At 72.4% G+C, this 55,353-nt stretch carries 52 protein-coding genes (1 of these 52 running past the window's edge); 23 read left to right on the forward strand and 29 right to left on the reverse strand.

Features of this window, described 5'->3' with window-relative positions:
- The first annotated feature begins 242 nt into the window (after positions 1 to 242).
- Complete coding sequence (locus tag ACFYNU_RS07780; protein ID WP_356585089.1) at positions 243 to 2,135, forward strand: RICIN domain-containing protein; 1,893 nt, start codon at positions 243 to 245, stop codon at positions 2,133 to 2,135.
- Positions 2,136 to 2,164: 29 nt separating this feature from the next.
- Here ACFYNU_RS07780 and ACFYNU_RS07785 read toward each other — a convergent pair whose 3' ends face one another.
- Positions 2,165 to 3,067: a UbiA family prenyltransferase gene (locus ACFYNU_RS07785; RefSeq protein ID WP_388765473.1), complete on the reverse strand. Its 903-nt coding sequence runs from the start codon at positions 3,065 to 3,067 to the stop codon at positions 2,165 to 2,167.
- Positions 3,068 to 3,182: 115 nt separating this feature from the next.
- On the opposite strand from ACFYNU_RS07785, the gene ACFYNU_RS07790 reads away from it, so the two are divergent.
- The 3 genes from ACFYNU_RS07790 to ACFYNU_RS07800 are packed head-to-tail and all read left to right on the forward strand — an operon-like array spanning position 3,183 to position 5,798.
- Entirely contained in the window at positions 3,183 to 4,250 is a 1,068-nt protein-coding gene (locus tag ACFYNU_RS07790) for a 3-oxoacyl-[acyl-carrier-protein] synthase III C-terminal domain-containing protein (RefSeq protein ID WP_356585090.1), read from the forward strand.
- A 13-nt stretch (positions 4,251 to 4,263) separates the two neighbouring features.
- Positions 4,264 to 4,788: an isoprenylcysteine carboxyl methyltransferase family protein gene (locus ACFYNU_RS07795; protein ID WP_356585091.1), complete on the forward strand. Its 525-nt coding sequence runs from the start codon at positions 4,264 to 4,266 to the stop codon at positions 4,786 to 4,788.
- Complete coding sequence (locus ACFYNU_RS07800; RefSeq protein WP_356585092.1) at positions 4,785 to 5,798, forward strand: NAD(P)/FAD-dependent oxidoreductase; 1,014 nt, start codon at positions 4,785 to 4,787, stop codon at positions 5,796 to 5,798. The genes ACFYNU_RS07795 and ACFYNU_RS07800 overlap by 4 nt, the downstream gene beginning before the upstream one ends.
- A 52-nt stretch (positions 5,799 to 5,850) precedes the next feature.
- Here the strand turns inward: ACFYNU_RS07800 and ACFYNU_RS07805 are convergent, their stop codons facing one another.
- On the reverse strand, positions 5,851 to 6,333 hold the full coding sequence (locus ACFYNU_RS07805) for an NUDIX domain-containing protein (RefSeq protein WP_356585093.1): 483 nt from the start codon (positions 6,331 to 6,333) through the stop codon (positions 5,851 to 5,853).
- 42 nt (positions 6,334 to 6,375) lie between these two features.
- Entirely contained in the window at positions 6,376 to 7,995 is a 1,620-nt protein-coding gene (gene lnt / locus ACFYNU_RS07810; RefSeq protein ID WP_356585094.1) for an apolipoprotein N-acyltransferase, read from the reverse strand.
- Between the two features lie 257 nt (positions 7,996 to 8,252).
- Between lnt and ACFYNU_RS07815 the strand changes: the two genes are divergently transcribed.
- The gene (locus ACFYNU_RS07815) at positions 8,253 to 9,296 is read left to right on the forward strand and encodes an O-antigen ligase family protein (RefSeq protein ID WP_356585095.1); all 1,044 of its coding nucleotides are present in this window, start codon (positions 8,253 to 8,255) and stop codon (positions 9,294 to 9,296) included.
- Between the two features lie 48 nt (positions 9,297 to 9,344).
- Here the strand turns inward: ACFYNU_RS07815 and ACFYNU_RS07820 are convergent, their stop codons facing one another.
- Both ACFYNU_RS07820 and ACFYNU_RS07825 read right to left on the reverse strand, forming a co-directional pair.
- Positions 9,345 to 9,986 (reverse strand): hypothetical protein, encoded by a 642-nt coding sequence (locus tag ACFYNU_RS07820; RefSeq protein ID WP_356585096.1) that lies wholly within the window; start codon positions 9,984 to 9,986, stop codon positions 9,345 to 9,347.
- Positions 9,987 to 10,109: 123 nt separating this feature from the next.
- Positions 10,110 to 10,898 carry an aspartate/glutamate racemase family protein gene (locus ACFYNU_RS07825; RefSeq protein ID WP_356585097.1) on the reverse strand — a complete coding sequence of 263 codons (789 nt, stop codon included), beginning with the start codon at positions 10,896 to 10,898 and terminating at the stop codon, positions 10,110 to 10,112.
- Positions 10,899 to 10,956: 58 nt separating this feature from the next.
- Here ACFYNU_RS07825 and ACFYNU_RS07830 point away from each other — a divergent pair, with 58 nt between their 5' ends.
- The gene (locus tag ACFYNU_RS07830) at positions 10,957 to 12,129 is read left to right on the forward strand and encodes a glycosyltransferase (RefSeq protein WP_356585098.1); all 1,173 of its coding nucleotides are present in this window, start codon (positions 10,957 to 10,959) and stop codon (positions 12,127 to 12,129) included.
- A gap of 38 nt (positions 12,130 to 12,167) precedes the next feature.
- Here ACFYNU_RS07830 and ACFYNU_RS07835 read toward each other — a convergent pair whose 3' ends face one another.
- Positions 12,168 to 13,493, reverse strand: coding sequence for a TerD family protein (locus tag ACFYNU_RS07835; protein WP_356585099.1), 1,326 nt, complete (start codon positions 13,491 to 13,493; stop codon positions 12,168 to 12,170).
- Positions 13,494 to 13,734: 241 nt separating this feature from the next.
- Here ACFYNU_RS07835 and ACFYNU_RS07840 point away from each other — a divergent pair, with 241 nt between their 5' ends.
- The 4 genes from ACFYNU_RS07840 (at position 13,735) to ACFYNU_RS07855 (ending at position 18,563) form a co-directional block, all read left to right on the forward strand.
- On the forward strand, positions 13,735 to 14,274 hold the full coding sequence (locus tag ACFYNU_RS07840; protein WP_356585100.1) for a DUF6643 family protein: 540 nt from the start codon (positions 13,735 to 13,737) through the stop codon (positions 14,272 to 14,274).
- 62 nt (positions 14,275 to 14,336) lie between these two features.
- Positions 14,337 to 15,236 carry an MOSC domain-containing protein gene (locus ACFYNU_RS07845; protein WP_356585101.1) on the forward strand — a complete coding sequence of 300 codons (900 nt, stop codon included), beginning with the start codon at positions 14,337 to 14,339 and terminating at the stop codon, positions 15,234 to 15,236.
- Positions 15,237 to 15,368: 132 nt separating this feature from the next.
- The gene (locus tag ACFYNU_RS07850) at positions 15,369 to 15,977 is read left to right on the forward strand and encodes a hypothetical protein (RefSeq protein WP_356585102.1); all 609 of its coding nucleotides are present in this window, start codon (positions 15,369 to 15,371) and stop codon (positions 15,975 to 15,977) included.
- A gap of 156 nt (positions 15,978 to 16,133) precedes the next feature.
- Entirely contained in the window at positions 16,134 to 18,563 is a 2,430-nt protein-coding gene (locus ACFYNU_RS07855) for a right-handed parallel beta-helix repeat-containing protein (RefSeq protein ID WP_356585103.1), read from the forward strand.
- Here the strand turns inward: ACFYNU_RS07855 and ACFYNU_RS07860 are convergent.
- Positions 18,533 to 20,959, reverse strand: a complete 2,427-nt coding sequence (locus ACFYNU_RS07860; RefSeq protein WP_356585104.1) for a hypothetical protein — start codon at positions 20,957 to 20,959, stop codon at positions 18,533 to 18,535. The two genes, ACFYNU_RS07855 and ACFYNU_RS07860, sit on opposite strands and share 31 nt — an antisense overlap.
- Positions 20,960 to 21,144: 185 nt before the next feature.
- Here ACFYNU_RS07860 and ACFYNU_RS07865 point away from each other — a divergent pair, with 185 nt between their 5' ends.
- From ACFYNU_RS07865 to ACFYNU_RS07875, 3 genes are all read left to right on the forward strand, one after another.
- A complete protein-coding gene (locus ACFYNU_RS07865) occupies positions 21,145 to 21,975 on the forward strand; it encodes a DeoR/GlpR family DNA-binding transcription regulator (RefSeq protein ID WP_356585164.1) in 831 nt (276 codons plus the stop codon).
- Positions 21,972 to 22,415: an SRPBCC family protein gene (locus tag ACFYNU_RS07870; protein WP_356585105.1), complete on the forward strand. Its 444-nt coding sequence runs from the start codon at positions 21,972 to 21,974 to the stop codon at positions 22,413 to 22,415. The genes ACFYNU_RS07865 and ACFYNU_RS07870 overlap by 4 nt, the downstream gene beginning before the upstream one ends.
- 184 nt (positions 22,416 to 22,599) lie before the next feature.
- The gene (locus ACFYNU_RS07875; protein WP_356585106.1) at positions 22,600 to 22,866 is read left to right on the forward strand and encodes a hypothetical protein; all 267 of its coding nucleotides are present in this window, start codon (positions 22,600 to 22,602) and stop codon (positions 22,864 to 22,866) included.
- A 181-nt stretch (positions 22,867 to 23,047) separates the two neighbouring features.
- Here the strand turns inward: ACFYNU_RS07875 and ACFYNU_RS07880 are convergent, their stop codons facing one another.
- Entirely contained in the window at positions 23,048 to 24,157 is a 1,110-nt protein-coding gene (locus tag ACFYNU_RS07880) for a PLP-dependent cysteine synthase family protein (protein WP_356585107.1), read from the reverse strand.
- 244 nt (positions 24,158 to 24,401) lie between these two features.
- On the opposite strand from ACFYNU_RS07880, the gene ACFYNU_RS07885 reads away from it, so the two are divergent.
- Together ACFYNU_RS07885 and ACFYNU_RS07890 are read left to right on the forward strand one after the other, a co-directional pair.
- Positions 24,402 to 24,719: a hypothetical protein gene (locus ACFYNU_RS07885; RefSeq protein WP_356585108.1), complete on the forward strand. Its 318-nt coding sequence runs from the start codon at positions 24,402 to 24,404 to the stop codon at positions 24,717 to 24,719.
- Between the two features lie 267 nt (positions 24,720 to 24,986).
- Complete coding sequence (locus ACFYNU_RS07890; protein ID WP_356585109.1) at positions 24,987 to 25,532, forward strand: ATP-binding protein; 546 nt, start codon at positions 24,987 to 24,989, stop codon at positions 25,530 to 25,532.
- A gap of 72 nt (positions 25,533 to 25,604) precedes the next feature.
- Here ACFYNU_RS07890 and ACFYNU_RS07895 read toward each other — a convergent pair whose 3' ends face one another.
- The 5 genes from ACFYNU_RS07895 to ACFYNU_RS07915 all read right to left on the reverse strand — a co-directional run bounded on the left by ACFYNU_RS07895 (position 25,605) and on the right by ACFYNU_RS07915 (position 31,840).
- Entirely contained in the window at positions 25,605 to 28,175 is a 2,571-nt protein-coding gene (locus tag ACFYNU_RS07895) for an FtsX-like permease family protein (protein ID WP_356585110.1), read from the reverse strand.
- A complete protein-coding gene (locus tag ACFYNU_RS07900) occupies positions 28,172 to 28,972 on the reverse strand; it encodes an ABC transporter ATP-binding protein (protein WP_356585111.1) in 801 nt (266 codons plus the stop codon). The genes ACFYNU_RS07895 and ACFYNU_RS07900 overlap by 4 nt, the downstream gene beginning before the upstream one ends.
- A complete protein-coding gene (locus tag ACFYNU_RS07905; RefSeq protein WP_356585112.1) occupies positions 28,969 to 29,277 on the reverse strand; it encodes an SHOCT domain-containing protein in 309 nt (102 codons plus the stop codon). The genes ACFYNU_RS07900 and ACFYNU_RS07905 overlap by 4 nt, the downstream gene beginning before the upstream one ends.
- Positions 29,278 to 29,490: 213 nt before the next feature.
- Complete coding sequence (locus ACFYNU_RS07910) at positions 29,491 to 30,351, reverse strand: YhjD/YihY/BrkB family envelope integrity protein (protein WP_388765540.1); 861 nt, start codon at positions 30,349 to 30,351, stop codon at positions 29,491 to 29,493.
- Positions 30,352 to 30,625: 274 nt separating this feature from the next.
- Complete coding sequence (locus tag ACFYNU_RS07915) at positions 30,626 to 31,840, reverse strand: ROK family protein (RefSeq protein WP_356585113.1); 1,215 nt, start codon at positions 31,838 to 31,840, stop codon at positions 30,626 to 30,628.
- 76 nt (positions 31,841 to 31,916) lie between these two features.
- Between ACFYNU_RS07915 and ACFYNU_RS07920 the strand changes: the two genes are divergently transcribed.
- Together ACFYNU_RS07920 and ACFYNU_RS07925 are read left to right on the forward strand one after the other, a co-directional pair.
- Positions 31,917 to 33,263, forward strand: a complete 1,347-nt coding sequence (locus ACFYNU_RS07920; protein WP_356585114.1) for an MFS transporter — start codon at positions 31,917 to 31,919, stop codon at positions 33,261 to 33,263.
- Positions 33,264 to 33,337: 74 nt separating this feature from the next.
- Positions 33,338 to 33,715, forward strand: coding sequence for an SCO4225 family membrane protein (locus ACFYNU_RS07925; RefSeq protein WP_356585115.1), 378 nt, complete (start codon positions 33,338 to 33,340; stop codon positions 33,713 to 33,715).
- Between the two features lie 19 nt (positions 33,716 to 33,734).
- On the opposite strand, the gene ACFYNU_RS07930 is transcribed toward ACFYNU_RS07925, so the two are convergent.
- The 3 genes from ACFYNU_RS07930 to ACFYNU_RS07940 all read right to left on the reverse strand — a co-directional run bounded on the left by ACFYNU_RS07930 (position 33,735) and on the right by ACFYNU_RS07940 (position 37,666).
- Complete coding sequence (locus ACFYNU_RS07930; protein ID WP_356585116.1) at positions 33,735 to 34,400, reverse strand: response regulator transcription factor; 666 nt, start codon at positions 34,398 to 34,400, stop codon at positions 33,735 to 33,737.
- Positions 34,397 to 35,638, reverse strand: coding sequence for a sensor histidine kinase (locus ACFYNU_RS07935; RefSeq protein ID WP_388765490.1), 1,242 nt, complete (start codon positions 35,636 to 35,638; stop codon positions 34,397 to 34,399). The genes ACFYNU_RS07930 and ACFYNU_RS07935 overlap by 4 nt, the downstream gene beginning before the upstream one ends.
- Before the next feature lie 633 nt (positions 35,639 to 36,271).
- Complete coding sequence (locus ACFYNU_RS07940) at positions 36,272 to 37,666, reverse strand: geranylgeranyl reductase family protein (RefSeq protein WP_388765492.1); 1,395 nt, start codon at positions 37,664 to 37,666, stop codon at positions 36,272 to 36,274.
- A gap of 148 nt (positions 37,667 to 37,814) precedes the next feature.
- Between ACFYNU_RS07940 and ACFYNU_RS07945 the strand changes: the two genes are divergently transcribed.
- On the forward strand, positions 37,815 to 39,179 hold the full coding sequence (locus ACFYNU_RS07945) for a dipeptidase (RefSeq protein WP_356585118.1): 1,365 nt from the start codon (positions 37,815 to 37,817) through the stop codon (positions 39,177 to 39,179).
- Between the two features lie 148 nt (positions 39,180 to 39,327).
- On the forward strand, positions 39,328 to 40,071 hold the full coding sequence (locus tag ACFYNU_RS07950) for an MBL fold metallo-hydrolase (protein WP_356585119.1): 744 nt from the start codon (positions 39,328 to 39,330) through the stop codon (positions 40,069 to 40,071).
- Here the strand turns inward: ACFYNU_RS07950 and ACFYNU_RS07955 are convergent.
- Complete coding sequence (locus tag ACFYNU_RS07955; protein ID WP_356585120.1) at positions 40,012 to 41,058, reverse strand: NUDIX domain-containing protein; 1,047 nt, start codon at positions 41,056 to 41,058, stop codon at positions 40,012 to 40,014. The genes ACFYNU_RS07950 and ACFYNU_RS07955 overlap by 60 nt on opposite strands.
- 243 nt (positions 41,059 to 41,301) lie before the next feature.
- Here ACFYNU_RS07955 and ACFYNU_RS07960 point away from each other — a divergent pair, with 243 nt between their 5' ends.
- Entirely contained in the window at positions 41,302 to 41,478 is a 177-nt protein-coding gene (locus tag ACFYNU_RS07960) for a hypothetical protein (RefSeq protein WP_356585121.1), read from the forward strand.
- Between the two features lie 13 nt (positions 41,479 to 41,491).
- Here the strand turns inward: ACFYNU_RS07960 and ACFYNU_RS07965 are convergent, their stop codons facing one another.
- The 4 genes from ACFYNU_RS07965 to ACFYNU_RS07980 all read right to left on the reverse strand — a co-directional run bounded on the left by ACFYNU_RS07965 (position 41,492) and on the right by ACFYNU_RS07980 (position 45,958).
- Entirely contained in the window at positions 41,492 to 42,391 is a 900-nt protein-coding gene (locus ACFYNU_RS07965) for a carbohydrate ABC transporter permease (protein WP_356585122.1), read from the reverse strand.
- Entirely contained in the window at positions 42,388 to 43,362 is a 975-nt protein-coding gene (locus tag ACFYNU_RS07970; RefSeq protein WP_356585123.1) for a sugar ABC transporter permease, read from the reverse strand. The genes ACFYNU_RS07965 and ACFYNU_RS07970 overlap by 4 nt, the downstream gene beginning before the upstream one ends.
- A gap of 3 nt (positions 43,363 to 43,365) precedes the next feature.
- Positions 43,366 to 44,724: an ABC transporter substrate-binding protein gene (locus ACFYNU_RS07975; protein WP_356585124.1), complete on the reverse strand. Its 1,359-nt coding sequence runs from the start codon at positions 44,722 to 44,724 to the stop codon at positions 43,366 to 43,368.
- Between the two features lie 250 nt (positions 44,725 to 44,974).
- The gene (locus tag ACFYNU_RS07980; RefSeq protein WP_356585125.1) at positions 44,975 to 45,958 is read right to left on the reverse strand and encodes an ROK family protein; all 984 of its coding nucleotides are present in this window, start codon (positions 45,956 to 45,958) and stop codon (positions 44,975 to 44,977) included.
- A gap of 182 nt (positions 45,959 to 46,140) precedes the next feature.
- On the opposite strand from ACFYNU_RS07980, the gene ACFYNU_RS07985 reads away from it, so the two are divergent.
- Positions 46,141 to 47,184 carry a LacI family DNA-binding transcriptional regulator gene (locus tag ACFYNU_RS07985; protein ID WP_356585126.1) on the forward strand — a complete coding sequence of 348 codons (1,044 nt, stop codon included), beginning with the start codon at positions 46,141 to 46,143 and terminating at the stop codon, positions 47,182 to 47,184.
- Here the strand turns inward: ACFYNU_RS07985 and ACFYNU_RS07990 are convergent.
- The 5 genes from ACFYNU_RS07990 to ACFYNU_RS08010 form a co-directional block, all read right to left on the reverse strand.
- Positions 47,170 to 47,361 (reverse strand): hypothetical protein, encoded by a 192-nt coding sequence (locus ACFYNU_RS07990; protein ID WP_388765501.1) that lies wholly within the window; start codon positions 47,359 to 47,361, stop codon positions 47,170 to 47,172. The genes ACFYNU_RS07985 and ACFYNU_RS07990 overlap by 15 nt on opposite strands.
- Positions 47,362 to 47,561: 200 nt before the next feature.
- Positions 47,562 to 48,866 (reverse strand): DUF6986 family protein, encoded by a 1,305-nt coding sequence (locus ACFYNU_RS07995; RefSeq protein WP_356585127.1) that lies wholly within the window; start codon positions 48,864 to 48,866, stop codon positions 47,562 to 47,564.
- A 410-nt stretch (positions 48,867 to 49,276) separates the two neighbouring features.
- Positions 49,277 to 50,239: an electron transfer flavoprotein subunit alpha/FixB family protein gene (locus ACFYNU_RS08000; protein ID WP_356585128.1), complete on the reverse strand. Its 963-nt coding sequence runs from the start codon at positions 50,237 to 50,239 to the stop codon at positions 49,277 to 49,279.
- A gap of 72 nt (positions 50,240 to 50,311) precedes the next feature.
- Positions 50,312 to 51,106 (reverse strand): electron transfer flavoprotein subunit beta/FixA family protein, encoded by a 795-nt coding sequence (locus ACFYNU_RS08005; protein WP_356585129.1) that lies wholly within the window; start codon positions 51,104 to 51,106, stop codon positions 50,312 to 50,314.
- A gap of 213 nt (positions 51,107 to 51,319) precedes the next feature.
- Positions 51,320 to 51,760, reverse strand: a complete 441-nt coding sequence (locus ACFYNU_RS08010; RefSeq protein ID WP_356585167.1) for a thioredoxin family protein — start codon at positions 51,758 to 51,760, stop codon at positions 51,320 to 51,322.
- 74 nt (positions 51,761 to 51,834) lie between these two features.
- Here ACFYNU_RS08010 and ACFYNU_RS08015 point away from each other — a divergent pair, with 74 nt between their 5' ends.
- Positions 51,835 to 52,251 (forward strand): DUF4395 domain-containing protein, encoded by a 417-nt coding sequence (locus ACFYNU_RS08015; RefSeq protein ID WP_356585130.1) that lies wholly within the window; start codon positions 51,835 to 51,837, stop codon positions 52,249 to 52,251.
- A gap of 176 nt (positions 52,252 to 52,427) precedes the next feature.
- Complete coding sequence (locus ACFYNU_RS08020) at positions 52,428 to 53,150, forward strand: lysophospholipid acyltransferase family protein (protein ID WP_356585131.1); 723 nt, start codon at positions 52,428 to 52,430, stop codon at positions 53,148 to 53,150.
- 54 nt (positions 53,151 to 53,204) lie between these two features.
- Here ACFYNU_RS08020 and ACFYNU_RS08025 read toward each other — a convergent pair whose 3' ends face one another.
- From ACFYNU_RS08025 to ACFYNU_RS08035, 3 genes are all read right to left on the reverse strand, one after another.
- Entirely contained in the window at positions 53,205 to 53,897 is a 693-nt protein-coding gene (locus ACFYNU_RS08025) for a phenylalanine--tRNA ligase beta subunit-related protein (protein WP_356585132.1), read from the reverse strand.
- Positions 53,898 to 53,982: 85 nt separating this feature from the next.
- Positions 53,983 to 55,053 carry a low specificity L-threonine aldolase gene (locus ACFYNU_RS08030; RefSeq protein ID WP_356585168.1) on the reverse strand — a complete coding sequence of 357 codons (1,071 nt, stop codon included), beginning with the start codon at positions 55,051 to 55,053 and terminating at the stop codon, positions 53,983 to 53,985.
- Positions 55,050 to 55,353: the 3' end of an SDR family NAD(P)-dependent oxidoreductase gene (locus ACFYNU_RS08035; RefSeq protein WP_356585133.1), read on the reverse strand. Its footprint extends 458 nt past the window's final position; 304 of the gene's 762 nt are visible here — the last part of the coding sequence; its start codon lies beyond the right edge, outside the window — the gene reads right to left on this strand; the stop codon is at positions 55,050 to 55,052. The genes ACFYNU_RS08030 and ACFYNU_RS08035 overlap by 4 nt, the downstream gene beginning before the upstream one ends.

Genomic DNA, 55,353 nt, shown 5'->3' on the forward strand with positions numbered 1-55,353 from the left:
GCAATGCCCTGAGCGCTCAGCCGTTCGATTCCGCGACGGTACGACCGCCCGGACAGGTTCTCCGGCCGTTGTTATCCCGCCGCTCTCCGCCCACGGGTCGCATTTCCTGGAGGCCGCACACCGTTCAAAGGTACGCACCAATCGGACCACCCCCCTTTCAGCCGGCCGAAATCACTGCCGCCACCCTCGCGTCAAGGGACTGGACACCCCCCACTCAGTGCCCTGGAAGGCAGGACCCCTCCATGCAGGATCCTCGTACGTCCAGAACCACCCCGCCCCCTCCGGCCGGTCCGCCCGGTCCCCGCTCCGAAGGCACGGACGCGGATCTCGTCGCCGCGCTGAGGACCCGCGACAGCGACGAGGAGGACCACGCCACCGCGCTGTTGCTCACCCGGCACTGGCAGTCCCTGCTCGACTACGCCGAGATCCGCTCCCCCTCGGCCAACGCCGCCTCGATGCTGGCCACGGCGGCCTTCGGCAAGGTGCTCGACAGCCTGCGCCGCCCCGGTCCCGTCCCGGCCCTGCGGCCCGAATTCCTGCTGACCGCGCGGCATTTGGCCGGCGTCTGGGCGACCGAGGGGCAGAAGGCGGCCGAAGGACAAATGACCGGCACGGCCTGGGAGCACCCGACGCGGCCGGCCGGCACCGACCCGGCGAGCCCCGACACGCCACGGCCCCCCGAGAATCGGCGGCTGGCCTTCCACGCCTTCCAGGCAATGCCCGCCGCCGCGCGGTGCCTGCTGTGGCATACGGACGTCGAGGCGGAACCCATATCCGTACCGGCCGGTCTGCTCGGCATTGATCCGGAAAGCGCGCGCACCGAACGGGAACACGCGGGTGAACTCTTCCGGTCCGGCTGTGTACGCGCGCATATCGCACTCGCCTCGGACCCGGAATGCCGCCACTACAACCGTCTGCTGGATGTGTCGCTGCGGCGCGGCGGTGCTTTGCTCCCGGACATCCGGGAGCATCTGGCGCTCTGCGCCCACTGCGCGTACGCCACCGAGCAGTTCGTCCATCCCGAGGGCAGGCCGGCGGTCCTCCTCGCCGAGGCCGTCCTCGGCCCGCACGCCCGGCGCTATCTCGATACGCGGCCCGGCAGACGCGGCGGGGCACGGGGTACGGGCGCACGCCGCGGCGGACGGCACTCGGTGGGCGGACGCCCGCGCGTACTGCCCCGGGTGACCGTGACGGCCAGACGAGTGATGACCACCCCGGGCATGCCGAGGACCGTCCTGCTCGGCGGGCTCGGCCTGGTGGCCGTCGGTCTGCTCGCAGTGACCGTCGCCGGTCTCACCCCCGGTGACGGCGAGGACGAGGCGATGGGACCGGCCGCCCCGATCGGCACGGGCACCTCCACGGCCTCCCCCGACCCCGGCTCGCAGGGCGTCTCCGGTCCCGGGCAGCGACCGCCGACGGGCGCGACAGGTGCCCCGCCCGGCACGCTGCGCACGGCGCTGCGCAGCGCCGACGCCGATCTCTGTCTGGACCTGCGCGACACCCGGCCGAGCGCCGGCTCCGAGGCGACACTGGCGATCTGCTCGTCGTCGGCGGAGACCCAGCAGTGGCTGTACGAGGAGGACGGACTGCTGCGCAACGGCGCCGACCAGGACTTGTGCCTCAACTCCCGTACGGTCGACGGCTCGGCGGTCCTGGCGCCGTGCGGCGAGCCGACCGCCGAGGGCGCCGCCGACGTGCGCTACGAGGTCACGGTCCAGGGGCATGTGATCCCCCGGTGGGACGACTCGCTGGCCGTCGTCCCGACAACTCCCGTGGCGGGTACGTCGGTCGTGGCGAAGCTCCGCGACGAGTCCACGCTCCAGAACTGGTTGACGGACGCCGCACCGGACAGTCCCAGGTCCCTGCCGATCGTGGGCGGCGGCCGGGCGACGGCGCCACCGGCCGGCCCTATGTCGGCACGCCGGGACACGGTCGGGTCGGCGGAGCGCGAGGCGGGACGCGAGGCGGGGCGTCGCTCCGGGAACCGCGAGTGCGACGAACAGGGCCGCGCCCAGGGCGGCGACGAGGGGCAGGGTCGCGGCCGGGACCGGGGCCACAACGGCAAGGGCCATGGCGAGGGTCAGGGGCAGAGGCAGGGTCAGGGGCGCTGCGACGACGTCCGGTTCAGCGGCTGAGACGCCCGGCCGCCCCGGTCCGTCGGCGCTCAGGTCACGCCGGTGCCGTGAGCCATCAACAGCCCCACGTCCAGGGCCGCCACGGCGACCGCCGCGACGAAGGGTGCCTTCTCGCGGCGGCGGCCGAGCAGCAGGCCCGCGACCGCCACCGCACCGGCGACCGGCGGCAGGAGCAAGGCGCCCGCGTCGGGGCGGCCCTGGGGTCCCAGCGTCAGCACCACCGACGCCGCGACCAGTGGGACGGGCAGCAGCAAGCGGCTCCCGGTGGCGCCGAGCCGGTGCGGCAGCCCCCGTACGCCGGTGGCCAGGTCGGCGCGGATGTCCGGCAGGACGTCCGCCAGATGCGCCCCGACACCGAGCAGCGCGCCCGCGGTGACGACCCACCAGGCCGGCCACGGGCCACCCGGCAGACTGAGTGAGACAAGGGCGGGCAGGCTCGCGAATCCGATCGCGTACGGCAGCCAGGACAGCACGGTGGCCTTGAGCCGCAGGTTGTACGCCCAGGCGGCGCCCACCGCGATCAGATGCGCGGTACCGGCGAGCGCGCCGCAGGCCAGGGAGAGCGGCACGCAGAGCGCGAGGGCGCCGAACGCCGCGCCCCAGACGGTCCGTTGACCGACCGCCCCCGCGGCCACGGGTTTGTCGCGGCGCCCGTTGACGGCGTCGCGCCGCGCGTCGTACGCGTCGTTGCACCACCCCACGGAGAACTGACCGGTCAGCACGGCGGCGGTGAGCAGCAGACAACGGCCCACGCCGTGGCCCGCGGTGACGGCGAGCGCGAGGGTGAGCGCGGTGACCGCGACCACCGGTCCCGGATGGCAGGACAGCGCGAGGGCGCGTACGACGCTCAGCGGCCCCGCGCGGCGCGGGGTTTCGGCGTTGCCGGTGCCGGCCTCGCGTGTGCTCGTTCCCGGATCCACATCGGCGTCCACGCGCCGATCGTAGGCGCGCGGGCCCCGTCCACGTGGCAGCCGGACGGGCGACTTACGGTGTCTCATCCCAGCCCACGGCTGTTGGGATGGTTATGACACCCTCAGGCTGGAATCGATGACCCGAATCGCCGCCGTGCACGGCGTCCTTGCTCCCTATCGCCACACCCAGTCCGAGATCACCGACATGGTGGCGCGCACCTGTCTGCCGGCCGGGGCGGACCGGCGGGTGCTCGACCGGTTGCACGAGAGCGTGCGGGTCCGCACGCGCCATATGGCCCTGCCGCTGGACGACTACGTCAAGATCGACGGGTTCGGTGCCGCCAACGACGTCTTCATCGAGGTCGCGGGCGACCTGGGCGCCGAGGCGGTGCGCGGGGCGCTCCGTACGGCGGGACTCGGACCGTCGGACGTGGATCTGCTGATGTTCACCTCCGTCACCGGCGTGGCGGCCCCGTCCGTGGACGCGCGCCTGGTCGGGCGGCTGGGGCTGCGTCCCGACGTGAAACGGCTGCCCGTCTTCGGGCTTGGCTGTGTCGCGGGCGCGGCGGGCCTCGCGCGGCTGCACGACTATCTGCGGGGCTGGCCCGATCAGGTGGCCGTGCTGCTCTCGGTCGAGCTGTGCTCGCTGACCTTTCAGCGGGGCGACACGTCGATGGCGAATCTGGTGGCGAGCGGGCTGTTCGGCGACGGGGCTGCGGCGGTCGTGGCGGTGGGCGAACGCCACGCCGGGACTCCGGCCGCTCCGCCCGGTCCCACGGTCGTCGCCACGCGCAGCCGGATGTACCCGGACACGGGCCATGTCATGGGCTGGTCCGTCACCGGCTCCGGCTTCCAGGTGGTCCTCGACCCGTCGGTGCCCGAGATCGTCCGGCGCTTCCTCGCCGACGACGTACGCGGCTTCCTCGCCGAGCACGGTCTGACGCCGGCCGACATCACCGGGTGGGTCTGCCACCCCGGCGGTCCCAAGGTGCTCCAGGCCGTGGGCGAGTCGCTGGGTCTGCCCGACGGCGCCCTCGACGTCACCTGGCGCTCCCTGTCCGAGGTGGGGAACCTGTCGTCGTCGTCGGTCCTGCACGTCCTTCGCGACACCCTCGCCCGGCACGCCCCGGAGCCGGGCAGCCCCGGCCTGATGATCGCGATGGGCCCCGGGTTCTGCTGCGAACTCGTCCTGCTTCGCTGGTGAGTTGGAGAAACACATGTGGTGGTACACGGCACTGGTACTGGCGGTCGGCGGCGAACGCGTCGCAGAACTCGTCGTCGCCCGTCGCAACGCCCGCTGGAGTCTGGCGCGCGGCGGTACGGAGACCGGGCGCGGGCACTACCCGGCGATGGTGGTCCTGCACACCGGACTGCTGGCCGGTGCGCTCACCGAAACGGCCCTGGCCGGACGGCAGTTCGTGCCGGTGTTCGGCTGGACGATGGTGGGGGTCGTCGTCGCGGCCCAGGTGCTGCGCTGGTGGTGCATCCGGACGCTGGGGCCGCGCTGGAACACCCGGGTGATCGTCGTGCCCGGCCTGCCGCTGGTCGCCGGCGGCCCCTACCGGCTGCTGCGCCACCCCAACTACGTCGCCGTCGTCGCGGAGGGCCTGGCGCTGCCGCTGGTGCACGGAGCGTGGGTGACGGCGGTCCTCTTCACGGGGCTCAACGCCGTTCTGATGACGGTCCGGATCCGCTGCGAGAACGCGGCGCTGGGGGCCGCGCCGGCCGGTGTGCCCGCGTGATCGACGTACTGATCGCCGGCGGTGGCCCCGCCGGGCTGGCCGCCGGGATCCACGCCGCGCTGGCGGGGCTGCGGGCCGTGGTGGTGGAGCCGCGTACCGCCCCGGTGGACAAGGCGTGCGGGGAGGGCGTGATGCCGGGCGGTACGGCGGCGCTGCGCGCGATGGGCGTGGAGGTGTCGGGGCGCGAACTGCGCGGCATCCGCTACCGGGACGGCGTACGGGACGCCGAGGCGTGCTTCCGGGACGGTACGGGCCTTGGGGTGCGCCGTACGGAACTGCACGCCGCGCTACGGCGCCGGGCGGAGGCCCTGGGCGTGGAGACGGTCCGGGGCAAGGTCGGTGAGGTGCGGCAGAGCGCCGACCGGGTCAGTGCCGGGGGCAGGACCGCGCGCTGGCTGATCGCCGCCGACGGACTGCACTCGCCGATCCGCCGGGGCCTGGGGCTGGGGCTGCCGGACCGGGCGCCGTCCCGCTACGGGCTGCGGCGCCACTTCCATGTCGCGCCGTGGTCGGACTTCGTGGAGGTCCACTGGTCGCGGCACGGCGAGGCGTATGTGACGCCGGTGGGGGACGGCCTCGTCGGCGTGGCCGTGCTGAGCCGCGAGCGGCGGGGGTACGACGAACACCTCGCCCGCTTCCCGGACTTGGCGCCACTGCTGGACGAGCGGCCGGCCAGTGGCGTACGCGGCGCGGGTCCGCTGCGGCAGCGGGTGAGCCGGCCGCTGGCCGGGCGGGTGCTGCTGGTCGGCGACGCCGCCGGTTATGTGGACGCGCTGACCGGGGAGGGGGTCGCCCTGGCCCTGTCGACGGCCGGTGCGGCGGTACGCGCGCTGGCGGAGGGCCGGCCGCAGACGTATCCGGCTGCCTGGTCGAAGCTGACCAGGCGCCACCGCCTTCTTACGGAGGGCCTGTTGCGGGCCACGCGCGGCCCGCGCGGGGCGGGGCTGATCGTGCCCGCCGCCGCCCGGCTGCCGTCGGTCTTCGCGGCGGCGGTGCACGCGCTCCAGTAGCGCGGCACGGGCGGAGCCAGAGCCTTTGGCGCGAACCGCCGCCGTACCTCGTCTAGGCGTCCGTGGCGCGCTGGAACCAGGTGGGCTCGTCCTCCAGCGCCTGCTTGATACGGAACCGGGCGAACTCCCGCAGCTCGGGCAGCGCGTCCACGGAGAACCAGCCGACCTCCAGGGACTCGTCGTCGTTGACCCTGGCCTCGCCGCCGGTCGCGCGGCAGCGCAGCGTGATGTCCATGTATTGGCACTGGTCCCCGTTGGGGTACGTGACAGGCTCCGGCAGCGCCTGGACGAGTACGACGCGCTCGGCCACACAGCGCACGGCGGTCTCCTCGTACACCTCGCGCTCCGCCGTCGCCGCGGGCTGCTCCCCCGGCTCCGGGATCCCGCCGATGATCGACCAGTTGCCGGTGTCGGCCCGCCTGCCCAGCAGCACACGTCCGTCGTCGTCGAAGACGATCGCGCTGACTCCGGGCAGAAACAGCAGTTGGTGTCCGGCGGTCGCGCGGATCTCTCGGATGAAGTCTGGCGTTCCCATGCCACGACCCTAAGCGCAGGCCCGCGGCTCCCCGCGCGCCCGTCAGCCCGCGTCGTCGGCGGCGGGGCTCCGGCGGGCGCGTACGGTCCGTGCGACGGCCCAGCCGAGACCGCCGACGGCGATCGCGACCAGCAGCGCCTCGGGCAGCGTGCCCATCCTGGTGGCGGGCGTCTGCGAGGAGCGCAGCGGCATCTCACGGACGAGGGCGTCGGGCGTGAACATCTTCGTCTGCTCGACCACCTGGCCGTCCGGCATGATCATCGCGCTGACGCCGCTGGTGACGGGGACGACGACGGCCCGGCTGTGCTCGACGGCCCGCACGCGGGACATCGCCAGCTGCTGGTAGGTCATCTCGCTGCGCCCGAAGGTGGCGTTGTTGCTGGGCACGGTGATGAGCTGGGCCCCGTGGGTGACGGTGTCGCGCACCGCCCAGTCGAAGGCCGCCTCGTAGCAGGTGGCGAGACCGACCTTGGTCCCGGCCAGATCGAACACGCCCACCTTGTCGCCGGGACCGAAGTCGCGTCGCACCCGGTCGACGTCGGAGCTGAAGATCCGTACGAAGGAACGCATCGGGATGTACTCGCCGAACGGCTGGACATGACGCTTGTCGTACGTCGCGACGGGCCCGTCCTCGGGATCCCACTCGATCAGGGAGTTGCGCAGCTTCCCGGTGTCGGGCGAGAGCACCGAGCCGACCACTGTCGGCACACCGATCTTCTTGACCGCGTCGTCGATGACCAGACGTGCGTCGCCGTTGCGGTAGGGGTCGAGGTCCGAGGAGTTCTCCGGCCACAGGACGAAGTCCGGCCGCGGCTCCTTGCCGGCCTCGACGTCGTCCGCCAACTGCTCGGTGCGCGCGGCGTGGTTGTCGAGCACCGCGCGGCGCTGGGCGTTGAAGTCGAGCCCCAGACGCGGCACGTTGCCCTGGATGGCGGCGACGGTCGCGGTGCCGTCCTCGGCCGAGTCGTCCACGAGGGGCAGCGCGGCGAGGGCGCCCGCGACGGGGACGAGCACGGACAGCGCGGCGACGGTCACGGCGGCGCGCGGCACGCGGCGCGGCGCGGGCCGGGCCCGGTGGGCGCGGACCTGGCGGACCACCTCGTACAGGCCGAAGCCGCACAGCACGACGGCGAAGCCCAGTACGGGTGTGCCGCCCACGGCGGCGAGGGGGAGGAACATGCCGTCCGCCTGGCCGAAGGCGATCTTGCCCCAGGGGAAGCCGCCGAACGGCACCCGGGCGCGGGCCGCCTCGCCCAGGATCCATACGGCGGCGGCGAACACCGGCCACGCGGGCAGCCGGGACACGGCGGCGATTCCCACCCCGACGGCGCCGATGAACAGCGCGGACACGGCGGCCAGCGCGACCCACGGCAGCGGGCCGACCTCTTCGCCCGTCCACTTCAGGAGGGGCAGCAGGAAGCCGAGACCGGCGAGGAAGCCGAGTCCGAACCCGGCACGGGGTCGGCGGCCCCGCAGCGTCCAGCCGAGCAGGGCGAATCCGGGCAGCGCCAGCCACCACAGCGGGCGGGGCGGGAAGCTCGCGAAGAGCAGCAGCCCGGACAGTGCCGCGGCGCCCGGCCGTACGAAACGCCGCGCGCGGCGCCTGCCGCCGGGCGCGGGGGCGGGCTCGGCCGGCTCGACGGGGGTGATGGTGGTGCTCACCCCGCGGAGTCTACGGTGACGGCACCGGAGGACGGCAGTCCGGCCTTCCCGCGAGGGCTCCGTGAGGGGTCGGCCGCGTCACCTCCCGCCGCCTCTTGCCATTCCCTGCCGTTCCCTGCCGCAACGTTTCTGCGCGAGATGTCCACATGCCCCCTCCCCTGCCACTAGCGTGTGCGGCAGCCCTGGGGCGGGTGCGGTGTGTCCCGACCGATCCGGCTGCCGTCGGCAGGGGCGTCTCGGGCCGGGGGTTCTACGGGATGGCTGCATCGACAACTCGGTCCGTCGCGCGCGAGCGCGGCGGCGCCTCCGACATCGCGGGCATCGCCGTGTTCATCGGCTGCGCGGTGTGGACCCTGGTCAGCGCGGCCGGCCGGGACGGCCGGCCCGAAGGCGTCCTGCTGGCCGTACTCGCGGTCGGCGCCGGATACATCTGCGGACGGATCGCCGGGTCCCTGGCGCCGGTCGCCACGGCGGCCACGCTCGCCGTCGCCGCGTACGTCCTGGCCGTCGCCGCGCGTCACGACATACAGGCCGACCCGGCGGAGAGCGCGGCGCCCCCGGGCGACACGGGCGCGGTCGCCGCGCTGCTGATCCTGGCGGTGGGCGCCGCCTGCTGCGCGGCTGCCGCCGAGGCCACGCCGAGAGCGCGGAGCACACTGTTCGTGCTGGCGGCGGTGGCCGCCGGGACGGGGCCCCTGCTCGGTTCGGTGGCGGGTCTGGTGGCTGCCGTCGGGGTGCTGCTCTGCGCGCTGGCCGCGGCTCGGATGCGCCGTCGGCTGCCGGGGCTGGCGGGATTCGCCGCCGCGGCCTGTCTGCTGGTGGGCGCCGCCTGGGCGGTGGCCGTACGGGCGCTGCCGGACGGGCTGGCGGCGTCGCTGGAGGGGCAGCTCACGGGGCACCGGGTGCTTCTCTGGGAGGACGCGGTGGCCGTCGTACGGGCGAATCCGCTGCTGGGGGCTGGGCCCGACCGGTTCGGTGATCTGAGCCCGACGGCACTGGAGTCGCTGAACTCGGACGGCAAGCCGCACTCGGCGCTGTTCCAGCTGGCGGCGGAGCAGGGCGTCGTGGGGGCGCTGCTCCTGGGGGCGGCGTTCGGCTGGCTGCTGTACGCCCTGTGGCGCTCACCGCGCGCCACACCCGTCGTACTGACCGCCGGAGCCGCGCTGACGGCGCTGGCCGCCGTGGCGACCGTGGGCAACGCGCTGAGCTTCACCCCGGTGACGGCGGGCGCCGGGCTCCTCGCGGGCCTGGCGACGGCGCGCTCGCCCGTCGGGGCGCTGCCGGAGGGAAGGCCGGCCTGATCTCGGCCGACACGGGGCGGTGCGGGCCGTGCGGGGCGTGCGGCGCCGTCAGGCCTCGGCCTCGGCCGAACCGCCGATGACCGTTCTGCCGCCGGCGGCCTTGCCCAGGCCCGTGGTGCCGAGTCCCGACTTGCTGAGGGTCACCGTGCCGGTGGCCGCCGCGCGGAGCCGGTCACGGATGACGCGGACCGCGGCCTCGGCGTCGTCGACCGTCACCGTGAACGTCCTGCCGTCGCCGAGTCTCAGCACGACGCCCTCGCCGCGCCGTACGACCACGGCCGTGCCCTGCTCGGGCCGCCAGCGGTAACCCCAGCCGCCCCACTGGCGGGGCGTGACGCTGGGTTCGAAGTCGGCGCCGGTCACCTGTGTGAGCGGGATACGGCGACGTGGCAGCCCGGCGTGGCCGCAGCGCACCTCAAGGTGCTCGTGGTCGACCTTGACCGCCACATGCACGAAGGCGAGCGTGCCGAAGAGAATCAGCAGTCCGGCGGCCACACAGCCGACGACCGACGCGGCCAGCGCGACGATGCCGGACTCCCAGGAGGATTGGATCGCCAGCTCGATGCCGAGCGCGAGGCAGGCGACGCCCACCACGGCGAACAGCCACTGAATGCGGTTGGTCGCTCGGCCGGTCCAGATTTCGGGGAGGGGCACTGTGCCTGGCCCCCCTCGTCGGGGGTGCTCCGTCATGGTTGCAGGGTACTCACGAACCGCCCGGGTGGCACCGCCTCGGCGGCATCCGGAATGGCGGAGTCCACCGGGCCCCTTGCCCCGCCCGCCCGAGCGCGCCCAGGTGACGATGGCCACACACGCCTAGTGCGCGTGGGTGACGTCCGCGAGCAGCCGGCCCTCCGCGTATGTCAGGGCCGCGTCGGGCAGTGCGGCGCGGTGGCCGGCCAGCAGCACGGTGAGTTCGCCCGGTCCGGCGTCGGCCGCCGGCGCCGCTGTGTCCCCGAGGCGGCGCAACGCCTGCGCGGCGACGGCCTCGGCGGAGCCGTACAGCGTCACCTCCGGCAGTCCGGGGTGCCGCAGGGCCGCCCGGATGCGTTCGCCGACCAGTTCGTAATGGGTGCAGCCCAGGACGACGGTCCTTACCTCGCGCGGGGTGAGGAGCGCCGCCGCCGCGATGGCGCGGGCGATGCCCGCCTCGTCGGCGTGCTCCAGCGCGTCGGCGAGACCGGGGCACGGCACCTCGGTGACGTCGACCGAGGCGGCATGGGTACGGATGAGGTCGCGCTGGTAGGGGCTGCCGGTGGTGGCCGGGGTGGCCCAGATCGCGACGGGCCCGCCCCCGGCCGCCGCCGGTTTGATCGCGGGGACCGTGCCGATGACGGGCAGACCGGGCTCCAGCGCGGCGCGCAGCGCGGGCAGGGCGTGCACCGACGCGGTGTTGCAGGCGACGATCAGCGCGTCGGGCCGGTGCGCGGCGGCGGCGCGGGCCACGGTGAGCGCGCGGGCGGTGATGTCTTCCGGGGTGCGCGGTCCCCACGGCATGCTGCCGGGGTCGGAGGAGAGCACGAGACCGGCGTCCGGCCGGAGCCGGCGCATTGCGGAGGCTGCGGCGAGCAGCCCGAGACCGGAGTCCATCAGCGCGATCTTCACCCGGTCACCATAGACGACCGCCCTTGCGGTCCCGCCGATGTGGGGCAGACTGCGGCGAATGAGTGCCATTGCCTGGATCGCCGCTGTCTCGCTGGCCGCCTGGGGCTTTCTGTTGCTGGGTCAGGGATTCTTCTGGCGTACGGATCAGCGGCTGCCGCCGCGTGCGGCTCCCTCGCCGTGGCCGTCCGTCGCCGTGGTCGTGCCCGCGCGGGACGAGGCGCTGATGCTGCCGGTGAGTCTGCCGTCGCTGCTGGCGCAGGACTATCCGGGGCGGGCGGAGATCTTCCTCGTCGACGATTCCAGCACCGACGGTACGGGCGCCCTGGCGAGGGAGCTGGCCGACCGGCTCGGCGGGCTGCCGCTCACCGTGGTCTCCGCGCCGGAGCCGGCACCTGGCTGGACGGGCAAGCTGTGGGCGCTGCGTCACGGCATCGAACTGGCGCGGGAGGAACGGCCGGACTATCTCCTTCTTACGGATGCCGACATCGCCCATGAGCCGGACAGTCTGCGCGAGCTGGTCGCCGCCGCGCGGACGAACGGACTCGACCTGGTCTCCCAGATGGCCCGGCTGCGGGTGGAGACCGCGTGGGAGCGGCTGATCGTGCCGGCGTTCGTCTACTTCTTCGCGCAGTTGTATCCGTTCCGCCGGGTCAACAAGCCGGGGGCGCGTACGGCCGCGGCGGCCGGCGGCTGCGTACTGCTGCGGACGGAGACCGCCGAGCGGGCGCGGATTCCCGACGCCATCCGGCAGGCGGTGATCGACGACGTGTCGATGGCGCGGGCGGTGCGGCGCGCGGGGGGCCGGATCTGGCTCGGTCTGGCGGAGCGCGTGGACAGCGTGCGCCCGTATCCGGCGCTGACCGATCTGTGGCGGATGGTGGCGCGGAGCGCGTACGCCCAGCTCCTGCACAATCCGCTGTTGCTGGTCTGCACGGTGGCCGGGCTCGCGGTCGTCTATCTGGCGCCGCCGGCCGGTGTGTACGCGGGTCTGTCGGGCGGTGACACACCGGCCGGGCTGCTGGGCGGCGCCGCGTGGGCGGTGATGGCCGGGACGTACGTGCCGGTGCTGCGGTACTACCGGCAGTCGCTCTGGCTCGCTCCCCTGCTGCCCTTCACGGCGCTGCTGTATCTCCTGATGACCGTCGACTCGGCCGTGCGGCACTACCGGGGCCGCGGTGCGGCCTGGAAGGGGCGTACGTACGCCCGTCCGGAGGCCGCACCGGAGCGTTGAGCCGGCTCGCGGCCGGGCCGGGGGTCACTTCCGCCCGGTCACTTCCGGCCGGGTGTCCAGTTCATGCCCCAGCCGTAGGCGTAGTCGATGGTCCGCTGCGGGCTGACGCCGCGTTCCGGCACGAGGAACCGCGCTTCGCGCTGGACCAGCAGATCGGAGCCGGTATTGGTGATCAACGCGAGCGCGCAGACCGTGGAGGGCACGGTGCACTCGCCGAGCGAGAAGTCGATCGCGGCGCCGTTCTGCGGCTGGAGTGTGACCGTCGCGTCGAGATCGGCGAAGCTGCGCGCGCCTTCGTAGATCGTCACGAAGATGACGACGCGGCGCAGTTGGTTCTTGTGGTCGAGGTTGATGCTGAGATTCTCGCCGTTGGCCGAACCGCCGGTGCGGTCGTCGCCGTCGAGATGGATGAACGGCGGCTGGTGAAGCGCTCCGAAGGCATTGCCGAGTGCCTGGACGACGCCTTTGCGGCCGTCGGTCAGTTCGTACAGGGCGCACAGGTCGAGGTCGAGGTCGCCGTGCATGGCGACGGCCCGGCCGAGTTTGGCGCCCCAGCCCTTGAACTGTTTGCGCACCTGCCAGCTGAGATTGACGCGCATCTCACCGGAGTTGCCGCCCTGCTTGGACAGCGAGACGGACGGCGCCTCCTTGGTCAGGGTGACCTTGCTGAGCCGTACGGGAGACGGGGCGGGCGCGGCCGGGGGCGCCGCCGGCGGGGGCGGCGTGTACGACGGAGGAGCCGGGGCGGCGACGGGGGCCGGCTGCGCGGGGGCTCGCGTGTACGACGGCGCGGCGGAGGGCGTGGGCGCCGGCGGGGCGGCCTGCTGGGGCTCGTCGACGCTGATGCCGAAGTCCGTTGCCAGACCTTCGAGTCCGCTGCTGTATCCCTGGCCGACCGAGCGGAACTTCCAGGCTCCCTGGCGCCGGTACAGCTCGCCGAGGACGAACGCCGTCTCGACGGTCGCGTCCTGGCTGTCGTACCGCGCGACCTCGGCGCCCGACGCCGCGTCAAGGAGGCGTACGTACAGTCCGGGCACCTGTCCGAAGTTGCCGCCGTCCGCCGACGCGGCGACGACGATCCGGTCGATCTCGGCCTCCACCCGGCCCAGGTCGACGGACAGGGTGTCGGTCACGGTGCCGGGACATGTGCCTTTTCCGTCATGGCGCACCGCGCCCGACGCGTGGGTCGCCTGGTTGTAGAAAACGAAGTCGGCGTCCGAACGGACCTTTCCGGCCTTGAGCAGAAGCGCCGAGGCGTCGACATCCGGCGTCCCGGGCGCTGAACGCCATCCCAATTCGACGCGCACACTCGGTGCCGTCACCGGAACATTGGCTCCTTTAAGCATGGACATGCTCGCCCCCATCGAGAGTCGGGTGACCGAAAGTTTTCCGTCGTTCCAAACCTAATCGCTACAGAGGCCGTCGCACCCACGAGGACCCATGGGTAACCCCTCTGGAGCTTGCCCTTTACACGATCACTACGCTGCCGGACGACCGATTTTCCCAAGTTCGCTCGCATTGGGGATCCGAAGTGGCCCAGAGCTCCCGAAAGAACCCCCTTATCGGACTCCCCTCTTGGCACATCGTGGGCTTAACTTAGGTTCCATGACCTCCCCCCGCTCGACCTACGGCGGCGGTTACTACACCGCGCCGTCGTTCCCGGACACCCCGATCTACGACTCCCTCGTCGCGGAGCGGGGCACGCCTCAGATCGCTCCGATCCGAGTGCCATCCGCCTACGACACCGGCAGCAGCTATCAGAGCAACAGCTATCTGCCGGCGCTGCCTTCGGCGCTTCCCGCTCTTCCGGCGGCCCCCTCACAGCCCACGCCCTCCTACGGAGGCGGCTACCAGCCGCAGCCGGCGCAGCACCCCGTGCCGCTCCAGCACGCCCCGGCGCCCTACATCCCGCAGCAGGCGCCGCCGCCTCGCGGCTACCAGGGCGCTCAGCAGCCCTACCAGGCCCAGCAGCAGCAACAGCAGCCGCGTCCCCAGCAGCCCCGCCCGCCGCAACAGCAGCAGCAGCAGCGACCGGGGTCGGCGACGGGGTACGAGGCGATGCGCCCCGCCTCGCCGCGTCCGGCGCCCGCGCCGGTGCAGTACGACGACCCGTACAACCGCCCTTACCAGAGCCGGGGTTACTGACCCCGCCGGCGAGGAGCGGAGAAGGCCGGAGGGAGCCGGGGGGCTGCTGGCAGGATGGCCGTATGCCTCAGCCGTCCGCCCCAGTCCTGCACGCCCTGCGCGTTCATCCGGTGAAATCGGTGGGAGGTTTCACAGCGGACAGCGCGGTCGTCGAGCCGTGGGGCCTGGCGGGCGACCGCCGTTGGACGCTGATCGACGAGACGGACAGCGCTGTCACGCAGCGCGAGCAGCCGCGCCTCGCGCTGGCCCGCGCCGAGCCGCTGCCGGACGGCGGGATCATGCTGTACGCGCCCGGCCAGGAGCCGCTGGCGATCGCGCGCCCGGGGACGGGCGGACCGCGAACTGGCTTCCGGGGAAAGGGCGTTGACGTCACCACCCGTACGGACGAACCCGCGGACGACATCGTGGTGAACGTCTTCGGGACCAAGGTTGACGCCTCGCTCGCCGACGCGCGGGCGAGCGACTGGTTCAGCCGCCATCTCGGGGTGGAGGTCCGGCTGACGCATCTGGGCGACCCGGCGGTCGCACGCCCCGTCGATCCCCGGTACGCCCGCGCCGGGGAGACCGTCAGCTTCGCCGACGGCTACCCCCTGCTCGTGGTCACCCTCGCCTCGCTCGACGCCCTCAACTCCCTGATAGCGCAGGGCGATCACGCCGACGAGGGCCCGCTGCCGCTGAACCGTTTCCGGCCGAATCTCGTCGTCGCGGGCACGGCTCCGTGGGCCGAGGACCAGTGGCGCCGGATCACGGTCGGGGAGGTCACCTTCCGGGTCGCGAAGCCGTGCGGGCGCTGTGTGATCACCACGACCGACCAGCGGACGGCACAGCGTGGCAAGGAACCGCTGCGTACGCTGGCCCGGCACCGCCGGTTCGACGGAAAGTTGGTCTTCGGGCAGCATCTGGTGCCCGAGAACACCGGCACGGTGCAGGTGGGAGACGTGGTGAAGGTGTTCACCGGCTAGTCCGGACCCGGATCCGACCGGTCGAACGGTGGGGTGATTTCGCTCTCCCTTCCGCCCTTTTGTGCGTGAGCCGGTCCCCGCCGGGCTAAGACGGACAGGGGAACGGACGGCGGACGGAAGGGGTGCGACACGATGCGAGCGGTCGTGGGGCTCCGGCGCTGGCGGTACAACCCGCTGCGGAGAAAGACGGATCTCGTCGAGGCATGGGTCGCCCTCGGTGCCCTGCTCCTGATGATTCTCGCCGTGCCGGCGATTGGCTGGATCTCGGGTGCGCTGACCGACGACGCGTTCCGGCGCACGATCCGCGCCCAGCACGAGGACCGGCACCGCACGCAGGCCGTCATGGTCCGCGAGGCCACGGCGCCCACCCGCGTCTCGTCCGACCCCGAGGCCCCGACCCAGCGCGACCCCGCCCGGCCGGTGATCGCCAAGTGGACGGCGCCGGACGGCAGTCGGCACACCGAACTGGTCCGCTCGGCGCCCCCGGCTCTCCGGGCCGGCGACACCTTCGCGGTCTGGACGGACAGCGACGGCCGGCTCGCCCAGCGCCCGGCGGACCCCGCCGCCGCCCGTACACACGCGGTGCTGGCGGGGCTCGCGGTGGCCCTGGGAGCCGCCGGTCTGATCGAGGCCGTCCGCCGGCTGGTGGTGTGGCGGCTCAACCAAGTCCGTTACGCACGGCTCGACCTGGCCTGGGCACGGGCCGGTCCGGACTGGGGTCGTACCGGCGCGGGAAGCTGACCGGAACGGCTCTTGGGTCAACTCACCGGTGCCGCGCGCGCTACGGTGGTGCGACCCGGTCCTCTGACGCGGCCGGGACTTCCTTGAGTCGACCCCCCGTGCGGGTCAGGTCGGCACAGCACGCGCAGGCGCACGAGGTGGGGACAGAACAACACCATGGCACAGGGCACCGTCCAGGTGACGCACACCGGCACCTCGCGTTGGCGTCGCCGTACCGGCGAGTACGCCTCTCTCGCAGCGGCCCTGGAGGCCGCGGGCGACGGCGACATACTCACCGTCGCGCCGGGTACCTACCGGGAGAATCTCGTGGTCACGCGCGCCGTCACGCTGCGCGGACCCGAGGGCCCGTCGGGCTCGGTGCGCATCGCGCCGCCGGACGGCGTACCGCTGACGGTGCGCGCCTCGGCGACCGTCCACGACCTGCATGTGGAGGGCCAGGACACCACCGCGCCCGCGCTGCTCATCGAGGACGGCACCCCGGAGCTGACGGATCTGCGGATCGTCACGCGTTCGGCCGCCGGTATCGAGGTGCGCGGCGCCGCGCGCCCCACCGTCCGCCGCTGCACCGTCGACAATCCGGCCGGGGTCGGCGTCGCCGTGCTCGACGGGGCCGGCGGGGTCTTCGAGGACTGCGAGGTCGTGGCGGCCGGTCAGTCGGGCGTCTCGGTACGCGGCGGGGCGCATCCCCGGCTCGAACGGTGCCGGATCCATCACGCGTCGGGCGGCGGGCTGACCGTCACCGGCGAGGGCAGCGGACTTGAGGCCGTCGGCTGCGAGGTGTACGAGATCAAGGGCACCGGGGTGCAGATCGCCGCACGCGCCGCCGCCCATCTCACCGACTCCAGCGTCCACCGCACCTCGGCCGACGGGATCACGCTCGACACCGACGCGGTGCTGACGCTCTCCGACTGCGACATCCACGACATCCCGGAGAACGCGGTCGATCTGCGCTCGCGCTCCGTGCTGACGCTGACCCGGTCCACGGTGCGGCGCTTCGGCCGTAACGGGCTCTCCGTCTGGGACCCGGGCACCCGGGTGGACGCCAACCAGTGCGAGATACATGACAGTACGGGCGACTACCCGGCGGTCTGGGTGAGCGACGGGGCGACCGTCGTCCTGGACTCGTGCCGGGTGCACGACGTGCCGGACGCGCTGTTCGTCCTCGACCGCGGCTCACGCGCCGACGTCGTGGACAGCGACCTCTCGCAGGTGCGGAACACGGCCGTGTCGGTGAGCGACGGCGCGACGGCGCAGCTCGACGACTGCCGGATCAGGGAGGCGTCCACCGGCGCCTGGTTCCGGGACCACGGCAGCGGCGGCACCCTCAACTCCTGCACCATCGACGGCGTACAGACCGGTGTCATCGTCACCAAGGGCGCCGACCCGACCATCGAACGCTGCACGATCACCTCGCCCGCCGAGGCCGGTTTCTATGTCTCCGCCGAGGGCCGGGGCACGTTCCACGACTGCCGGGTTACGGGCAGCGGCGGCTACGGCTTCCATGTGATGGACGGCTGCCGTACGACGCTGACGCGCTGCCGCACCGAGCGGTGCGCGCGCGGCGGTTACGAGTTCCCCGACGGCACCGCGCCGGGCGCCGACGGCAACGGGGCCGGGCCGACCGTGGAGGACTGCACGAGCGACGAGAGCGGTGTGCTGGCCGCCGTGCCACAGCCGACGGCCCTGCTCACCGCCACCGAGACGACGGGGCTGCTGGGCACGGTCCCCGCGCAGAGCGCGACGCCCGCGCCGGACCTGCCGCCCGCCGAGCCGGTGCGCGAACCGGGCAAGGTCCTCGGTGAACTCGACGCGCTGGTGGGCCTGGAGAGCGTCAAGCGCGAGGTCCGCGCCCTCACCAACATGATCGAGGTCGGCAGGCGCCGGCAGCAGGCGGGCCTCAAGGCCGCCTCGGCGCGCCGCCATCTGGTCTTCACCGGCTCCCCCGGCACCGGCAAGACGACGGTGGCCCGGCTGTACGGCGAGATCCTGGCCTCGCTCGGGGTGCTGGAGCGCGGTCATCTCGTGGAGGTCTCCCGGGTGGATCTGGTGGGTGAGCACATCGGCTCCACCGCGATCCGTACGCAGGAGGCGTTCGACCGGGCCCGCGGCGGTGTGCTCTTCATCGACGAGGCGTACGCGCTGTCGCCGGAGGACTCGGGGCGCGACTTCGGGCGTGAGGCGATCGACACGCTGGTGAAGCTGATGGAGGACCACCGGGAGGCGGTGGTGGTGATCGTCGCCGGCTACACGGCGGAGATGGAGCGCTTCCTGGCGGTCAACCCCGGTGTGGCGTCCCGTTTCTCACGGACCATCACCTTCGACGACTACGAGGCCGACGAACTGCTGCGGATCGTGGAGCGGCAGGCCGAGGAGCACGAGTACCGGCTCGGCGCGGGTACGGCCGAGGCGCTGTTGAAGTACTTCGCCGTCCTGCCGAAGGGGCCGGCCTTCGGCAACGGCCGTACCGCGCGCCAGACGTTCGAGTCGATGGTGGAGCAACACGCGAGCAGGGTCGCCCAGTTGCCGGAGACCAGCACGGACGACCTGACGCTCCTCTACGCGGACGATCTGCCCGAACTGCCGTGATTCCGCTGCTCCGTGGCGGCGCCGGCGCGCTGCGCGGGCAGTGCGGGCGGCAGCCGGTCCAGCAGCGCCGCGCGCTCCACGGCGAAGCCGGGGTCGGCCTGGTAGTCGGAGTGCCCGAGGATCGGTTCGGGCAGCGGGTGGCGCTCGGTGCGGCCGTAGGCGAGCGGGTCCTTGAGCGGCCCGTGGTCCACGGCCGGCTCGTCCCCCTCGCCACCGAGGCGGACCGGGCCGCCGATCGGGTCGGTGGCCCGCCACAGGTTGCGCCAGCAGTGCACCTCCCGGCCCAGGTCGCCGAGGGGCGCGGCACCGAAGTAGGCCGGGAACCAGCGGCCGTACAGCCGCTCCAGCGGTGAGCCGTACGTCAGCAGCGCGACCTGGTGGCGGGTGGCCTCGGGCAGCTGCCAGACGGCCGCCGCGGCCAGCACACTGCCCTGCGAGTGGCCGGAGATGACGAGGCGTCCGCCGGTGCGGGCGGTCCAGGTGGCCATCCGCCAGGTGAGGTCGGGTACGGCGCGCTCCGCGTAGCACGGCGGTGCGAAGGGGTGCGAGGCGCGCGGCCAGAAGGTGCCGACGTCCCAGAGGATGCCGATGGTGCGCCGGGCGGACGCGTCGCGGTAGGCGCGGCGGCCCCAGGTCACGAACAGTATGAAGCCGAGGCCGATGAGCCAGGAGCCGAGCGCCTGCGCGGTGTCGGCGGCGGACTGGATCAGAGCGGGTTCGCCTTCGGCGGCCCGGCCGGGGACGTCGCCGCTGAGCCAGGCGCCGAGGACGGCGCCGGTGCCGAGCAGGAGGGTGGCGCCGGCGACGAGTCCGACCAACCAGGGCGCCGCGTCGGTGAGTTCGGCGCGGGCGCGGGCACCGGCGATCCGGCGGGTACGGACGGAGTCCGGGGTGACGCGCGCCTCCCGGGACCCGTACTCCGCCTCCACGACCGGCGCGAGGCGGACCGCCCTACGCGCGGTGCGTACGACGAGGACGACGACCGGGATCAGCAGGAGCACGAGCAGGACGGGGATGACGGCCGCCAGCCAGCTGAGCAGCACCGGCGGCCCGGGGATGGAGCCCTCCCCCATGCCGGGTGTGCCGGTCCCGTCGAGCCAGTCCCCGACACGCTGGGCCACTCCACCGGTCATCACCCCGGCCAGGGCGCAGGCCAGCATGGCGACGGCGGGGCCGCCGAGGCCGTGCAGCGCGATCCGGGCGTGCCGGGCGCGGCGGTGCAGGACCAGGGCCGCCACCGCGAGCGCGACGACGAGGAACCCCTGGGCGAGGATGAGCACGGAGAACGTGACGGCGCCGGGGAGGGTGCCGGAGGAGAGCCAGCCGGGGCGGGACCAGGCGGCGTACACCAGCGCGAGACCGAGCAGCACGAGGGAGCCGGCGGGCAGCCGGCTGATGAGCGCCTTGTCGAGCGTGCCGTCGCGCCTGCGCTCGCTGCGGCCCCTGCTGCATACCACCCAGAGCACAACGAGCCCCGCGGCGACGAGAGTTGCCTGGAGCAGCCAGCCGGCCGATTCGCGTACGGCGCTCGACGCGCCGCGGTCGTGGCGGGCGGCGGCCCCGGTGACCGCGCCCGCGACGGTGAGGAATCCGGCGGCGGTGTGCGCGGCGCGCAGCCGGGCGACGAGCCGGCGGCCGTACCAGAAGCCGGGCCTGGCGAGTGCGGGGCGGACGGTCGCGGGCTCGGGCGGTCCCTCGTACGCGTCCGTGGCGTCGGGAAGCTCGGCCGGCGGCTCGGAGGGGCTGTCGACGGTGGTGGTGTCGCCCGGCGGGCGCTGGGCCTCGTAGGCGCTCCAGGTGCGGTTGGAGAGAAACCACAGGAGCCCCACCAGCGCGGCGGGCACCAGCGCGGCCAGCGCCAGGCGGCGGCCGGGCTGGGACCACCAGCCGCCCTGCTCGGCGGAGAGGAAGCCGAGCCAGGCGCGGTCGCCCGAGCAGCCGGCGGAGCCCGCGCACTGCCAGGCGACGAGGTCGAGCGCGACCTCGCAGGCGGCGGCGGTGAGCAGGACGGTGAGGGTGAGCGCGAGCAGCCGTACGAACACGCCGTACAGCCGCTGTGTGCGGGCGAGTCCGTTGGTCGCCGGGCGCATCCAGTGCGCGAGGTTGACGACCATGAAGGGAAGCAGCAGCAGCCACAGGGCGCGGGTGCCGTTGCCGGAGGTGAGGTTGGACCAGCAGTACGCCTCGGGCACCGGCCCATCCTCGTCCCGCCGCTCGGCGTGGGCCTCGGCCTCCTCGTCGCCGGGACGCCGGTAGATGGCCGCTGTCTCGTCGCCGGTGATCCGGACCACGTACGGGTCGGCGAGCATCTCCTGCGCGGTGGCGCCGCCGACGCCGTGGACCAGCAGTTCGAGCGCGGCGCCGTCGCTCCGGTGGACGGGGGGCTCATGGGACACGTGGGTGACTCGCTCTCGGGTGACGTCTCACGGGCGGTGGCCGCCGCCTTCTGCGACTCTCCCCGGACCGGGGAGGGCCGACACCTGCGTAGGGGGCCCAACGGCGTGGGAGGATGAGGAACCCTGATGATCAGCTGTGTACGGCGGCCCCGCACGATGCCGGCGTGGAAGGACAGGCCCCGGTGGTGAGTGACAACCAGAACCTCCTCGCGGAACAGCGACGGGCCCTGATCCTCGACGAGGTGCGACGGCGCGGCGGTATCCGTGTCAACGAGCTGACGCGCAAGCTCAACGTCTCCGACATGACGGTCCGCAGGGACCTCGACGCGCTCGCCCGCCTCGGCGTCATCGAGAAGGTGCACGGCGGCGCCGTGCCCGTGGTGGAGGCGAGCACGCACGAGCCGGGCTTCGAGGCCAAGTCGGAGCTGGAGCTGAGCGCCAAGGAGGACATCGCGCGGGCCGCCGCCGCGATGGCGGTGCCCGGCCGGGCCATCGCGCTGTCGGGCGGCACCACCACGTACGCGCTGGCGCACCATCTGGTGGACGTGCCCGATCTGACGGTGGTGACGAACTCGGTGCGGGTCGCCGACGTGTTCCACGCCGCGCAGCCCGCCGGGTCGTCGGGCGGTCAGCGCGCGGGCGCGGCCACCGTGGTGCTGACGGGAGGGGTCCGTACGCCGTCGGACTCGCTGGTGGGTCCGGTCGCCGACCAGGCGATCCGCTCGCTCCACTTCGACGTGCTGTTCCTGGGTGTGCACGGGATCTCCGCCGAGGCGGGGCTGTCCACGCCGAATCTGGCCGAGGCGGAGACGAACCGCCGTTTCGTGCGCTCCGCGCGCCGGGTGGTGGTCGTGGCCGACCACACCAAGTGGGGGACGGTGGGCCTGAGTTCGTTCGCCACGCTGGACCAGGTCGACACCTTCGTCACGGACGCGGGGCTCTCGCCCGAGGTGCGCGAGGAGATCGTGGAGCAGCTGCCCGGACTGGTGGTCGCCGGGGAATCGGCCGACGGATGACCGTCTTCCGGGTCGCACGCGGTACGGCGCTGCCCGCCGAGGAGGCCTGGCTGCGGATCACCGACTGGCCGGCGCACGGTGGCGGGGTGCCGTTGACCCGGGTCCTCGTGACGACGCCGGGGCCGACCGGGACCGGGACGGTGTTCGTGGCGCGTACCGGAGTCGGGCGGGCGCGGTTCGACGACCCGATGGAGGTCGTGCGGTGGGAGCCGCCCGCGGCGGGGCGCCCGGGGCGCTGCCGGCTGGAGAAGCGGGGCCGGGTGATCACCGGCTGGGCCGAGATCGAGGTGACGGAGAGCGGTGGTCGCACCCTTGTCCGGTGGACGGAGGAGCTGCGTGTGCGCTTCCTGCCGCGCTTCCTGGACGGGGTGACCGCGCGGACGGGACGCGTCGTCTTCGGCCGGGTCGTGGACGGCCTGCTGCGGGGTCAGGGGCGCTGAGAGCCACGCCGGCTCCCCGGGACGGCGACGTGAATCCGACGGGACGGCTGACGGGCGGCGGACGGACGGCGAACAACTCCCGTCGTTTCGCCGACTGTTCGGGACCCCCGGTGTGGTCGGCGGCTACGGTGTGGCGCGGCGGGCGAGCCGGCCCGCGGAAGCGGACGTGGTGGAGGGGCAACGGATGAAACTGCTACGGGGGTTGGGTGTGGCGGTGGTCGCCGGGGCGGCGCTGCTGCTCACCGGGTGCGGCGTGCCGACCGACTACAGCGAGATCGTCACATTCACCGACGAGCACGGCCGCGCGTGCACCGCGTCGGTGGTGGTCGACCAGGAGCAGAACGAAGGCGACGACTACGAAGTCTCCAGCCTCGACTGCGACTTCCCCCCGGAGGGCCGGAGTCCGGGTCCCACCCGCTACTCCCCCTTGCCGGAGCGCGACGCCAAGTGACGTCGCGCGAGGTCGTAGGCGACCGTCAGTGCCGGTCGTCGCGGTCGCCCTCGACGTCGCCCTCGTAGTCGCCCTCGTAGTCGCCCTTCCTGATCACTCCGTGCACGCCGACGGTGCGGTCGACGCAACACCGCAGGTCGGTCGCCCGCGTCCGGGAAACCCCGGGGGAGACAGACCCCGGTCAGCCGGGCCAGACGCCCGTCCGCAGGAACTCCTCGACGGTGGCGGTGTACGGCGCGATGTCGAGGCCCTGCGTGGCGAGCCAGTCGTCGGAGTAGTACTTGTCGAGATAGCGGTCGCCCGGGTCGCAGATCAGCGTCACCACACTGCCCTTGCGGCCGTCGGCCACCATCTCGGAGACGATCCGCAGCGCGCTCCACAGCCCGGTGCCCGTCGAACCGCCCGCCTTGCGGCCGATGGTGCGCTCCAGGACGCGTACGGCGGCGATGCTCGCCGCGTCCGGCACCTTCATCATCCGGTCGATGGCCCCGGTCACGAAGCTCGGCTCCATGCGCGGTCTGCCGATGCCCTCGATCCGTGAGCCGCGCTCGCTGCACGCCTGCGGGTCGCGGCGCGTCCAGCCGTCGAAGAAACAGGAGTTCTCCGGGTCCGGGACGCAGATCATGGTGTCGTACTGCATGTAGCGCACATAGCGGGCGATGGTCGCCGATGTGCCGCCGGTGCCGGCCGTCGCCACGATCCACGCGGGCTCCGGGTAGCGCTCCAACCTCAGCTGCTGATAGATCGATTCGGCGATGTTGTTGTTGCCGCGCCAGTCGGTGGCCCGCTCCGCGTAGGTGAACTGGTCCATGTAGTGCCCGCCGGTCTCGGCGGCGAGGGTGGCCGACTCCTCGTACATCCGGCGTGGGTCGTCCACGAAGTGGCAGCTCCCGCCATGGAATTCGATGAGCCGGCACTTCGCGGGGCTGGTGGTGCGCGGCATGACCGCGATGAACGGGACGCCGATCAGCTTCGCGAAGTACGCCTCCGAGACCGCCGTGGAGCCGCTGGACGCCTCGATGACGGGCTTTCCCGGGCGGATCCAGCCGTTGCAGAGCCCGTACAGGAACAGCGAGCGGGCGAGGCGGTGTTTGAGGCTGCCGGTCGGGTGGGTGGACTCGTCCTTCAGATACAGGTCGATGCCCCACCGCTCGGGCAGCGGGAAGAGCAGCAGATGGGTGTCGGCCGAGCGGTTGGCGTCGGCCTGGACCTTGCGTACGGCCTCCTTGAGCCAGGACCGGTACGCGGGGTCGCCGCGGTTCACGTCGATGGTCTGCTGCTGCTCCGTCATGCGCGCCGTCCCTCGTCCCGCCGGTGCCCGTGCCCCGGCGCAACAGTAAGCCCTCGACCTGGGCAAACCGTACCTTTGGGTATCCATAGCCGCGCCTTGGACATGAGGCCCTCCGGGCGCCCCGCGGGCGGGTCGGAGGGGTGTGACGTGTCGTCAGGGGCTGGCGGGGAAGTCTCTCTGGCGTCCGCGCGTTGAGTTGTGCAGACTTCCCTACAGGGAACAGCACGAAGGGGGCGGATGAGCCATGGCGGAGCCGGAGTTCAGTGCGAGCGGCGTCGAGATAGAGCGCTGGCCCCGCTCGCTCACCAAGGCGGGCCGGGTGCTCATCCAGGACGGCAGACTGGCACTGCTGACGAGTTACGGGCGGGTCATCGACAGCGCGCCGCTGCGGGCGGTGCAGGCGGCGAAGCCGTGGTTCCGGGGGGAGGACAGCACGGTGGCGACCGTGAACGGCACGCGTTACCGGCTGACGATGGGCGGGGACGGCAGACGGCCCGAGGGCCGGTTGCTGGCCGGACGCTTCCTGGAGACCGTACGCAGGGCTGGGACGGCGAAGACCTGACGACCTGAATCCGACCACCGGCGCCGACGGCCCGTGCCTGACCGTCGGCGCCCGATCATCGATGTCTGCCCTGCCCGCCGGCACCTGGCCCACGGCCCGCGAGTTGCGGTCCCGTACCACATGGCCCACTCTGGAGTACATCACTCAGGGTGAACCGGTGGTGACGCTGCGATCCAGCCCCGCCGGGCAAGACAGCAGCGAGCCTCGCGAGTGAGCTGCTGGATGTGATCCATGCCTTCTTCCGGACTCAATCGGGGAGTCGCAGCCGTGATCAGCCAGCCAAGCAGGCAGTGCACGGTGGAGCTCCAGGCCCTGCCGTCGCGGATCCGCCAGGTCCGCAGAATCGTTTCTGCGCAATTGCGCTACTGGCAGCTCGACCCACTGATCGACCAAGCGGCGCTCGGCGTGACCGAGCTGCTGACCAACGTCCACCGGCACGCACAGCCGGACAAGATGTGCACCGTCGACATCAAACTCCTGCTCGACCGGCTCACGGTCGCGGTCCATGACCACGACCCGCGCCTGCCGACCATCAAGGAGGCCGACCCGCTCGACATGTGCGGGCGTGGTCTCGCCCTGATCGAGGCCGTCAGCGAGAGCTGGGGGGTGCGCGCGGAGGGTGACACGGGAAAGGTCATCTGGTTCACGCTTCCCGCCTCGTCGGCCGCAGCTCCGCCCCGGCATCCGCTGTACGGCGCGACGACGGACGGCCCGTTCTCGGGCACCTCCTTCGCCGACAGCGCCTTCGCGGGCATCCGGGCCGTGTCCGGGGAGCGCGACCATACCGCCGCCCGGTCAGCCGTCGTCGGCTGACCGGGCGGGGGGGGAACCCGGGCGGGGGGACCTCACCGCGTCACCGCGTCACCGCGTCACCACGCCGTCGCCTCACTCGGTGGCGATGGCGCGCAGCACGTCCAGACGTGCCGCCCTTCGCGCGGGGCGCCAGCCCGCGATCACGCCGGCCGTCAGTCCGACCGCGCCCACGAGCAGCAGCCGCGCCGGCGGCAGCGCGAAGGCGAAGGCCGTGTCTCCCGCGCCCTCGGACGCCTTGACGACGACCCAGCCCAGCAGAGCGCCGAGTGCCAGTCCGCCCGCCGTACCGAAGGCGGCCACCAGCACGGACTCCCAGCGGACCATCGCCCGCAGCTGCGCCCTGGTCTGGCCGACCGCGCGCAACAGGCCCAGTTCCCTGGTGCGTTCGTGGACGGCGAGGGTGAGGGTGTTGGCGATGCCCAGCAGCGCGATGAGCACGGCGAGCGCCAGCAGCGCGTAGATCAGCGTGAGCATCATGTCGATGGCCCCGGCTGACGTCCGCGCGTACTCGTCGCGTGTCTGCACGTCCGGGTCGCCGAAGGCCGCCGCCGTCTTGTCCACGGCCGCTCTGGCCTCGGCGGCCGGCACGCCGTCCTCGAAGGTGACTGAGACGAGCGTGTCGGCGTCCTGGGTACGGTGCGGGGCCCAGGCCGCGCGGGTGATGACGTAGTCGCCCGCGAGTTCGGACCGCTCGTAGACCGCCCTGACGGTGAAGGTCTCCTTCCGGCCGTCGGTGAAGGTGAGTCGGGTCGTGTCGCCGGTCGTCAGATTCCGGTCGTCGGCCTGCGCCCGTGACACCGCGATGTCCTTCGTGCCGAATCCGTCGAACGAGCCGTCCACGGACCCGAGATCGAAGCCCTCGGCGAGCGCGGGCGGGTCGGTGACGGTCAGCTGACGGCCGTCCCCGTCGACCTCGGCCACTCCCCTGCCGAGCCCCACGGCCAAGCCCACTTGGGGCAGTTCGGCCAGGGCGGGCGCGAGCCGGGGGCTCAGCCCGCTGCCTCCGCCGCCGAACGCGGGCACGCTGACCGCGAGATCACCGGCGAAGGAGCGCGACACCGTCTGATCCATGGTGGCCTTCAGCGAGGCGCCGAAGACGGTGAAGAGCGAGACCACGGCGACGCCGATCATCAGCGCGGTCGCGGTCGCCGCCGTGCGCTTCGGGCTCCGCAGGGCGTTGCGCTTGGCCAGGGCACCCGAGACGCCGCGCAGCCGGTCCAGCGGCCCGCCCAGGATCCGTACGGCGAAGGAGGAGGCGACCGGGCCGAGGACCACGAAGGCGACGAGCGCGAGGACGGCTCCCGTGCCCGCGAGCACGAGGGACGGCGCGGCGAGGACACCGGTCAGGATCGTGGCGATCCCGGCCAGGCCCAGCACCGTACCGACGACGGCCCTGGTGCGGGAGGCGCCCGAGTCGTCCACGGCCGTCTCGCGCAGAGCGGCCAGCGGCGCGGTGCGCCCGGCCCGTACGGCGGGCAGGAGCGCCGAGCCGACACAGACGACCACGCCGACGGTGAGCGGCAGCAGCAGCGAGAGCGCGCGGATCACCAACGCCCCCTCGGGGAAGGGGAATCCGATGACGGGGAACAGCGCCCGCATCCCGGCGGCGACTCCGATGCCGCCGAGCAGGCCCGCGGCCGACGCGACCAGGGCGACGACGCCCGCCTCGGCCAGTGCGCCGCCCACGACCTGGCGCCGGGTGGCGCCGAGGGCGCGCAGCAGCGCGTTCTCGCGGGTGCGCTGGGCCACGACGATGGCGAAGGTGTTGTGGATGGAGAAGGTCGCGACGAGCAGCACGATGCCGGAGAAGACGAGCAGCAGGGTGGTGAACAGGCTCAGGAACTGTCCGGAGATCATTTCCTGGTTCTCGTCGGCGGACCGCTGTCCGGTGATCGCCTCCACGCCGGCCGGCAGGACCTTCCGGAGCGACTCCACCAGTTCGCCCTGCTCGGTGCCGGGTCCGGCCCGTACCTGGATGCTCGCCGCCTCGCCGGGCCTGGGCGCGAGGTACTTCTCCGCGTCGGCCCTGGTCATCCCGGTGTAGGTGACCTGGGCCATGCCGTCCTCGCCGCCGAAGGTCGCGAGACCGACGACCGTCACCCGTACCGGATCGGGCGTCCGCAGCACGGTCGTGTCGCCGATCGCCAGCTTGCCCGCCTCGGCGGCGCCGCGGTTGAGCACGACCTCACCGGTCCTCACCGGCAGCCGCCCGTCGGCGAGTTGGTACGGGTTGAGCCGGGCGTCGTCGATCCAGTTGCCGGCGACGGTGGGCGGGCCCTGGCCGCCGACGGGCTCGCCGTCGGAGCCGACGAGCTGTCCCGCGCCCTCGATCCTGGGCGCGACGGCGGCGACTCCGGGGACCCGCTCGATCCTCTCGATCAGGGCGGTGGGGACCGGTTCGCGGGTGCCTTGCGCGTCGCCGGGCACGGTCACGACGTCGGCGCCGCGGACGACGGCGTCGGTGCCACCGGCCGCGTCGCCGAACATGGTGTCGAAGCTGCCGCGCAGCGTGTCGCCCATGACGAGGGTGCCCGTCAGGAAGGCCACGCCGAGCAGGACGGCGGTGAAGGTCCCGGCGAGGCGCCGCTTGTGCGCGCGGAGCGAGGAGACGCTGATCCGCAGCGAGGCACGCGTTCCGCTCATGACCGCGCCCCCCGGGTGACGGGGGTGGCGCCCGTTCTCGTGTCGAACGCCTTGAGCCGGTCGAGCACCCGCTCCGCCGTCGGGTCCGTCATCCGGTCCACGAGCCGTCCGTCGGCGAGGAAGACGACCTCGTCGGCGTGGGCGGCGGCGACCGGGTCGTGCGTGACCATCACGACCGTGCGACGCGTACGGCGCACGGTGCTGCCCAGCAGCCGTAGCACCTCCTCGCCGGAGCGCGAGTCGAGATTGCCGGTCGGCTCGTCGGCGAAGACGACGTCGGGGCTGCCCGCGAAGGCGCGGGCCACCGCGACACGCTGCTGCTGACCGCCGGACAGCTCGGCGGGGCGGTGGTGCAGGCGGTCGCGCAGTCCGACGACGTCGATGAGCGCGTCGTACCACTCGTCGTCGCGTGAGGCGCCCGCGAGATCCATCGGGAGCGTGATGTTCTCGGCGACGGTGAGGGTCGGGATGAGGTTGAACGCCTGGAAGACGAAGCCGACGCGTTCGCGCCGCAGGAGCGTGAGTGCGCGGTCGTCCAGGGTGCTCAGGTCCGTTTCGCCGATGAGCGCGGAGCCGGAGGTGAGTGTGTCGAGTCCGGCCGCGCAGTGCATGAGTGTGGACTTGCCGGAGCCCGAGGGCCCCATGATCGCGGTGAACCGGCCGGCCGGGAAGCCGACGCTCACCCCGTCCAGGGCCCTGACCTCCGTGTCGCCCCGGCCGTAGACCTTCACGGCGTCGACGACGCGGGCGGCGGTGGCGGTGGCCGCCGTGCTGGTGGCCGCGGTGCTGGTGGTCACGCGGCGCCGCCCTTGCCCGTACGGCCGAACTGCTCGTCCAGGACGGACAGCCGGCGCCAGTACTCGTCCTCGTCGATCTCACCGGCGGCGAACCGCCGTCCCAGCATGGCGATCGGCGACCGCTCATCGTGCACGTCACGCGGGTCCGGCGTGGACCGGCCGGCCGTCCACGGGGGTCCGCCCCGGCGTCCGCGCCAGACGGTGCGGCGCAGGAGCGTGACGCCGCCGACGATCACCGCTGGCCAGACGAGCGGGAACAACAGGATCCAGGGGCCGGGCCCACCACTGTTCGCAAGGGTGTTCATCCTGATCAACTCCTCGGTTCGCGACTTCCGCGAGGTCGGCTACGGCGGCTTCTCGCTGCCGCTCGTCGTCGTCCTCTGTCGCTTTCGAGAGTCCCGCCGGGAGGGGGTCCGAGTCGTCGTACGGCCAGCGGCAGTACGGGTACCTCACGGGGAGTACGCGGGCCGGAAACGGCTGCTCCCCCGGAGGGCCGCCCCGGGGCGGCCACGGGTGGATCAGCTCTCGTCGAGGTCCTTCAGCCTGCGGAACACCCGGCCCTCGTGGGCGAGACGGCCCACCAGCGCCCCGCCGTAGACGACGAATCCCACGCCGACGAGCCAGGACTGGAGCACCAGGACGGTCCCGAACGGGCCGTAGGTGACGGCGCTGGAGGCGATCAGCGGCGAGAAGACGAGCTGCGAGAACCCGCGCAGGCCGAGCAGACCGAGGGTGGTGGCGACGGCGCCGGGCAGCAGCGCGTTCCAGCGGACGCGCCCGCCGAGCAGCATGCGCTGGGCGATCCAGAAGAACAGGAACGTGCCGATGACATCCAGCACGACGACCACCAGGGGGCCGAGCACGGGGTCGTCGGGGCTGGGGGTGTTGGTGAAGCCGAGCAGCGCGGCGACCAGCAGGGCGAGGAAGACGACATGGCGCCACATCGTGTGCCAGCGCGCGGTGGGCAGGTCCCAGACCTTCTCGTAACCGGTCTGGACGGCGGAGCCGAAGGTCAGTCCGAAGACGGCGAGCGCGGCGAGACCGAAGGCGGTGGTGCGCTGGAGCGCTGCGGCCGGGACGCCGAACAGTCGCTCCACCTGTCTCTGGGACTCGTGGGTGACACCGATCGCCTGGCCGAGCCAGCGCGCGAAGCCCTGGCCGCTGTTGGGTTCGGCCGCCGCGACGAGGACCAGTACCGGGACCAAGGTGAGGAATCCGAGCGCCGCGAAACCCATGGCCCGGTGCATCAACTCCATGTCGCGCCCGCGGGTCCAGGCGAGTCCGACCGGTGACGCGCGCAGCCACCGGTCGAGGCGCCGGAACCAGCGCGGCGGGGGCGGCGGGGGCTCGGCGCCGGACGGCTCGGTCCCGGACGGCATCTCGGTCATACGGGGTGACCTACCCGCGAAGGGGTGTGAACCGTCCGTGGTGCGGCCGGACGGGTGGTGGGAACCGGTGGTGGGAACCGGCGGTGGGCGGGAGCGCGGCCAAGCGGGCGCGCGCCGGCGTACGTCGGCGCCCGCGTCCGGCCGATCCCGAGGTGGGGCACGGCACTGACCGGCGGGGCACGGCCCGGCGCTGACCTGACCGGCCCGACTCGCCGGGTCAGGTCAGGTCGACGTCAGGTCAGGCCTGCGTCAGGTCGGTGCGGCGTCAGGTCAGTGCGGCCAGCGGGTCGTCCAGGACCGGCTGCCAGGCCAGTTCGGCGGCGCCGACCAGGCTGTTGTGGTCGAGCGCGCAGGCGAGGATCGGCACGCTGCCGCTCCGCCCCCACAGGCTGCGGTCGGCGACGACGGCACGCAGCCGGGCGGGATCGGCGTCGAGCAGTTCGCGATGCAGGCCGCCCAGGATGACGCGGTCCGGGTTGAGGATGTTCACCAGTCCGGCGAGCCCCTGGCCCAGCCGGTCGATCAGTTCCTCGGCCGCCGCCCGTACGGACCGGTCGGCGTACTCCGTACGGAGCAGGTCCCGCGACTGCTGAAGCAGCGACCCCTCGGGGCCGGGGTCCCGGCCCGCGGCGTCGAGGAAGGCGAGCGGGTCGGTCTCGACGTCGAGACAGCCCCGGCTGCCGCAATGGCAGGGCCTGCCCTCGGGGTTGACGGTCAGATGGCCGACTTCGAGCGCGAGTCCCGAACTGCCCGTGTGCAGACGGCCGTCCACGACGAGCGCGCCGCCGACGCCGCGATGTCCCGTGGCGACACAGAGGAGTTGACCGGCGCCCCGGCCGGCGCCGTGCCGGTGCTCGGCGAGGGCCGCCAGGTTGACGTCGTTGCCCGTGAAGGCCGGGCCCTCGATGCCCGCGGCGCGTACCTGCTCGACGAAGAGGTCACGTACGGGAGCGCCCGCCGGCCAGGCGAGGTGCAGCGGGTTGAGCGCGGTGCCTTCCGGTTCGGCGACCGCCGAGGGGACGGCGAGGCCCGCGCCGACGCAGCGTCGTCCGCTCTCGCGCAGGAGCGCGGCGCCCTCGGCGACGACCGCGCCGAGCACCTGGGCGGGGTCGGAGGAGACGATGACGCAGCCGGGGGTGGTGGCGACCGTACGGCCGCCGAGGGCGACCAGGGCGGCGCGGAAGCCGTCGGCGTGGACCTGGGCGGCGAGCACCACCGGGCCGGTGTCGTCCACGGCGAGCCGGTGCGAGGGGCGGCCCTGGGATCCGGCCGCGGCGCCGGGGCGGGAGTCGACCCGGATCAGGCCGAGCGCTTCCAGTTCGGCGGCGACGGCGCCCGCCGTCGCACGGGTGACGCCCAGTTCCGTGGTGAGCACGGCGCGGGTGGGCGCGCGGCCCGTGTGTACCAGTTCCAGTGCGGGGCCGAGCGCGCTGCGGCCTCTCTCCAGTCGTGTCCTGGTCGTCGTCGCCTTGCCGTTCATATGGGTGAGTCTCCCATGATCCCGCCGTCGAACCGCCGCCTTGTACGGATCGGCCCCGTGCCCCTATCCTTACTTTGTGCCGAACCTAAACAAACTCCGGACGGCCATGACGGGGGGTCGCGGCGGAGATCCCGCCGCCGACGCCGCGCTCTCCCGCCTCACCCGGCTCCGTATCACCCTGACCCTCTTCTTCGCCCTGGACGGCTTCCTCTTCGCCGGCTGGGTCGTCCGTATCCCCGCCATCAAGCAGCAGACCGGCGCGTCGGCGAGCGACCTCGGGCTGGCCCTCCTCGGGGTGTCCGCCGGAGCCGTGATCACGATGATGTTCACGGGGCGGATGTGCGCGCGGTTCGGCAGCCATCCGGTGACCGTGGTCAGCTCGCTGCTGCTGGCGCTGAGCATCGCCCTGCCCGCGCAGACGCACTCGGCGCTGACACTGGGCCTCGTCCTGCTCGTCTTCGGCGCCGCGTACGGCTCGCTCAACGTCTCCATGAACAGCGCGGCCGTCGATTTCGTCGCCGCGCTGCGCCGTCCCGTGATGTCCAGCTTCCACGCCGCGTTCAGCCTGGGCGGCATGGCGGGCGCGGGGCTCGGCGGTCTGGTGGCGGGCAGTCTCTCCGCGTCCACGCACCTTCTCGCCCTCACGGGCGTCGGCGTGCTCGTCACCGTGCTGGCCGGTCCCTCGCTGCTGCGCCTCACGCTGCCCAGCGCCACCGCTCCCGCCGCCTCGTCCACCTCCTCCTCCGCAGCCTCCGCCGCTGCGAAAACGGCTTCCCGGCGGCCCGACCGGCGTACGCGCCGGCTGGTCATCCTCTTCGGCGTGATCGCGCTGTGCACCGCGTACGGGGAAGGCGCCCTCGCCGACTGGGGCGCCCTGCATCTCGCCCAGGACCTGGACGCCGGTGCCGGGCTCGCCGCCGCCGGATACTCGCTCTTCGCCCTCGCCATGACGGTGGGCCGCCTGTCCGGTACGGCGCTGCTCGAACGGCTCGGCCAGACCCGCACCTTGGTCGCCGGCGGTGGGCTCGCGGCGCTCGGTATGCTCCTCGGCGCCCTCGCGCCGACGACCTGGCTCGCGCTGGCCGGCTTCGCCGTCACCGGGCTCGGTCTCGCCAACATCTTCCCGGTGGCCGTGGCCAGGGCGGGCGCGCTCGCGGGCCCGAGCGGGGTCGCCGCCGCGTCCACGCTGGGGTACGGCGGCATGCTGCTGGGACCGCCCGCGATCGGCTTCCTCGCCGACTGGTTCTCCCTGCCTGTCGCGCTGACGACCGTCGCCCTGCTGGCCGCCGCGGCGGCCCTCATCGCGTACTCGGCACGCAATGTCTCGGCGCCCGATCCGGTGGCGGCGGCCCGCGCGGCAGCCCCGACCGAGCTTCCCCCGGCGGCCCCGGCGGCGGCCCGCGCCGCGCGCCAGGAGGGATGAGTAGCCGTACTCAGGCACATCGGTTCGGGCCGTCCCACGATGGAGGAACCCAACCGACACGGGAGAGAGACCTCATGAAGTCAGTACGCCTGAAGGCGCTGTCCCGGCTCGCCCGGAGCCCCGCCGCCCGGCTCGTCTACGGAAACCGGGCCTCCCAGATCTATCTCGCCGTCGTCGCCGCGACGGCGGTCTACGTGGCCGTCGACACGCTGTTCGCGCAGCACGGCGACGCGTCGTTCGCCGGGCTGTGGCTCTTCTTCCTCGCCGCGCCCACCGTCTTCCTCTTCATCGCCGGGGGAACGTCGGTCAGCGAGTCGTTCGCCTCGTCGGCCACGTTCGGCTATGTGACGCTCATCGCCTCCGTACTCATCCAGGCGGCGGCCATCGGGGCGTTCGTCCGGCTGCTGAGCAGCGACCGTACCGGCCACGCGCACGCTCCTCGCGGGGCCTGACACCGGAACTGACGGTGCGTCAGCCGAGCCAGCCCGGTCGCACCAGCCCCGACTCGTAGGCCCTGACGACCAGTTGGGCCCGGTCCCGGGCGCCGAGCTTCACCATCGTGCGGCTCACATGCGTCTTGGCGGTGAGCGGGCTGACGACCAGCCTGCGGGCGATCTCCTCGTTCGAGAGCCCGATCCCGACGAGAGCCATCACCTCCCGCTCCCGCTCGGTGAGTTCGCCGAGGCCGTCGGACGACGACGGCGCCTTGGAGCGCGAGGCGAACTCCGCGATCAGCCGCCGCGTCACACCGGGCGACAGCAGCGCGTCGCCGTCCATCACCGCCCGGACGGCGCGCAGCAGTTCCTCGGGCTCGGTGTCCTTGACGAGAAAGCCGGACGCGCCGGAACGGAGCGCCTCGAAGACGTACTCGTCCAGCTCGAAGGTGGTGAGCATGACCACCTTCACCTGGTCGAGGCCGCCGTCCTCGGTGATCCTGCGGGTGGCGTCGAGCCCGTCCATCACCGGCATCCGGATGTCCATCAGGACGACGTCCGGGGCGAGTTCGCGCACCTTGCGCAGCGCGTCCGCACCGTCTGCGGCCTCCCCCGCGACCTCGATGTCCGGCTGGGCGTCGAGCAGGGCGCGGAAGCCCGCCCGTACCAGTGACTGGTCGTCGGCGAGCAGGACACGGATCACGGTGTCTCCTTGGGCTTCAGGGGGAGGGCGGCCCGTACGCGGAAACCACCGTCGGGGCGTGGCCCCGCCTCGATGGTGCCCCCGAGGGCGGCGGCGCGTTCACGCATCCCAGCCAGTCCGTTGCCGCTGCCGCCGGCCTCGTCGCCGGTGGCGGGTCCCGCGTCGTCGATACGGAGGGTGAGCAGGCCCGTCCCGTAACCGACCTGGACATGAGCCGTACGCGAACCGGAGTGCCGTACCACATTGGTGAGGGCCTCCTGGACGATACGGAAGGCGGCGAGATCGGCGCCGGGCGACAGCGCGACGGGCTCGCCCTCGTTCGCCAGCTCGACGGTCAGACCGGCGCCCGCCGCCTGTTCGACGAGTTCGGGGAGCCGGTCGAGTCCCGGCGCGGGGGCGCGGGGGGCGTCGCCGGAGGTCCTGAGCGTGTCGAGGACCTGGCGTACCTCGCCCAGCGCCTCCTTGCTCGCGGCCTTGATGGTGGTGAGGGCTGTCCGGGCCTGTTCCGGGTCGGAGTCGATGAGCGCGAGGCCCACGCCCGCCTGGACGTTGATGACGGAGATGGAGTGGGCGAGCACGTCGTGGAGTTCGCGCGCGATGCGCAGCCGCTCCTCGTCGGCGCGGCGCGCTTCGGCGGCGGCGCGCTCCCGCCGGTCGTGGAGCCACTGCTCCCGGCGCACCCTGACCAGTTCGGAGCCGACGAGAACGGCGGCCACCCAGGCGGAGACGCCCGCTTCGGGCCCCCAGGGCGCGGCGGAGTCGCCGCCGGGCGGCAGGAAACGGTAGAGCAGATGGCCGACGAGCAGATGGCTGGCCCAGAGCAGACCGATCGCCCACCAGGCCGCTCCGCGGTGTCCGGAGACGATCGCGGCGAAGCAGGCGACCGCGACGGTGACGAAGATCGGGCCGTACGGGTAGCCGGCGCCGAGGTAGATCATCGCCGACAGGCTGACGCCGAAGACGCAGAGGACGGGATACCGGTGGCGCAGCAGGAGCAGCGCGGGCCCGGCGAGCAGCAGGACGCGGGCGAACGCGTCGAGCGGTTCCCGGTCCGGCTGCGCCTCGGCGGCGAAGCCCGTACCGACCATGACGAAGACGGCGAGCACCACGGTGGTGATCCAGGGCAGCCGCGCGTTCCCGTACCCGTCCGGGCCGTCCCCGGTCCCACCGGCACCCGCCCAGGGCCCACCCCTGAGCCAGGGGGGCCCGAACCCGTGGCGCCTGATCCGCTGTTCCATACCCGTCACGCTAGACGGGCGGACGGGTGCGCTGCGTCCGCCGGGCGTGGCGACCGCGCGTACTCCCGGGGGAGTACGTGGGCGGCTCACGGATCGGCCGCCGGCAGCGGCTCGTCGACCTCGCCGGGGGCGTATCCGGTGCGGTCGACGCTCCCGCGAGGTGTTTCCTCGCGTGGGGCCGCCGCAACGGCACGACGGGCGCCCCTGCGCACGGCTCGGGCGTGTCGCACGCGTCCGGCCACCGGGACGCGCCGGGTCCCTCGGACCACGGCACCGCCACCGGCACGTGCGGGTGCGCGGTCGCCGGCCGTCCGCCTGATCGCCCCCGCCCGACCGCCCGTCTGGTCGTCCGCGTACGGCCCGGGTCGTCCGGCACGGCGATCCTTCGCCTCGCTGTCGATGGCCCGGACGGCGGCGACATGACGGCGACCGCTCCGGCGACCGGCCGACGCCGAGTGCGGTCCGGTTGCTCGTACAACGCGTCGGCCCCGCCGAGTCGGCCCGAGAGCGAGGCAGCGGGCCCCCGGACCCGAGGGGCCTGGCTGCCCGCGCCCCCGGCCGCCGCCCCGTCGAAGTGCGGCCAGGGAGCCGGGGTCCGCCCGGAGGGCCGGCGCCGGGTCCGGGCAGCCCGGACTACGTGGTGACCGCGCCGTCCTTCGGGTCCTTGTCCCTGTCGTCGTCGTCCCGCGACTCCCGTTCCTGCTCCCGGGCGCTCTTCGCGGCGCCCTGCGCCGTGCCCGGCTTCTGCCGGTCGAGCACGTCCAGCGCGCGGCGGGCCAGCGGATGGGTCCGTACGAGGCCGCCCAGGGACGTCACCCCGCGCGTGATGTCGGCGAACGCCTTCCACGCGGGCCGGAATCCGGTGATCGCCGCGTGCAGCATTCCCGGCCTGCGCTCGAAGACGGAGAGCATCCGGCGGCCGACGCTCATCTCCACGCCGAGACCCGCCTTGATCGCGAAGGCGTAGTTCAGCGCCTGACGGCGGGCGTCCACCGCGTCGTGGGCCTCCGAGATCCGGACCGCCCACTCCCCCGCGAGCCGGCCCGACCGCAGTGCGAAGGAGATGCCTTCCCTGGTCCATGGCTCCAGCAGGCCCGCCGCGTCGCCGCACACCAGCACCCGGCCGCGGGAGAGCGGCGAGTCGTCGCTGCGGCAGCGCGTCAGATGGCCCGAGGAGATCGCGGGCTCGAATCCGGCCAGCCCCTGCTTGGCGACGAAGTCCTCCAGATAGCGCTTCGTCGCGGCGCCGTCCCCGCGCGCCGAGATGACACCGACGGTGAGCGTGTCGCCCTTGGGGAACACCCAGCCGTAACTCCCGGGCAGCGGGCCCCAGTCGATGAGGACCCGGCCCGCCCAGTCTTCGGCGACCGTGGGGGGCACCGGGATCTCCAGCTCCAGCCCGAGGTCCACCTGGTCGAGCTTCACGCCGACATGAGCGCCTATCCGGCCGGCACTTCCGTCGGCGCCGACGACCGCCCGCGCCAGGATCGTCTCGCCGTCGGCGAGGACCACGGCGACCGTACGGCGGTCGGGCACGGCGGGGCCGTGCTGCTGGACGCGGGACACCGAGGCGCCGGTACGCAGCGAGGCGCCCGCCTTCTGGGCGTGCTCCACCAGACTCGCGTCGAACTCGGGCCTGTTGATGAGCCCGAAGAGCATGCGGCGGGAGCGTCGGGTCCGCGACAGCCGGCCGTTCAGCGAGAACGTGACCGCGTGCACCCGGTCGCGCAGGGGCAGTTCGAAGCCGGGGGGCAGCGAATCGCGCGAGGGGCCGATGATCCCCCCTCCGCAGGTCTTGTAGCGGGGCAGCTCGGCCTTCTCCAGCAGCAGCACGCGGCGGCCCGCGACCGCCGCCGCGTAGGCCGCGGACGCGCCCGCGGGGCCCGCGCCGACCACGACGACGTCCCACACCGACCGGTCCTGCTCACCCGCCGGACCGGCCTCGGGAACAGTCTCGGGAACGGACTCGGGACCCGTCCCGGGCGCGCTTCCAGATTCACTTCCGGCGTCTGCGTTCTCGCTGCTCACGATGTGCTTCTGCTCCTGATCCGACCGGTGGCCCTTGCTCTCGCACGGCATCCTACGGCGCGTTGGGACCGGGTCCGCTGTGGGAGGATCGGCCCAGTCTTCGACACGCACACAAACACATAACGTCGCACCCGCCAGGAGCGTGCCCATGTCCGTCAGTCCGATCGCAGAAACCGTCGCCTCGCTGATGCCCCGCGCCCGGGTGGAGCTCGCGGAGCTGGTGGCCTTCCGGTCGGTGGCGGATCCCGCGCAGTTCCCGCGCGGCGAGTGCGAGGCCGCCGCCGCATGGGTGGCGGACGCCCTGCGGGCCGAGGGCTTCCAGGATGTCGCCGCCCTCGACACCCCGGACGGCACCCAGTCCGTCTACGGCTTCCTGCCCGGCCCGGAAGGGGCCCCGACGGTGCTGCTGTACGCGCATTACGACGTGCAGCCGCCGCTCGACGAGAGCGCCTGGGCCACACCGCCGTTCGAGCTGACGGAGCGCGACGGCCGCTGGTACGGACGCGGCGCCGCCGACTGCAAGGGCGGCTTCGTGATGCATCTGCTCGCGCTGCGCGCCCTCAAGGCGGCGGGCGGCGTGCCGGTGGGCGTCAAGGTGATCGTGGAGGGCTCCGAGGAGCAGGGCACCGGCGGTCTGGAGCGGTACGCGGAGGAGCACCCGGAGTTGCTGGCCGCCGACACGATCGTCATCGGTGACACGGGCAACTTCCGGGTGGGGCTGCCGACGGTCACCGCGACGCTGCGCGGCATGACCATGCTGCGTGTCCAGGTCGACACCCTCGAAGGCAATCTGCACTCCGGGCAGTTCGGCGGCGCGGCCCCGGACGCCCTGGCCGCGCTCATCCAACTGCTGGCCTCGCTGCGGTCCCCGGACGGTTCGACGACGGTGGACGGCCTGGCCTCCGACGCCGACTGGGACGGACTCGCCTATCCCGAGGCCGACTTCCGTAAGGACGCCAAGGTGCTGGACGGCGTCGGGCTGATCGGCCGCGGCTCCGTCGCCGACCGGGTCTGGGCCCGCCCCGCGGTCACCGTCATCGGCATCGACTGCCCGCCCGTGGTCGGCGCGACCCCGTCGCTCCAGGCGAGCGCCCGTGCGCAGATCAGCCTGCGGGTGCCGCCGGGCCAGGACGCCGTCGAGGCGACGAAGCTCCTCACCGCGCACATCGAGGCGCACACCCCGTGGGGCGCGCGGGTCGCGGTCGAACAGGTCGGGCAGGGCCAGCCGTTCCGCGCGGACACCACGAGCCCCGCGTACACCTCGATGGCCGAGGCGATGCGGATCGCCTACCCGGGCGAGGAGATGCAGACCGCCGGGATGGGCGGCTCCATCCCGCTCTGCAACACGCTGGCCGCGCTGTACCCGGAGGCGGAGATCCTGCTGATCGGGCTGAGCGAGCCGGAGGCGCAGATTCACGCGGTCAACGAGAGCGTCTCACCGGAGGAGTTGGAGCGGCTCTCGGTGGCCGAGGCGCACTTCCTGGTCAACTACGCCCGGTCCAAGCAGGGTTGACGGCCCGTCACCCGCGCCCGCCCGCCGCCGGGCGCGGGTCCGGACGTGGGAGTGGGCCCGGAGGTTCACTCCGCCGTTCTGCGGACAGCGGAAATCGCCGTCAGCGAAGTGGTGCGCACGACCCTTCCACACTGCATACATTCGACATATGGATCTCGTTGCGATCAGTCCACGGCTGCATATGCTCCGTTTCCCCATCGGTCAGGCGTACTTGTGGCAGGACGAGAACGAGCTGACTCTCGTCGACTCGGGTCATGTCTACGCGGGACCGGACATCGAGTACGCCATCCGCGATCTCGGTCTCACCCCCGGGAATCTGCGCCGTATCGTCCTCACCCACTGCCACCGCGACCATGTGGGCGCGGCGCAGGAGCTGGCGGGGCGGTACGGGGCCGAGGTGATGGCGCACCGCCTCGACGCACCGATCATCCGCGGCGAGTGGCCCGTACCGGACCCGCTGCTGCTCGACTGGGAGATCCCGCTGTACGAGCGCGGGCTGACCGTGCCGCCCGCGCCGCCCACCCGGGTGGACCGTGAACTGGAGGACGGCGACGAGCTGCCCTTCGGTGACGGCGCCCGGGTGGTGCACGTGCCGGGGCACACGTACGGCTCCATCGCCGTCCATCTGCCGTACCACGGTGTGCTGTTCACGGGTGACGCCGTGGCCGCCGCCGAACGCCGGGTGACGCTCGGCGTGTTCAACGTCAACCGTGAGAGCGCCAAGCGGTCCATGATCCGGCTGGCGGCGCTGGGTCCGTCGACCGTCTGTTTCGGCCATGGCGATCCACTGGTCACCGACGCCACGACGGACGCCGCCTCCGTACTGCGGGTGTCAGCCGACCGGGACACCGGCCTCCAGATTGAGCACGGTCCGCCGCTCCCGGGCGCGTAGCGCCCAGCACAGCCGCTCGAAGCGGACGGGTGGCAGCAGCGACGCCGCCTCGTCCTCGGTGACGAAACGCCAGCCGCGCAGCTCCGAGCCGGGCAGCAACAGTCGCTCGGCGTCGTGGACCGGCAGCCGGCCACCGTCGAAGAGCAGTCGCAGGCCGCCGTAGCCCGGCGGTATCGGCGGCTCCCAGTCGACCACCAGCAGCCGTGGCACATGGCCGAGTTCGATCCCGATCTCCTCGGTGACCTCGCGCATCCCGGCGCGGGCCGGGGCCTCGCCGCGCTCGACGACCCCGCCGGGGAATTCCCAGCCCGGCTTGTACGTGGGATCGACGAGCAGCACCCGGTCCCGCTCGTCGAAGAGGAGCACCCCCGCCGCGACGGTCTCCGCCGTGGGCTCGGGTGTCTGCACGATCTCGCAGAGCCCCGCCGTGCCCGCGTGCACGGCCTCGGCGACGACCGTCGCGCTCTGCGCCGGCGTGAGCCCCCCGGCCTCGACGACCAGGGCGTCGGAGGTGAGCCAGCCGAGCGCGCTGCGGTAGGGCTCGATGTGTTCGTAGGCCCACTGTCTGGCGCGCTCGGCGCGGGCCGGGTCGTCGCCGCCCGGGTCAGCACCGGCGCGCCCGGCTATTCGCCCGCGCAAAATCGTTTCATCCAGCGCCAGCAGCACATGCCGGACGGGAATGCGACGGGCCGCCAGACCGCCGAAGATCTCGTCCCGGTACTCCTGCCGCAGCAGAGTCATCGGGACGACGAGGACGCCGCCCACGTCGGCGAGCAGCGCGGCGGCCGTGTCCACGACCAGCCGGCGCCAGATGGGCAGGTCCTGAAAGTCGCTCACCTCGGCGAGTCGCTTCTGCGGCAGCAGCTCCCGCAGCCCGGATCCGGTCAGCCCGGGGTCGTACAGGGTGCTGTTCGGGATCATGTCGATCAGCTCGCGCGCCGTACTGGTCTTGCCCGCCCCGAACGCACCGTTGAGCCAGACGATCACGGTTCCCCCTCTTCCGTAGCCCCATGTGGATTGCCCGCAACACCAGGCAGTGGAAACACGTGGCCGATTCCGGCTGCCCCGTCGACACCCCGCTGTTGCCGGTCCGTGTCCTGTTCGCCACCTCTTACGGAGGCGGTGGCGAGCCCTGTCCCGGCGAGCGTTTTCGGCCGGAGCCGTAACACATCCGGACACAGGGTCGTTGGAGCGGGATATCGGGAGCGGGACAGGACGAGGGGGTACGCGATGCACCGCGACGTACTGGAGAGATTCCCCGCCGGGGACCCGCGCGGCAGTTGGCGCGCCGAGGAGTTCGCGCGGGCGCGGCGCCGCGAGGGCATGCCGGCCGAGGTCGTGATGGATCTGGAGTCGGACGTCTTCCTGGTGGTGGTGCCGCGGCAGTCCAGAGAGCCCGCCTCCTGACGAAGCCCGGCGCTCAGCCCTTGCTGGATCCGAGGGTGAGGCCGGCGATGAAGTGCCGCTGGAGCAGCAGGAAGACGACGATCGTCGGCAGGGCCACGATGACCGAGCCCGCCGCCAGCAGGTTGTAGTCCGTGAAGAACTGCCCGCGCAGGTTGTTGAGTGCCGAGGTCACGGGTAGTTTGTCGCCGTCGGAGATGAAGACCAGCGCCCACAGGAAGTCGTTGTACATCCAGGTGAACTGGAGCGTGCCGAGGGCCGCGAGGGCGGGCCGGCACAGCGGCAGGGTGATCCGCCAGTACTGCGCCCAGACGCTCGCTCCGTCGACGATCGCCGCCTCCAGGATCTCGATCGGCAGCGTGCGCATGAAGTTGGCCAGGACGAAGACGCAGAAGCCAATCTGGAAGCCGACCTGGACGGCGACGACGGCCCAGTACGAGTCGTACATCGTCATCGAGTCGGACATCCAGTACGGCAGTGGGATCCGGTTGAAGAGCACGTACAGGGGCGTGACGATGACCTGTTGCGGCAGCAGGTTGCCCGCCGTGAACAGCATCAGCAGCACGATCGATCCGCGCATCCTCAGCCGCGCCACGGCGAAGGCGACGAACGAGGCGAGGAAGAGCGCGAGGAGCACCCCGGGCACGGCGATGAGCAGGGTGTTGACGAAGTACTTCGTCATCCCGGAATCGGTGAACGCCTGCCGGTAGTAGTCGAAGGAGAGCCTGTCGGGCAGCGAGAAGTAGCCACGCTCGGCCGTCTCGTCGTACGGCCTGAGGGAGGCGTACACGGCCAGCAGCAGCGGCGCGAGGAACGCGAGCGAGACCGCCGTCAGAAAGGCGTGCACGCCGAGTCGGCCGCGGGTGGCGCGGCGCCGGCGGCCGGGCGCGGGCGCGGTGTCGGCATGGCCGCTCATCGGTTCTTCTCCCCTCGGATCTCCTGGACCAGATAGGTCACGACGAAGCCCATGGAGACCACGAGCAGGACGACGGCGATCGCCGATCCGAAGCCGATGCGGCTCGCCTCTCCGATGATGTTGTCGGTGACGAGCACCGAGAGCAGTTCGAGGCCGTTTCTGCCCTTGTTGACGGCGTAGACGATGTCGAAGGCGCGCAGGCCCTCGATGACCGTGATCACGCCGACGAGGACGTTCACCGGCCGCAGGGTGGGAAAGACGACGCGGAAGAATGTCTGAGTCTCGCTCGCCCCGTCGATGGCCGCGGCCTCCTTGAGAGAGGCGTCGACGGCCTTGAGGCCCGCCAGATAGAGGATCATCACATAGCCGGTGTGCCGCCAGGCGGCGGCCAGCAGGACCATCCAGATGTTGAGGTCCGGATCACCGAGCCAGTCGGTGGGACTCTCGGTGTCGCCGAGGATCGCGTTGAGCGCGCCCTGGTCGCGGGAGAAGACGAGTTGGGCGATGAAGCCGACGACGGCGAGCGAGAGCACGACCGGCAGATAGATCGTCGACTGGTAGAAGCGGCTGAAGCGCACACCCCGGTCGATGAGTACGGCGAGCAGCAGCCCGAACGGGGTGGCGATCAGGCCGAGGAAGCCCAGCCACAGCAGGTTGTGCCGGACGGCGGGCCAGAACTGCGGGTAGTTGGTGAACAGATTCCGGTAATTCTCGGTGCCCACCCACTCGATGTCGCTGATGCCGTCCCAGTCCGTGAAGGACAGCACGATCGAGGCGACGGTGGGACCCCACACAATGATCAGATCGAGCAGCAGGGGGATGCCCAGCAGCACACCGAGGACGGCGCGGTCCCGGGTGGTGAACCGGCGCGGGCCCCACCGCCGGGTGCGCTCCGCGGCGCCGCCCGCCGCCCCGCGCGCGGCGAGGCCCGCGGCGGGGCGCGTCGTGCGCCGCGTCGTCCGGAGCGCCACGGATCAGCTGCCCGCGTCGGAGGCGAAGAGGGTCTTCTTCTGCCGCTCGATCCCGTTGACGAGCCCGTCCACGTCGTCCGGCTCGTTGATGAAGCTCTGGATGGCCTGGATCATCACCGTGGAGGCGAAGTCGGGCCGGGTGTCGCGGTCCATGAACTGCGATATCTGCTTTGAGCCCGCGATCAGCTCCACCGCCTTCTTCTGGAGCGGCGTGTACGCGGCGGTGTCGGCGTCCTCGCTGACCGCGACGTTGTTGGGGTCGCCCGCCAGATAGACGTCCTCGGCCTTGCCGGTGGCCAGCCAGGACAGCAGGTCCCGCGCGCTCTCCATGGTCCGGTCGTTCTTCAGGCTCTTGGAGTTCTTCGCCAGCAGGAATCCGTCGATGGGCGCCTCGACCGCGTCCTGGCCGTGCTCCGGGTTGATCTCCGGGAAGGCGAAGAAGTCGATGTCGTCCTGCTCGTCCTCGGCGAACTGCTGGCCGGGGTGCGGGAGTCCGAAGACGGCCATCCCCGTCTGCTTCTTCTGGAGGCTGGACGCGGCCTCCTGCCAGGTACGGCCGTTGGCACCCTGCTGGGAGTAGGGGAGAATCGCGCGCCAGGTGTCGAAGACGTCTCTGACGCGCTTGTCGGTCCAGGCTTCCTCGCCGGCCATCAGCGACTTGTGGAACTCGTAGCCGTTGGTGCGCATGTTGATGTAGTCGAAGGTGCCCATCGCGGGCCAGCCGTCCTTGTCGCCGAAAGCGATGGGAATCAGCTTGTCCTTCTTCATCCGCGCGGCGAGCGCCAGATACTCGTCCAGGGTGCGCGGGGCCTCGTAGCCGTACTGCTCGAAGACGCTCTTCCGGTGGAAGACCGCCCACGGGTAGTAGTAGTACGGCGTGAGGTACTGCTTGCCGTCGGAGCCGGTGGACTGTGCCTTGAGCGCGGCGGAGAAGCCGGTGTAGTCGCCCCAGAGGTCGCTGATGTCGTGCAGCAGCCCCTTCTCGGCGAAGAACTGCATCCGGAAGCCGGCGAACCACATGAAGACGTCGTCCGGCTTGCTCTGGAGATAGCGGCTGATGTTCTCCTGGAAGCTGTTGTGGTCGACCGTGTTGACGTCGACGGTCCGCTTGTCCTTGGACTGCTTCTCGTACGCCGCGAACGCCTGGGCGAACGCCTTCTTGGGGACCGGGTCCGAGGCGTTCGAGCCCATGGTGACGGTCTTTCCGTCGCCGCCGGGGCCACCGCCGCACGCGGCGAGCAGCGACGGCAGTGCGATCGCACCCGCCCCGGCCGCCGCACCACGCAGAAGACTTCGCCGGGAGATCCGGTGGCCGGACAGGCTCGCCGGTACCACCGAACCGTTGAACGGAGACTGAGACATGTCCCCCTCCTCAGGGGTGCGACCCAACACAACCGAACGCGAGGGTTGGATCTCACTCCCCTGAGAGGGAGTCGTCAAGGGTTCTGACGGGATACCGAACAACCGTTACCGGCTCTCATCCAACAGAGCCGAACAGCCTCCACCGCAAACGCGCGCAAAGGCACACAGGTGAAGTCGGGTGCCCCGAAGGGGATATGACGACTCGTCATATCCCCTTCGGGCAAGGCGTGTTACGGCTCGCGGCGCCCGTTCACAGGCTCGTCGGAGCGGTCAGCGCCGCGTTGTCGTGCGCCGGGGCGGCCTGCTCACGGCCCAGCGTGGCAGCCGCCGCCGCGCCCACCAGTCCCGCGTTGGTCCCGGTCAACGCCGGTGCCACGGTGAGGTTCCGGACGAACGACAGCGTCGCGTACTCGCGCAGCGCGCGGCGCAGCGGCAGGAAGAGCACGTCACCCGCGTTCGCCACTCCCCCGCCGACGACCGCGATCCCGATCTCCACGAGCGTGGCCGTCGCGGCGATGCCCGCTGCCAGCGCCTGCGCGGCGCGCTCGAACGAGGCGATGGCGACCGCGTCGCCGGTGCGGGCCGCCGCGGCGACGGCGGCGGCGGAGGTGTCACCGTCCGGTCCGGGGCGCCAGCCGCCCTCCAGGGCGCGACGCGCGATGTTGGGGCCACTGGCGATACGCTCGACGCAGCCGCGTCCGCCGCACGGGCAGAGGTCGCCGTCGAGATCCACGCTGATGTGGCCGATATGGCCGGCGTTCCCCGACGGGCCGGGGTGGAGCTTGCCGCCGAGGACCAGACCGCCGCCGACGCCGGTGGAGACCACCATGCACAGCGCGTTGTCGTAGCCGCGGGCCGCGCCCTGCCAGTGTTCGGCCGCCGTCATGGCCACGCCGTCGCCCACGAGTGTCACCGGCAGACCGCCGGTGGCCAGCCGGACCCGCTCCACCAGCGGGAATCCACGCCAGCCGGGCACGTTCACCGGGCTGACGGTGCCGGCCGCCGCGTCCACGGGACCCGCGCTGCCGATACCGACGGCCGTCGTGCGCGCCCACAGCGGCGACGCGCCGATCTCGTCGAACACCTCCGTGACCGCGCGCATCACCGACTCGCCGTCCTCGGTCGCCGGGGTCGGCCGCCGGGCGCGTACGAGTATCCTCCCGCCACCGTCCACCAACGCGCCGGCGATCTTGGTGCCGCCGATGTCGAGAGCGGCTACGAGGTCGGTATGCATCAGTGTCGGATCTCCAGTGGACGAGAGGGCCCCGCGGGCGGGGGTGGCGTGGACGCGCGTGGGACCTGCGGGTTCGTGGAACAGTCTCCATTCACCTGACAACGTTGTCCAGGGCCTATGCTCAACGCCACAGCCTCATCTGACAACCGAACGACCCCCGAACGACGACAGGACAGCGCACTGTGGCCGACACCGCCCGTCACCCTGAGCCCCGCTACGGTAATCGGCCCACCATGAAAGACGTGGCAGCCCGTGCCGGTGTCGGGCTCAAGACGGTGTCCCGCGTGGTCAACGCGGAGCCGGGCGTGACACCGGACACCGAGCGGCGCGTGCAGGAGGCCATCGACGCACTGGGCTTCCGCCGCAACGACTCGGCGCGGGTGCTGCGCAAGGGCCGTACCGCCAGCATCGGGCTGGTGCTCGAAGACCTCGCCGACCCCTTCTACGGCCCGCTGAACCGCGCGATCGAAGAGGTGGCGCGGGCCCACGGCGCGCTGCTGATCAACGGGTCCAGCGCCGAGGACCCGGACCGCGAGCAGGAACTGGTGCTCGCCCTGTGCGCGCGCCGGGTGGACGGCCTGATCATCATTCCCGCCGGTCACGACCACCGCTATCTGGAGCCGGAGATCAAGGCCGGAGTCGCGACGGTCTTCGTCGACCGCCCCGCCGGGCAGATCGACGCGGACGCCGTGCTCTCCGACAGCTTCGGCGGCGCGCGCTCGGGCACCGCCCATCTGGTCGCGCACGGCCACCGGCGGATCGGCTTCATCGGTGACCAGCCCCGGATCCATACGGCGGTGGAGCGCCTCGGCGGCTATCGCGCCGCGATGGCCGAGGCCGGACTGCCGGTGGAGGACTCGTGGGTATCGCTGGGCACGACGGTGCCCGAGCGGGTCCACGAGGCGGTGGTCACGATGCTCGGCGCCCCGGAGCCCGTCACGGCGATCCTCACCGGCAACAACCGGGTGACCGTCACGGTCGTACGGGCGCTGGCCGCCCACGAGCGGCCCGTCGCGCTCGTCGGCTTCGACGACATCGAGCTGGCGGACCTGCTGGACCCCGGGGTCACGGTCATCGCTCAGGACGCCGCCACCCTGGGGCGTACGGCGGCGGAGCGGCTGTTCCGCCGGCTGGACGGGGCGGCCGACGCGCCCAGCCAGGTCGTGCTGCCCACCAGGCTGATCGCGCGCGGCTCGGGCGAACTGCCGCCGTCAGCAGACCGGTAGGCCCGGCAGCGGCCGGTCGTTGTCGCCGCCCGAGATGTAGACGTCGCTGACGAAGACGTTCGTGTTGCCCTTGTCGTCGTCGGTCTTGGCCCACCGGACATTGGTCCACCGGCCGGACGTCTCGCGGCGGCCGAGATCCCGCTGGCAGTAGAAGTAGTTCGTGCCCGCGTTCAGCACGCCGACCTGGGTGCCGTCCGCGGTGCACGAGTCGGCCTGGCGCCAGACCTGGCAGTCGTACTTGCCGCCGCCGATCGGGTGGCAGACGGGCGCGGCGGCCGGATCCGTACCGCCGCCTCCACCGCCGGTCGAGCCGCCGCCCCCGTCGCCCTTGCTCCCGCCGGATCCCGAACTCCCGGCGTCGGCGCCCCCGTCGGTCTTTACGGCGCCGAGACCGTGAGGGACGCGCGGCGCGGGGCCGCGAAGCCCTCCAGGTCGGTGCGGGTGAGACCGGTGAGTGAGGTGACCTCGCCGTCGTCGAGCGCCCCGCAGTCGAGCCCGCGCAGCAGATGGCCGCTGAGCGCCTTGGCGGTGGCGGGCTCGTCCATCACGTCGCCGCCGGTCTTCGCCACGTACGCGGCGAGTCGCGCGGCGGCGGGCTCAAGTCCCTCTCGGTAGAAGGCGTAGACGGCCGCGTAGCGCGTGGGCAGATGGCCGGGGTGCATGTCCCAGCCCTGGTAGTAGGCGCGGGCCAGGGCGCGGCGGGTGAGCCCGTAGTGCAGCCGCCACGCCTCGTGGACCTGGCTGGTGGGGCCGACGGGCAGGACATTGGTCGAGCCGTCCGAGACACGTACGCCGGTACCCGCGGCGGCGACCTGCATGACGGCCTTGGCGTGGTCGGCGGCCGGGTGGTCGCTGGACTGGTAGGCGGCGCTGACGCCGACGCAGGCGCTGTAGTCGAAGGTGCCGTAGTGCAGTCCGGTGGCACGGCCGTCCGCGGCGCCGATCATCCGGGCCACGGTGGCGGTGCCGTCGGCGGCGAGGATGGACTGGCTGGTCTCGATCTGGATCTCGAAGCCGATCCGGCCGTGCTCCAGGCCGCGCGCCTTCTCGAACTCCTCGGCCAGCCGCACCATGGCGGTGACCTGTTCGGGATAGGTGACCTTCGGCAGGGTGAGGACGAGCCCGTCGGGGAGGCCGCCCGCCTCCATGAGCCCGCTGAGGAAGATGTCGAGGGTGCGGATGGCCCGGTCGCGTACGGGGGCCTCCAGGCACTTCATCCGGATGCCCGTGTACGGGGCGGCGGTGCCGTCGGCGTACGCCGCGTGGACCAGCCGCGCGGCCCGCGCGGCGGCGATGTCCTCCTCCTCGTCGGGGTGCGCGCCGTAGCCGTCCTCGAAGTCGATCCGCAGATCCTCGACGGGCTCGCGCTCCAGCTTGGCCCGCACCCGCTCGTACACCGGGCCGGCCAGCGCGTCGGAGAGGCCGAGGGCGCGTCCCAAGGAGGCGGCGTCGGGGGCGTGTTCGTCGAGCGCGGCGAGCGCCTGGTCGCCCCAGGAGCGGACGGTACCCGCGTCGTAGGCGTCGGCGGGGACGTAGACGGTGTGGACGGGCTGGCGGGTGCCGGGGTCTCCCGGGTACCGGCGGGCGAGTTCCGCGTCGATCGGTGCGAGCGAGTCGCTGATGCTCCTCCCGACCGCGTCCGCGAGGCTCGTCGCCACCTTCTCCTGCTGCCCCTGACCCATTCCCGCGCCTCCATCTTCCGCTATATGGAATACATCATCCGCATGGTGAAGTTAATCGCGTGATCCAGGCTGCGTCAATGGTCGCCCGGGGCGCGCCGGGAAGCGAGCGGGCCGCCATGGCGGGCTCGCCCCGGCGCCTCCGCGCACGCGGGCAGCGGCACGTCGGCGACGAGTACCGCGAAGACCGTCCCACTCCCACCGCACGGGAACCACGACGGCGGCAGCCGCGGCCGTCGTCCCGCCCCGAGGCCGGCCGGCGGCAACCATCGACGCGGACGGCACCAGCGCTGGAGCGCGAGTCGCGGGGCCCGTCCGGCGGGCGCGCCGCCCCGTGGTCCCAGCACTGAGCCCCCGCCCCTGCGAGGGGGCGGGGGCTCGGCCGGCAGCGCGGCGGACCGTGCGGGAGAAGCTCAGCCCTTGCGTGCCTTGATGGCCTCGGTGAGCTGGGGCACGACCTGGAAGAGGTCGCCGACGACGCCGTAGTCCACGAGGTCGAAGATGGGCGCCTCGGCGTCCTTGTTGACGGCGACGATCGTCTTCGAGGTCTGCATGCCCGCGCGGTGCTGGATCGCGCCGGAGATGCCGGAGGCGATGTACAGCTGCGGGGAGACCGACTTGCCGGTCTGGCCGACCTGGTTGGAGTGCGGGTACCAGCCGGCGTCGACGGCGGCGCGCGAGGCGCCCACGGCCGCGCCGAGGGAGTCGGCGAGCGCCTCGATGATCGCGAAGTTCTCGGCGCCGTTGACGCCGCGTCCGCCCGAGACGACGATCGCGGCCTCGGTCAGCTCCGGACGGCCGGTCGACTCGCGCGGAGTGCGGGCGACGACCTTGGTGCCGGTGGCGGCCGACCCGAAGGTGACGGCCAACTCCTCGACGGCGCCCGCGACCGCGGCCGGCTCGACGGGGGCCGAGTTGGGCTTCACGGTGATGACCGGAGTGCCCTTGGTGATACGGGAGTTGGTGGTGTACGCGGCGGCGAACACCGACTGCGTCGCCACCGGGCCCTTCTCGTCGGCCGTCAGGTCGATCGCGTCGGTGATCAGACCCGAGCCGATGCGCACCGCGAGGCGGGCGGCGATCTCCTTGCCCTCGGCGGACGACGGGACCAGTACGGCGACCGGCGAGACGGCGTCGTACGCGGCCTGGAGTGCGTCGACCTTCGGGACGACGAGGTAGTCGGCGAACTCGGGGGCGTCGGCGGTCAGCACCTTCACCGCGCCGTGCTCGGCCAGCGCGGCGGCGGTGTCGGCGGCGCCCGCGCCGAGCGCGACGGCGACCGGGTCGCCGAGGCGGCGGGCCAGCGTCAGCAGCTCCAGGGTGGGCTTGCGGACGGCACCGTCCACATGATCGACATAGACGAGGACTTCAGCCATGGGATGTGTTCTCCTGCGAAAGCGTGTGCGTGAAGGAACCGGGACCGGCTACGGGGGCGTGAGCCGCACCCGTCAGATGAACTTCTGGCTCACGAGGTACTCGGCCAGCTCGTCGCCGCCCTTGCCCTCGTCGTTGACGATCGTGCCCGCCGTACGGGCCGGGCGCTCCGTGGCCGACTCGACGGCCGTCCACGCGCCTTCGAGGCCGACGTCCCCGGCCTCGATGTCCAGGTCCCCCAGGTCCAGGGACTCCACCGGCTTCTTCTTCGCCGCCATGATCCCCTTGAACGAGGGGTAGCGGGCCTCGCCCGACTGGTCCGTCACGGACACGACCGCCGGCAGGGCGGCTTCGAGCTGCTCGGTCGCCGCGTCGCCGTCGCGACGGCCCTTGACGGTGCCGCCCTCGACCGACACCTCGGACAGCAGGGTCACCTGCGGCACGCCCAGGCGCTCCGAGAGCATCGCGGGCAGGACGCCCATCGTGCCGTCGGTGGAGGCCATGCCGCAGATCACCAGGTCGTAGCCGGTCTTCTCGACGGCCTTCGCCAGGACCAGCGAGGTGCCGAGCGCGTCCGTGCCGTGCAGATCGTCGTCCTCGACGTGGACCGCCTTGTCCGCGCCCATCGACAGCGCCTTGCGCAGCGCGTCCTTCGCGTCCTCGGGGCCGACGGTCAGCACGGTGACCTCCGCGTCACCGTCGCCGTCGTGGTCCGCGGCGATCTGCAACGCCTGCTCGACCGCGTACTCGTCCAGCTCCGACAGCAGACCGTCCACATCGTCACGGTCCAGCGTCAGGTCATCGGCGAAATGCCGGTCACCCGAGGCGTCGGGCACGTACTTCACACAGACAACGATCCTCAAGCTCACGCCGGCTCTCCTACTGCATCGTGATTTCTGGGCTGCCTTGTCGCTCGCAGCATAGGCGCCTGACGGGGTGTTTTCCGGTCAGGTCGACCCGCGCACCGACCATAATATTACTCGCCAGTACATAGACCTCATGCCCACCGGGCAACCACGGCGAACTGTGACGTTCCCAACGCCCCGGCGGCCCGCCGGCCGGGAACTCCCGGCCGCGCACTCTCAACTGCCGGGCGTCGCACCGGAGACGGCCACACCCAGCGCGGCGATCACATCGACCTTGCGCGGCGCCCCCGCCGCCCTGCGGACGATCCGGCCCGCCGCGTCGAGGACGAGCACCGTGGGCGTCTTGAGGATGCCCAGCTCGCGCACGAGTTCCAGCCGCTCCTCGGCGTCGATCTCCACATGGACCACGCCGTCGACCATGCCGGTCACCTCGGCGAGCGTGCGCCTGGTGGCGCGGCAGGGCTGGCAGAAGGCGCTGGAGAACTGGACGAGCGTCGCCCGCTCCCCCAGTTCCGCGCCCAACTCGGCCGCGCCGAGTCGTCTTTCGGTGTCTCGCGCGCGCACCTTGAGCCTCCCGTTCGTACGGCGGTGGAGCACGCCGAAGAGGCTCGCCGCCGCGAGCACCGCCACACACACCACGAGTCCTGTCGCCGTCATCCCCCGTGCAGCGTTCACACGACCGCAAAATATTCCGGCGTCCCCACCGGGCTGACCTGGGCGATGCTGGCGTGATGAACATTGATGTCAGAGGCCCACGCTTCGGCGCCGCCGTCACCACCGTCGTACTGGCCGCGGTCCTCCTCACCGGCAGCGCCGCGCTTCTCGGCTGGCAGGCCCTCGTCTTCGCGGTGGGCGCGCTGGCCGGCGTCGGGCGGTCGCCGTACGGATGGCTGTTCCGCGCCGTCGTACGGCCGAGGCTCGGACCGCCCACGGAGTTCGAGTCACCGCAGCCGCCGCGTTTCGCGCAGGCGGTCGGGCTGGTCTTCGCGGTGGTCGGGCTGGTCGGCCTTCTGTGGGGGCCGCTGTGGCTCGGTCTCGCCGCGACGGCGTGCGCGCTGGCCGCCGCGTTCCTCAACGCCGTATTCGGCTACTGCCTGGGCTGCGAGATGTACCTGCTGCTGCGCCGTACGGCCGGCGCGCTGCGCTGAGCTGCGGCAAACGCCCTGATCACCCGGGAATGACGTGATGAGAATCTCGCTCCGCGCCGTCGGCAGGACTGGCCACAAGGCCTCGTTTGGGGCACGATCTGCCCAATGCCGAAAACCTACGGCTGCGTAACTTCCGTCGGGAGAACCCTCCCCGGGAACAGAAGGGTCTCCTCCAGATGGCAGAGCTCGTCTACCGGCCGGTCATCGGCGCCGCCCGCACGATGTTCAAGGCGCTGGACCTCAAGATCGAGACTCAGGGCTCCGAGAACATCCCGCGTACCGGCGGCGCCGTTCTCGTCAGCAATCACATCAGCTATCTGGACTTCATCTTCACCGGTCTCACCGCGCTCCCGCAGAAGCGCCTCGTCCGCTTCATGGCGAAGGACTCCGTCTTCCGGCACAAGGTCTCGGGGCCGCTGATGCGCGGCATGAAGCACATCCCGGTGGACCGCAAGCAGGGCGAGACCGCCTACTCGCACGCGCTGGACTCGCTGCGTGCCGGCGAGATCATCGGGGTGTTCCCCGAGGCGACCATCTCGCAGTCCTTCACGCTCAAGTCCTTCAAGTCGGGCGCCGCGCGCCTGGCGCAGGAGGCGGGCGTGCCGCTGATCCCGATGGCGCTGTGGGGCACCCAGCGGCTGTGGACCAAGGGCCGCCCGCGCAACTTCCGGCGCAGCCACATCCCGGTGACGATGCGCGTCGGGGAGCCGCTGGAGGCGCCCGCCGACCAGTACGCGGGTGCCATCACCCGGCGGCTGCGCGAGCGGGTGCAGGAACTGCTCGAAGCCGCGCAGCGCGCCTATCCGGTACGGCCCAAGGACGCGAACGACACCTGGTGGGTACCGGCGCATCTGGGCGGTACGGCTCCGACGCCGGCCGAGGTCCGCGAGGCCCGCTGACAATCGCGGGCCCTACGGACGACGGTACCGAAACGTCACTGCTGGTTCGCGCCGTCAGAGCGCCGGGCGCACGGTGATGCGTGCGCCGGGGCTCAACTTCTCCAGCCGCTCGGCGAGTTCGGTGCCCGCGGCGTCGAGTTCCGTGCGGGTCATCGGCGCCAGGCCCTCCAGCAGGAAGACGGCGTTCACCGACTCCTCGGTGAGCCGGGTGCGCACGCCCTGGCGCCAGTTCCAGCGCCGGCAGGTGACGCCTTCGTCGTCGCGCCACACCACCTCGCCCGCGTCCGGGTGCTCGACGGCGCTCTCGCCGCCCGCGGCGGTGTGGAACGGCTCGTCGCCGGTGGCCCGTACGAGCCGCATGGCGCCGGTGATCCGGTCGATGTCCTCGCCGCCGACGGGGATCAGATGCGCCACGCTGATCGCGTTGTAGAGGTCGACCAGCAGATTGATCCGGGGCAGACCGCCGTCGGCGAGCGCGCGCCGGGCCAGCGCCTCGGCGGAGTTGCGGGTGCGGGACGGCTTGCTGCCGAAGGCCGTGTACGCCGCGCGCCAGGCGGCCATGTGCGGGTCCTCGTGCGGGGCGCGCCCGTCGAGACGGGCGGCGAGCCGCCGGGCCGCGTCGTCGAGCAGCGCCGAACCGGCCTCGTCGCTGGGGCCGTTCACCAGCCCGTGGGCCTCGACGGCGAGCGGGGTGAAACCGGGGACGAGGGTGCGCACCTCGTCCGACACGGTGAGCGTCAGGGTCATCGTCTGCCTTGCCTCGGGACATACGGAAGCGGTGCATCACAGCACACCATGAGGTCTACGGTAATGCACCGCCGGTACCGGGGCGTTATCGGGCCATTTCTTCCTTGAGCGCCTGGACGAACGCGTCGACGTCTTCCTCGGTGGTGTCGAAGGCGCACATCCAGCGCACATCGCCGGCCGCCTCGTCCCAGAAGTAGAAGCGGAACCGCTTCTGGAGGCGCACACTCACGTCGTGCGGCAGCCGCGCGAAGACGGCGTTGGCCTGGACGGGGTGCAGGATCTCAACGCCGTCGACCGCGCGTACGCCGTCGGCGAGCCGCTGCGCCATGGCGTTGCTGTGCCGGGCGTTGCGCAGCCACAGGTCACCGGCGAGCAGCGCCTCCAACTGCACGGAGACGAACCGCATCTTGGAGCTGAGCTGCATCGACAGCTTCCGCAGCCGCTTCATCGCGCGCACCGCGTCCGGGTCGATCACGACGACGGCCTCGCCGAAGATCGCGCCGTTCTTCGTGCCGCCGTAGCTCAGCACGTCCACGCCCACGGTGTTGGTGAAGGTCCGCATCGGTACGTCGAGGGAGGCGGCGGCGTTGGATATCCGGGCCCCGTCGAGATGGACCTTCATGCCCCGCTCGTGGGCGTGCTCGCAGAGCGCGCGGATCTCGTCCGGGGTGTAGACGGTGCCCAGTTCGGTGTTCTGAGTGATCGACACGACCTGCGGCATGGCGCGGTGCTCGTCCTCGTAACCCCACGCCTGCCGGTCGACCAGCTCCGGGGTGAGCTTGCCGTCCGGGGTCGGCACGCTCAGCAGCTTGAGGCCGCCGACCCGCTCCGGCGCCCCGCCCTCGTCCACGTTGATGTGCGCGCTCTCGGCGCAGATCACGGCGCCCCAGCGGTCGGTCATCGCCTGGAGCGCGACGACGTTCGCCCCGGTGCCGTTGAAGACCGGGAACGCCTTCGCGGTGGGCCCGAAGTGGCCGTGCATGACGCGCTGGAGATGGTCGGTGTACTCGTCCTCGCCGTACGCGACCTGGTGTCCGCCGTTGGCGACGGCGAGCGCGGCCAGCACCTCGGGGTGCGCTCCCGCGTAGTTGTCGCTGGCGAAGCCACGCGTAGCGGGGTCGTGGTGCGCACGCGCGGCCGTCGTACGGGACCTCATGACTCGGGGGTCAGCCACAGACGCTTTCCGTTCACTTCACCGGCGGGCCGGTTCCAGACCCCGGCGATGGCGTCGGCCAGCTCTCCGGCGTCCGTGAAGCCCGCGAACTTCGCATTCGGGCGCTCGGCGCGCATGGCGTCGTGCACCAGTGCCTTGATGACCAGGATCGCAGCCGCCGCGCGCGGTCCCTCGTCGCCCCCGGCCTTGCGGAAGTCGTCGGCCAGGGCGAGTGTCCAGGCCTCGGCCGCCGCCTTGGCCGCGGCGTAGGCGGCGTTGCCTGCCGTGGGCCTGGTGGCGCCG

The organism is Streptomyces sp. NPDC006643 (assembly GCF_042870175.1).
Lineage (GTDB): Bacteria > Actinomycetota > Actinomycetes > Streptomycetales > Streptomycetaceae > Streptomyces.

Bases quoted from the DNA above. Each gene is read 5' to 3' on its own strand.
- ACFYNU_RS07840 (WP_356585100.1), top strand. From the start codon at position 13,735: ATGACCTCCCCCCGCTCGACCTACGGCGGCGGTTACTACACCGCGCCG.
- ACFYNU_RS07880 (WP_356585107.1), bottom strand. From the start codon at position 24,157: ATGACGGAGCAGCAGCAGACCATCGACGTGAACCGCGGCGACCCCGCG.
- ACFYNU_RS08000 (WP_356585128.1), bottom strand. From the start codon at position 50,239: ATGGCTGAAGTCCTCGTCTATGTCGATCATGTGGACGGTGCCGTCCGC.
- ACFYNU_RS07950 (WP_356585119.1), top strand. From the start codon at position 39,328: ATGGATCTCGTTGCGATCAGTCCACGGCTGCATATGCTCCGTTTCCCC.
- ACFYNU_RS07895 (WP_356585110.1), bottom strand. From the start codon at position 28,175: ATGAGCGGAACGCGTGCCTCGCTGCGGATCAGCGTCTCCTCGCTCCGC.
- ACFYNU_RS08015 (WP_356585130.1), top strand. From the start codon at position 51,835: ATGAACATTGATGTCAGAGGCCCACGCTTCGGCGCCGCCGTCACCACC.
- ACFYNU_RS08010 (WP_356585167.1), bottom strand. From the start codon at position 51,760: ATGACGGCGACAGGACTCGTGGTGTGTGTGGCGGTGCTCGCGGCGGCG.
- ACFYNU_RS07975 (WP_356585124.1), bottom strand. From the start codon at position 44,724: ATGTCTCAGTCTCCGTTCAACGGTTCGGTGGTACCGGCGAGCCTGTCC.
- ACFYNU_RS07965 (WP_356585122.1), bottom strand. From the start codon at position 42,391: ATGAGCGGCCATGCCGACACCGCGCCCGCGCCCGGCCGCCGGCGCCGC.
- ACFYNU_RS07780 (WP_356585089.1), top strand. From the start codon at position 243: ATGCAGGATCCTCGTACGTCCAGAACCACCCCGCCCCCTCCGGCCGGT.
- ACFYNU_RS07870 (WP_356585105.1), top strand. From the start codon at position 21,972: ATGACCGTCTTCCGGGTCGCACGCGGTACGGCGCTGCCCGCCGAGGAG.
- ACFYNU_RS08025 (WP_356585132.1), bottom strand. From the start codon at position 53,897: ATGACCCTGACGCTCACCGTGTCGGACGAGGTGCGCACCCTCGTCCCC.
- ACFYNU_RS07790 (WP_356585090.1), top strand. From the start codon at position 3,183: ATGACCCGAATCGCCGCCGTGCACGGCGTCCTTGCTCCCTATCGCCAC.
- ACFYNU_RS07850 (WP_356585102.1), top strand. From the start codon at position 15,369: ATGCGAGCGGTCGTGGGGCTCCGGCGCTGGCGGTACAACCCGCTGCGG.
- ACFYNU_RS07905 (WP_356585112.1), bottom strand. From the start codon at position 29,277: ATGAACACCCTTGCGAACAGTGGTGGGCCCGGCCCCTGGATCCTGTTG.
- ACFYNU_RS07845 (WP_356585101.1), top strand. From the start codon at position 14,337: ATGCCTCAGCCGTCCGCCCCAGTCCTGCACGCCCTGCGCGTTCATCCG.
- ACFYNU_RS07805 (WP_356585093.1), bottom strand. From the start codon at position 6,333: ATGGGAACGCCAGACTTCATCCGAGAGATCCGCGCGACCGCCGGACAC.
- ACFYNU_RS07795 (WP_356585091.1), top strand. From the start codon at position 4,264: ATGTGGTGGTACACGGCACTGGTACTGGCGGTCGGCGGCGAACGCGTC.
- ACFYNU_RS07945 (WP_356585118.1), top strand. From the start codon at position 37,815: ATGTCCGTCAGTCCGATCGCAGAAACCGTCGCCTCGCTGATGCCCCGC.
- ACFYNU_RS08020 (WP_356585131.1), top strand. From the start codon at position 52,428: ATGGCAGAGCTCGTCTACCGGCCGGTCATCGGCGCCGCCCGCACGATG.
- ACFYNU_RS07995 (WP_356585127.1), bottom strand. From the start codon at position 48,866: ATGGGTCAGGGGCAGCAGGAGAAGGTGGCGACGAGCCTCGCGGACGCG.
- ACFYNU_RS07980 (WP_356585125.1), bottom strand. From the start codon at position 45,958: ATGCATACCGACCTCGTAGCCGCTCTCGACATCGGCGGCACCAAGATC.
- ACFYNU_RS07815 (WP_356585095.1), top strand. From the start codon at position 8,253: ATGGCTGCATCGACAACTCGGTCCGTCGCGCGCGAGCGCGGCGGCGCC.
- ACFYNU_RS07915 (WP_356585113.1), bottom strand. From the start codon at position 31,840: ATGAACGGCAAGGCGACGACGACCAGGACACGACTGGAGAGAGGCCGC.
- ACFYNU_RS07925 (WP_356585115.1), top strand. From the start codon at position 33,338: ATGAAGTCAGTACGCCTGAAGGCGCTGTCCCGGCTCGCCCGGAGCCCC.
- ACFYNU_RS07935 (WP_388765490.1), bottom strand. From the start codon at position 35,638: ATGGAACAGCGGATCAGGCGCCACGGGTTCGGGCCCCCCTGGCTCAGG.
- ACFYNU_RS07960 (WP_356585121.1), top strand. From the start codon at position 41,302: ATGCACCGCGACGTACTGGAGAGATTCCCCGCCGGGGACCCGCGCGGC.
- ACFYNU_RS07875 (WP_356585106.1), top strand. From the start codon at position 22,600: ATGAAACTGCTACGGGGGTTGGGTGTGGCGGTGGTCGCCGGGGCGGCG.
- ACFYNU_RS07885 (WP_356585108.1), top strand. From the start codon at position 24,402: ATGGCGGAGCCGGAGTTCAGTGCGAGCGGCGTCGAGATAGAGCGCTGG.
- ACFYNU_RS07910 (WP_388765540.1), bottom strand. From the start codon at position 30,351: ATGCCGTCCGGGACCGAGCCGTCCGGCGCCGAGCCCCCGCCGCCCCCG.
- ACFYNU_RS07855 (WP_356585103.1), top strand. From the start codon at position 16,134: ATGGCACAGGGCACCGTCCAGGTGACGCACACCGGCACCTCGCGTTGG.
- ACFYNU_RS07835 (WP_356585099.1), bottom strand. From the start codon at position 13,493: ATGGGGGCGAGCATGTCCATGCTTAAAGGAGCCAATGTTCCGGTGACG.
- ACFYNU_RS07830 (WP_356585098.1), top strand. From the start codon at position 10,957: ATGAGTGCCATTGCCTGGATCGCCGCTGTCTCGCTGGCCGCCTGGGGC.
- ACFYNU_RS08030 (WP_356585168.1), bottom strand. From the start codon at position 55,053: ATGAGGTCCCGTACGACGGCCGCGCGTGCGCACCACGACCCCGCTACG.
- ACFYNU_RS07820 (WP_356585096.1), bottom strand. From the start codon at position 9,986: ATGACGGAGCACCCCCGACGAGGGGGGCCAGGCACAGTGCCCCTCCCC.